Below are 57,524 nucleotides of genomic sequence, written 5' to 3'. Positions count from 1 at the left end.
ACCCGAGATCACGCTCGTCTTCAAGGCCGTCGTCGTCATCGCCGTGTGCCTCCTCCAGGCGCCCAAGGTGCGGGCCGCCCTGGGCCGCCGCACCCGGCGCCGCTCCGCCCAGCCGGCGCCCGACGCCGAACCCGGGGCCGAACGGAGCGAGCAGACCCCGACCGGACCCATCGTCGAGAAGGTGACCCAGCCATGACGACCTCAGCAACGCCCGTCAAGGACAACGCCTCGCCGAGGGCGCTTCTGGGCGGCCGGTCGATCCCCGGCCGGGTCGTCCCCGTGATCGTCACGTTCGTGCTCTTCGTGCTCCTCTTCGGCGTCGGCGCCGCACGCTACGACGGGTTCACGTCCGGTCAGGTCCTGGCCAACCTGTTCATCGACAACGCCTTCCTCATCGTCCTCGCGGTCGGCATGACGTTCGTCATCGTCACGGGCGGGATCGACCTCTCGGTCGGCGCGGTGGTCGCGCTGTCGACGATGGTGGCCGCGGCCGGCCTGCGGGCCGGGCTTCCACTGCCGCTCGTGGTGCTGCTGGTGCTGGCCATGGGGTCGACGCTCGGCCTGCTCATGGGCCTGGTCATCCACCACTTCGAGATCCAGCCGTTCATCGTCACGCTCGCCGGCATGTTCCTCGCCCGGGGGCTGTGCTTCGTCGTCGGCGTCGAGTCCATCTCCATCAAGGACGACGTCTTCCGCAGCGTCGCCACCTCCCCGATCCTGCTGCCGGGTGGCGTGTCGATCACCTGGAGCGTCCTGATCGCGCTCGTCATCGTCGCGGTGGCCGCCTGGGTCCTGCACCGCACGCGGTTCGGCCGGACGGCGTACGCCATCGGCGGCAGCGAGGGCTCCGCCACGCTCATGGGCCTGCCCGTCGCCAGGGTCAAGGTCGGCGTCTACGTCATCAGCGGCCTCTGCTCCGCCATCGCCGGACTGCTCTTCGGCCTCTACATGCTCTCCGGCTACGGCCTGCACGCCGTCGGCATGGAACTGGACGCCATCGCCTCGGTCGTCATCGGCGGCACGCTGCTCTCCGGCGGCGTCGGCTACGTCCTCGGCTCGCTGCTCGGCGTCCTGGTCCTGGGGGTCATCCAGACCCTGATCTCGTTCCAGGGCACGCTGAGTTCATGGTGGACGAAAATCGCGATCGGAACCCTGCTGCTCCTCTTCGTCGTGATGCAGCGGGCCTTCATGCGGAGGCAGCCGTGACGGAGGCTGCCAAGGCCCCGGTGATGACCGACGTCGCCCGCCTCGCGGGCGTGTCGCACCAGACGGTGTCACGGGTCATCAACGGGTCGCCCAGCATCAAGCCGGAGACCCGCGAACGCGTGCTCCAGGCCATCGAGCGCCTCGGGTACCGTCCCAACACCGCCGCCCGTGCGCTGGTGCGCGGCCGCTCGGGGATGATCGGCATCATCGGCACCGCCACGACGCTGTTCGGTCCGGCGAGCATCCACCGGACCGTGGAGGACGCGGCCCGCGCCGCCGGGTATTTCGCCACCTCCGTGAACCTGCCGGGGGTGACGCGGCGGGCCCTCGACGACGCCACCGACCACCTCATGCGGGTCGGCGTGGAGGGCATCATCATGATCGCCGGCCACGACGAGGCGCTGGAGGTGGTGCGCAGGCAGCGCTCCGGCGTCCCCTTCGTGGTCGTGGAGGGGGACCTGTCCAAGGCGTCCTTCACCGTCGGCGTGGACCAGGTGCTCGGCGCGCGGATGGCGACCGAGCACCTCCTGGAGCTCGGGCACCACGAGATCGTGCACGTGCGGGGCCCGCTCAACTGGGCGGAGGCGCGCGCCCGTGTCGAGGGCTGGCGTCTGGCGATGAGTGCGGCGAGGCTGCGTCCGGCCGAGCCGGTGCACGGCGACTGGAGCTCCGAGAGCGGGTACGTCGCAGGGCTGCGGATCGGCGAGATGCCCGAGACCACGGCGGTGTTCGCGGCGAACGACCAGATGGCGATCGGCGTGCTCCGTGCGCTGCACGAGTGCGGCCGGCGGGTACCGGAGGACATCTCCGTCGTCGGGTTCGACGACGTCCCCGAGGCGGCCTACCTCATCCCGCCGCTGACGACGATCCAGCAGGACTTCAAGGCCGTCGGTCGCCGGGCGATCGAGGTCATCAAGCAGGCGATCAAGGGCGAGGACCTCCAGCCGTCGCCGTTGATCATCCCCAAGCTCGTGGTGCGCAAGAGCACCGCGCCGCCGACAAGGACCAGCACATGAGTGACGAGAAGTACGTGGTGGGTGTCGACTACGGCACGCTCTCGGGACGGGCCCTGGTGGTCCGGGTCTCCGACGGTGCCGAGATGGGGTCGGCCGTGCACGAGTACCCGCACGCCGTGGTGACCGACGCCCTGCCCTCCGGCCAGGCTCTGCCGCCGGAGTGGGCGCTACAGGTACCGCAGGACTACCGCGAGGTGCTGCAGGTGGCGGTGCCGCAGGCCGTGCGGGAGGCGGGGATCGACCCGGCCGACGTCATCGGCATCGGCACCGACTTCACCGCGTGCACGATGGTCCCGACGCTGGCCGATGGCACACCGCTGTGCGAGCTGGACCGGTTCGCCGACCGGCCGCACGCCTACGTCAAGCTGTGGCGCCACCACGCCGCCCAGCCGCACGCCGACCGGATCAGCCAGCTCGCCGCCAAGCGGAACGAACCCTGGCTGGCCCGCTACGGCGGCGTGATCTCCTCGGAGTGGGAGTTCGCCAAGGCGCTGCAGATGCTGGAGGAGGACCCGGAGGTCTACGCGGCCACGCAGCGGTGGGTGGAGGCAGCGGACTGGATCGTCTGGCAGCTCACCGGCCGCTACGTCCGCAACGCCTGCACCGCCGGCTACAAGGGCATTTACCAGGACGGCCGGTACCCCGGCCGGGACTTCCTCGCCGAGCTCAACCCCGGATTCGCCGACTTCGTCGAGACCAAGCTCGACCAGCCCATCGGCCAGCTGGGCGACGCCGCCGGCACGCTGACCGACCGGGCGGCGGCGTGGACGGGCCTGCCCCCCGGCATCCCGGTCGCGGTCGGCAACGTGGACGCGCACGTCACGGCAGCCGCGGCCAACGCTCTCGACCCTGGGCAGATGGTCGCCATCATGGGCACCTCCACCTGTCACATCATGAACGGCAGCGAACTACGCGTGGTGCCCGGCATGTGCGGCGTGGTGGCCAACGGCATCGTCGCCGGGCTCTGGGGCTACGAGGCCGGGCAGAGCGGCGTCGGCGACATCTTCGCGCACTTCGTGCGCACGCACGTGCCGGCCAGCTACACGTCCCAAGCCCAGGCCGAAGGAATGAGCGTCCACGAGTACCTCACGAGGCTGGCGTCGGGCCAGCGGGTGGGGGAGCACGGACTGCTCGCCCTGGACTGGCACAGCGGCAACCGCTCGGTACTCGTCGACCACGAGCTGTCCGGCCTGCTCGTGGGGGAGACGCTGGCCACCCGGCCGGAGGACATCTACCGGGCGCTCATCGAGGCCACCGCCTTCGGGACCCGAACAATCATCGAAACCTTCCGCGCCGCCGAGGTGCCGGTCACGGAACTGGTCGTCGCGGGCGGACTCGTCAGGAACCGGATGCTCATGCAGATCTACAGCGATGTGACCCGACTACCGCTGTCGGTGATCCCCTCGGAGCAGGGACCCGCGTTGGGTTCGGCGATCCACGCCGCCGTCGCCGCCGGCGCCTACCCGGACACGCGTGCGGCAGCCGCCCGCATGGGCCGCGTGGAACGGGCGGCGTACCACCCGAACGAGGCGGACGCGGCGGTGTACGACGAGCTCTTCGCCGAGTACACCCGGCTGCACGACTACTTCGGCCGCGGCGGCAACAAGATCATGCGGAAGCTGCGGGCCATCCAGCGGACGGCGGTGGCCCGATGAGCGTCCTCCAGTCCGTCGGCGCCACCATCAAGCAGCTGCGCGCCCAGGTCGCCGCGTTGCACGCCGAGCTGCCCCGCAACGCGCTCGTGGTGTGGACGGCCGGCAACGTCTCCGCCCGCGTACCCGGCGCGGACCTGCTGGTCATCAAACCGTCGGGCGTCAGCTACGACGACATCCGACCGGAGAACATGGTCGTCACCGACCTCGACGCCAACCTGGTCGACGGAGACCTGTCGCCCTCGTCGGACACCAGCGCCCACGCGTATGTCTACAAGCACCTGCCGCAGGTGGGCGGCGTGGTACACACCCACTCCACGTACGCGACCGCCTGGGCCGCCCGGGGCGAGCCGATCCCGTGCGTGCTGACCATGATCGCCGACGAGTTCGGCGGCGAGATCCCGGTCGGGCCGTTCGCGCTGATCGGCGACGACTCGATCGGCCGGGGCATCGTGGCCACGCTCCGCGCCCACCGCTCGCCGGCGGTCCTCATGCGCAACCACGGTGTCTTCACCATCGGGCCCAACGCCCGTGCCGCCGTGAAGGCCGCCGTGATGTGCGAGGACGTCGCCCGCACCGTCCACATCGCCCGCCAGCTCGGCGCGCCGCTACCGATCCGGCAGAGCGACGTCGACGCCCTCTACGACCGCTACCAAAACGCATACGGGCAGGCGTAGGCCGTCCCCGACAGGAGAACGCACCATGGCATCGGCCACGAAACCCCAGGTCTGGTTCCTCACCGGCAGCCAGCACCTGTACGGTCCCGACACCCTCAACCAGGTCGCCGACCAGTCCCAGCAGATCCAGAAGATTCTGGTGTCCTCCGGTCAACTCGGCGCGGAGATCGTCTGGAAGCCGGTGCTGACCGACTCGACCGCGATCCGCCAGGTGATGCTCGAGGCCAACGCGGACCCGGACTGCGTCGGCGTCATCGCCTGGATGCACACCTTCTCCCCGGCCAAGATGTGGATCAGTGGGCTGGACGTGCTGCGCAAGCCGCTGCTGCACCTGCACACCCAGATCAACGCGGCGCTGCCATGGGCGTCCATCGACATGGACTTCATGAATCTCAACCAGGCCGCGCACGGCGACCGGGAGTTCGGCTACATCCAGACGCGGCTGGGCGTCACCCGCAAGACCGTCGTCGGCCACGCCTCCGACCCCCAGGTGATCACCCGGCTTGCCGGCTGGATCCGTGCCGCCCTCGGCCTGGACCACCTGCGGGGGCTCCGGCTGGCACGCTTCGGCGACAACATGCGTGACGTCGCGGTGACCGAGGGGGACAAGGTCGAGGCCGAGCTCCGGTTCGGCGTCTCGGTCAACACCTACGGCGTCAATGACCTGGTCGCCGCGGTCCACGACGCGTCCGACGACGAGGTCGAGGCGCTCGTCGCCGAGTACGCGGACGCGTACCGCCTCGCGACGGAACTGGCCCGGGGTGGCGAGCGCCACGAAGCCCTGCGGTACGCCGCGCGCATCGAGGTCGGCCTGCGCCACTTCCTCACCGCGGGCGGCTTCGGCGCGTTTACCACGAACTTCCAGGACCTCGGCGGCCTGCGGCAGCTGCCCGGTCTGGCGGTGCAGCGGCTGATGGCCGACGGCTACGGGTTCGGCGGCGAGGGGGACTGGAAGACCTCCGCTCTGCTCGCCGCGGTCAAGGCCATGGGCGCCGGCAGCGGGCGGGGCACCTCCTTCATGGAGGACTACACCTACCACTTCGGCCCCGGCGAGCCGAAGATCCTCGGGGCGCACATGCTGGAGGTCTGCCCGAGCATCGCCGCCGACCAGCCGTCCTGCGAGATCCACCCGCTGAGCATCGGCGACCGGGAGGACCCGGTACGACTGGTGTTCGACGCCGCACCAGGCGCCGGCGTGGTGATCGGCATGACCGACCTCGGCGACCGGTTCCGGCTGGTCGCCAACACCGTCGAGGTGACACCGCCGGACGAGCCGCTGCCCAAGTTGCCGGTCGCCCGCGCGGTGTGGAAGCCCGCCCCGTCGCTGTCCACGTCCGCCGAGGCATGGCTCATGGTCGGTGGACCGCACCACACCGTGCTGACCCAGGCGGTCGGCGCGGAGACGTTGCGGGACTTCGCCGACATGCTGAACACCGAGTTCCTGCTCATCGACGATCGAACCACCCCGTCCGACCTGGGCGACCGGCTGCGCTGGAACCAGGCCTACCACCGGCTGATGAACAGCCGGTAGACCCCGGACCGGCGTACCCCATCCCATCCCGTAGGAGACATCATGACCATGACCCGGCTCGCGTCGGCGGCGGCAGCCATCGTGCTCGCCGCGGCCCTGACAGCCTGCGGCTCCAGCACCAAGACCGTCGACCAGCAGGCGCAGTCCGGCGACAACGCCGGCGCGCTGGTCGGCGTCACCATGCCGACCAAGTCGTCGGAGCGGTGGATCAGCGACGGCGAGAACGTCAAGAAGCAGCTGGAGGCGCTCGGCTACAAGGTCGACCTGCAGTACGCCGAGAACGACATCCCGACCCAGGTCAACCAGCTGGAGAACCAGATCACCAAGGGCGCGAAGCTGCTCATCGTCGCGTCGATCGACGGCACCGCGCTGACCACGCAGCTGCAGCAGGCGAAGGACAACAACATCTCGGTCATCGCGTACGACCGGCTCATCCGCAACAGCCCGAACGTCGACTACTACGCGACGTTCGACAACTTCAAGGTCGGTGTGCAGCAGGCGACGTCGCTGCTGGTGGGTCTCAAGGTACTCAACCCGGACGGCTCGCCGGGTGCGGCGAAGGGGCCCCTCAACATCGAGCTGTTCGCCGGCTCGCCGGACGACAACAACGCCACGTTCTTCTTCAACGGCGCGATGAGCGTTCTGCAGCCGCACATCGACAAGGGCACGCTCGTGGTGAAGAGCGGTCAGCAGGAGTTCAAGACCGTGGCCATCCTGCGGTGGGACCCGGCCACCGCGCAGAAGCGTATGGAGGACCTGCTGACGTCGACGTACACGGGCGGCGCCACGGTGGACGGGGTGTTGTCGCCGTACGACGGCCTGTCGATCGGCATCCTGTCGGCCCTCAAGAGCAACGGCTACGGCACCGCCGGCCAGCCGTACCCGATCGTGACCGGCCAGGACGCCGAGCTGGCGTCGGTGAAGTCCATCATCGCGGGTGAGCAGTACTCGACGATCTACAAGGACACCCGCGAGCTGGCCAAGGTCACGGTGCAGATGGCCGATGCCGTGCTCAAGGGCGACAAGCCGCAGGTGAACAACGACAAGGACTACGACAACGGGGTCAAGGTCGTGCCGTCGTACCTGCTGCAGCCGGTCATCGTGGACAAGAGCAACTACCGGAAGACTCTCCTCGACACCGGCTATTACACCGACGCGCAGCTGGGCTGATCCGCGCTGACTCCCGCCGCGCCCGATGGCGGCGCGGCGGGAGCCTTGAGCCTTGTAGGACACGTGCCGGCGGAGGGAGCGCGGCGATGACGGACCACATCCTGCGGATGCAGGGCATCACCAAGACCTTTCCCGGGGTGACGGCGCTTCAGGACGTCAACCTGTCCGTGCGCCGGGGGGAGATCCACGCGATCTGCGGGGAGAACGGCGCGGGTAAGTCGACGCTGATGAAGGTGCTGTCCGGGGTGTACCCCCACGGTACGTACCGGGGCGACATCTACTTCGACGACGAACCGTGCCGGTTGTCGGGCATCCGCGACAGCGAGCACCGGGGCATCGTCATCATCCACCAGGAACTCGCGCTGTGCCCCCAGTTGTCGATCGCGGAGAACATCTTCCTCGGCAACGAGCAGGCGCACCGGGGCCTGATCGACTGGAACAAGACCCACCACGAGGCGGCGCAGCTGCTGGCGCGGGTGGGTTTGGCGGAGAGCCCGGTGACCCCGGTGATGGACCTCGGCGTGGGTAAGCAGCAGCTGGTGGAGATCGCCAAGGCGCTCTCCAAAGAGGTGAAGCTGCTGATCCTCGACGAGCCGACCGCGGCGTTGAACGACGAGGACTCGGCACACCTGCTGGATCTGCTGCGCGGCCTGCGGGACGCCGGGATCACCTGCGTGATCATCTCGCACAAACTCAACGAGGTCCTCGCGATCGCGGACGCCATCACGATCTTGCGGGACGGGCGCACCATCGAGACCCTCGACGTGGCCACCGACCAGGTGACCGAGGATCGGATCATCTCCGGGATGGTGGGCCGGGACCTGGACCACCGCTTCCCGCCGCACACCCCCAAGATCGGCGAGGAGTTGCTGCGCATCGAGGACTGGACCGTGCACAGTCCGACCCAGCACGGCCGGGTCGTGGTGTCCGGTGCCAACCTGGTGCTGCGTCGCGGGGAGATCGTCGGACTGGCCGGGCTGATGGGCGCGGGGCGGACGGAGCTGGCGATGAGCGTGTTCGGCCGCTCGTATGGCACGAACATCACCGGGCGCATCGTCAAGGACGGCAGGGAGATCCACCTGAAGTCCGTGCGCGACGCCATCCGGCACGGCATCGCGTACGTCACCGAGGACCGGAAGCGGTACGGCCTCAACCTCATCGAGGACATCAAGCGCAACGTCTCCGCCGCCGCGCTCGGCAAACTGGCGAAGCGCGGATGGGTCAACGACAACGAGGAGTACCGGGTCGCCGACGAGTATCGGGCCGGTATGAACATCAAGGCCCCCAGCGTGCTCAGTGTCACCGGCAAACTCAGTGGCGGAAACCAGCAGAAGGTCGTCCTGTCGAAGTGGATTTTCACCGACGCGGACCTGTTGATCCTGGACGAGCCGACCCGGGGCATCGACGTCGGCGCCAAGTACGAGATCTACACGATCATCAATCGACTCGCCGACGAGGGCAGGGCGATCCTGGTGATCTCCTCCGAGCTGCCGGAGCTGCTGGGCCTGTGCGACCGCATCTACACGCTGTCGGCCGGCCGGATCAGCGGCGAGCTGCCCCGCGAGCAGGCCACGCAGGAGCGGCTCATGCAGTACATGACCAAGGGACAGTAAACAGGAGACCAGCATGACCAGCGTCGCACCCACCAACGCCGACCTCGCGGTGGCCGGCACCACACCGGCCCAGCCGGGGCAACCGGCCGGGCGCCCGCCACGCCGCTTCAGCGTCAACCTACGTCAGTCCGGTATCTACGTCGCGTTCGCGCTGATCGTGGTGCTGTTCAGCGTGCTGACCGACGGCGCCATGCTGCAGCCCCAGAACATCAGCAACATCATCGTCCAGAACTCGTACATCCTGATCCTCGCCATCGGCATGATCCTGATCATCATTGCCGGACACATCGACCTGTCGGTCGGTTCCGTGGTCGCGGTCACCGGCGCGATCACCGGGGTGCTCACCGTCAACATGGGCATGCCGTGGCCGCTTGCCCTGGTCATCACCCTCGTCGCCGGCGGGCTCATCGGCGCCTGGCAGGGCTACTGGATCGCCTACTTCGGGATTCCCGCGTTCATCGTCACCCTCGCCGGCATGCTGCTGTTCCGCGCCCTCACCCTGACCGTGCTCGGCAACCAGGGCATCGGCCCCTTCCCCGAGCCGATCCGTACCCTGGCCAACGGATTCACCAACGGCTACCTCGGCAACATCGGCCTCGGACCGCTCGGCGGTGCCGACCTGTTCAGCCTGCTCGCCGGCGTCGCCGCCGTGGCCGGGATCGCCATCACCCAGTGGCGCGCCCGCGCCGCCCGGCTCCGGTACCGCCAGACCGTCGATCCGCTGCCGATCTTCCTCGCCAAGAACGCGGTCGCTGCGATCCTCGTCCTCGGGATCGTCGTGCAGCTCGCGCGGTTCCGTAACCTGCCCTGGGTCCTCGTGCTGCTCGCCGCCCTGGTGCTCGGCTACAGCCTGCTGACGAACCGGGCCGTGTTCGGCCGGCAGATCTACGCCGTCGGCGGAAACATGCAAGCCGCCGTCCTGTCCGGCGTCAAGGTCAAGTCCATCGTCTTCTGGATCTTTGTGAACATGGGGGTGCTGTCCGCCCTCGCCGGCATCATCTTCGCCGGCCGTCTCAACCAGGCCGGCCCGACCGCCGGCACCCAGTTCGAGCTCGATGCCATCGCGGCGGCCTTCATCGGCGGCGCTGCCGTCCAGGGTGGTGTCGGCAAGGTCATCGGCGCGATCACCGGTGGTCTCATCATGGGCGTCATCAACAACGGCATGTCGCTGATCGGCGCACCGAGCGAGCGGGTGATGCTGGTCAAGGGTCTGGTGCTCCTCGCCGCCGTGGCCTTCGACGTGTGGACCAAGCGGCGAGCCGGCGCCGCACGGTGACGGTCAGCGGCCGCCAGGCAGTGCCGCTCCGCCCACCGGCGGGTGGCTTCTTGGCGTCGGCGTGGGCAGCACACCTACACTTCGGCCCGAGGACGGACACCTGGGGACGCATGAGCGCCAATGGCGAGCTGACGGACGGTCAGCGTAGCTACCTGCGGGGGCTGCCGCTGTACCCCTGGGCGATGTGGAGCCGGCGCGGGTTCGTGGGCGTGATCGCGTTCATGTTCACGGTGGCGGTCACCGGGCAGGGAGGGGAGCCGGTGCTGCCGGCGTTCCTGCTGCTGTTGCCGCTCGCTGTGCTCGACTCCGTCGCGACCTTGCTCCTGCTCAACCAGATGAGGCAGGTCCTGGGGGTTCGGGGTCTGGTGGAGCGGGCACACCTGAGCGGCGCGGTCAACGCGGTCATTTTCCGTGACGCGCTGCTGGGTACCCGTACCGTGAACTGATCACCTCGAGCGCCGCCGGACTGGGGGCGCCCTCGCTGCTGACGCCGGGCGATGCCGTCGTCGTGACCCGGCATGCGCCCGACGTCGAGCAGGGGTGACGCCTTCTCCGGTACCGGACGCCACCGGCACTCGGCATAGTCAGCCGGCCGCCTGGGTAGAAGGACGTCACTGCACCGGAGCGGGCCGGGGCGGGTAGTGGCCGGCGTGGCCGCGGCCGGCTCCACGGGCCCACCAGCCTGACCGGCTGGCGGTGCGACATGCCAGATGTGTGCGAACGGAGGAGGGTGGCCCGTCATGCTGTTGTTCCAGGGTGGATTCTTTCGTCGATTGATGGCCCCGTTGGCCTACGTGGCCGGTCCGACCGCCGATGTCACCGGCCGCCAGCAGGACAACGCCCCGCTGTGCCCGTCCGCCGCCGCCCAGCGCTGGAGGCCGTTCGTGGTGACCAGTTCCCGCATGCGGCACGGCCCCGCCGTCGGTCCGGCCAGGTGATCGCCATGTCCGCTGCGCCCGCGCCCCGGTCGGCGTTCGCCGTCCCGTCGGTTCCCCGGAAGTACGTGCTGTACCTGCGTGCCAGACTGCTGGAGGCCGAGGCCAGCCTGGCCGCGATGACCGTGAAGTACGAGCGGACCAAGGCCCGGTTCGACCGCTGCTACGCGCGTCGGGGCATCACGCCGGAGGAGGACATCGTCAACTACATCAACGCCAAGGCGATGAATCCCGAGCTCAAGTTCTGGTACTCCAAGGTGGAGCATTTTCAGCGCGAGGTCAGCGCCTACGGAGCGGCGCTGACCGGGCTCGACGCCGCGCGCCGGTTGCTCGGCTCGGACGGCTCTCGCCTACCTGTGGAGAGCGGCCGTGCGGGCAACGGCAGGCGTGGCCTGAATCGCGCCAGCTGACGGCCGGCGGCCGGCACACACTGCGCGCCGGCCGCCGCGCTGCGAAGTCCCGGGTTGCGCGTCAGCCCTTCCGCCATTTCTGGTTCGCGGTGCCGGCGCAGTCCCAGAGTTGGAGCTTGGCGCCGTCGCCGCCGTTCCAGTCCCTGATGTCGACGCACTTGTCGGCCCGCAGGTTGACCAGGTCTCCTGCGGAGGTGAGCGTGAACTGTTGGGCTCCGGTGCCGTTGCAGCTGTAGAGCTGGATGACGGTGCCGTTGGCGGTGGCTCCGCCGTCGACGTCCATGCATTTGTTGTTCTGGCTCTGCACCGCGGTGCCGGTGAACGTCCACTTCTGTGCGTTGGTGCCGTTGCAGGCCCACATCTGCAACGGCACCCGGTCGGCGAAGTTCGCGCTGGGCACGTCCACGCACCTGTTGTTCCAGTTGCTCACCACCGGCACGCCGCCGCCCGGGGCCCCTGGACCGCCGCCGGTGCCGAACGGGCTGAGGATCAGGCCGGCCGAGCGGGGGTCGCCGTCGTGGACCAGCGACTCGAACGCGCCGACGTCGTCGAAGGCGAAGGCGTACGCCTTGCCGTCGGTCATGTTGGCGTGGATGACGCGGGCGTAGTGGTTGGTCGGGTTGTTGCGGTAGAACTCGGCAGGGTTGGTGCTGGGCTGCGTGTCGACCGTCCCGAGGGTGCCCCGGTTCAGCGCCGCGCAAAGCGTCCGGGAGATCGGACCGACGATCTGGTCGTTCGGCGCGGGCAGGTCGCCGTCGCAGCCCCACACGCTGGCCGATGACGGCCGGCTGAAGGAGGCGACCACCTGGCCGGCGCTGTTGGTGAAGGTCATGACGTTGCCGGAGGTCCGCCCGAAGTACCGGGTGTTCGGCTGGTGGGCGAACGGCACGACGGTCAGGGTCTTGGTGGTGTACGCGTTCCACGCCGAGGCGATGTACGAGTCCAGGTAGGTCGCGCTGAGCAGACCGGCACCGGCGGCCTTGCCCGGTGCCAGCACGCGCAGCACGGTCCCGTCGGCCCGGGTGTGGACCGTGTTCGCCCAGCCGGCCTGCGAGCGAATGCCGTCGATGATGGCGTTGCGGCCGTTGCTGACCACGTCGCCGGTGCGCTTGGTGACGCCGTTGGCGCCGGTAACGGTGACCGCGTGCGGCACCGCGAACATGTCGACCTGTGAGCTGTTGAGCCACAGGCCGGCGTCGTTGTAGGTGAACTCGCTCCAGTCGAACAGGATGTTCCGGTTGGCGTCGCCGGATGCCCACGGTGCGGGCTGCACCAGGCCGTCGGGGGTCAGGAAGAACGTGAGCTTCTGGCCGAAGGAGAAGTAGACGCGGCCGGAGAAGCCGCGCGGGAACCGGATGGTCGTGCTACCGCCGCTGCCCGGACCGGGGATCGACGCGTCGGGTGCGGGCGACGGCGGGATCTGCCCGCCGGACCAGGGGATGAACGCGCCGGCCTGGTTGACGTAACCGAGGCGGCCGGTGGAGAGCTGGGTGCCGATCACATACAGATGGACCGCCTCGCCGCGGCCGGTGCTGTTGGTGACCGTGACGGGCAGCAGCGCGGGGCCGATCGCCCGGGCGGGGGAAGCGGTGACGGTCACCGGGACGGCGGCGACCAGAGCGGAGACGGCAGCCAGAAGTGTTCTTCGGATACCCACAGCAACTCCTCGGGGTGGGCGGACGGGTGAGAGAGCGCTCTCCCAGCGTCCCGACTGTTAACAACATGTGTCAATAGACGAACAGTGATGTATTGCCCTGCCCGTTCCGCCTCGGTTGTGGCCGGCGCGCGCCCCCAGGCGGGAGGACGCGCTGGGGACAAATCGGTGGTTGACGGACGGCGGTGAGGTGTCATGACTACCGTATGGGCGGAGTGGGCAAGCGGAGAGATGCCCCAGCCTGGGGCCGGACGCCCGGTAGGTGGCGGGCTGGTGGGAGAGCCGATCGCTGGAGGCGATGGCGATGACGATGGAAGCAGCGCGCACCCTGCGCGACGAGGAGATCCACCAGCTGGGTGAGCTTGCCGCCCAGCTGCGGGTGGATGCCATCCGGTGCAGCACCAGGGCCGGATCCGGGCACCCGACCTCGAGCCTGTCGGCCGCCGACCTGCTCGCCGTGCTGATCTCCCGGCACTTGCGCTACGACTGGGCCGACCCGGACAGTCCCGCGAACGACCACCTGATCTTCTCCAAGGGCCACGCCTCGCCGCTGCTCTACGCGGTCTTCAAGGCGGTCGGTGCGATCACCGACCAGGAGTTGGTCGACACCTACCGCGCCTTCGGCTCGCGCCTGCAGGGCCACCCCACCCCGGCCCTGCCCTGGGTCGACGTCGCCACCGGCTCGCTCGGCCAGGGGTTGCCGGTCGGCGTCGGCATCGCGCTGGCCGGCCAGTACCTCGATCATCTGCCGTTTCACGTCTGGGTGCTGTGCGGCGACAGCGAGACCGCGGAGGGCTCGATCTGGGAGGCACTGGACAAGGCCGGGCACTACGGGTTGCGCAACCTGACCGCGGTCGTCGACGTGAACCGGTTCGGGCAGCGCGGGACGACCGAGTTGGAATGGGACCTGGACACCTACCGGCGGCGGATGGAGGCGTTCGGCTGCCAGGCGATCGTCATCGACGGGCATGACCTGGTCGCCGTCGACGACGCGCTGCGTCGTGCCCGGCAGGCGACCGGTCCCACCGTGCTGCTCGCCCGGACGCTAAAGGGCAAGGGCGTGCCGGAGATCGAGAACAAGCCGGACTGGCACGGTAAGCCGCTGAAGGCAGACCTCGCCGAGCGAGCGGTCAGTGCGCTCGGCGGGACACGCCAGATCCGCGTCACGGGCCCCCGGCCCGAACCCGCCCCACCCGCCACCGCCCCGGCCGCCGAGCCTCCCGACCTCCCGCGCTACGACCGGGGGGCGAAGGTCCCCACCCGGAACGCGTACGGAGACGCGCTGCGGGCGGTGGGCCGCCGGCCGGACGTGGTCGTCCTGGACGGCGAGGTCAGCGATTCCACCCGCGCGGACAGGTTCGCCGGTGCCTACCCTGACCGGTTCTTCGAGATGTTCATCTCCGAACAGCAACTCGTCGCCGCGGCGGTCGGACTCCAGGTGCGCGGGTACCGGCCCTTCGCCTCGACCTTCGCGGCGTTCCTCTCCCGCGCGTACGACTTCATCCGCATGGCAGGCATCTCGCAGGCCGATATCGCCCTCTCCGGCTCGCACGCCGGCGTGGAGATCGGAGCGGACGGTCCCTCGCAGATGGGCCTGGAAGACCTGGCGGCCATGCGCGCCGTGCACGGGTCCACCGTTCTCTACCCCAGCGACGCGGTGTCCTGCGCCGCTCTCGTCGCCCAGATGGTCGACCGCAAGGGCATCAACTACCTGCGCACCACCCGGGGCGGCTATCCCGTGCTCTACGACAACGACGACGCCTTCCCGGTAGGCGGGAGCAAGCTGCTCCGCGGCGGCGACGACGACCGCGTCGCGCTCATCGGTGCCGGGGTGACCGTCCACAACAGCCTCGCCGCTGCCGACGAGTTGGCGCGCGAGGGAATCGGCGCCCGGGTCATCGACCTCTACTCCGTCAAACCGCTGGACCGGGACCGGCTGGTCGACGCTGTCCGGGACACCGGCGGCCGGCTGGTGGTGGTCGAGGACCACTATCCCGAAGGGGGCCTCGGCTCCGCCGTGCTCGAGGCGCTGGCCGATCTGCCCGAACCGGTGCGGGTGGCACACCTTGCGGTAGGCGGGCTGCCCACCTCGGGGACACCCACCGAGCTGATGGACCAGGCGGGGATCGGGACGGGCGCCATCGTCGCGGCGGCGCGCGCCCTGCTGGGCAAGACCGGCTGAGGCGGGCGGGGTCGCACGCTGGGCGGCGTCAGGGCCTCGCGCAGTCATCGGCTCGGCGGAGCCGGAACGGACTGACTGGAGGGCCGACGCGGACCGGACGCCTCGCCCAACGCATCGCCGACCTGCCCGACGCCATCGAGATCGTCGCCTACTGCCGCGTCGCCGACTGCGCCCTCGCCCACGACGCGGTCCGCCTGCTCCGGGCCCACGGCCGCCCCGCCGGCCGGCTGGTCGACGGCACGCTCGAATGGCGTCTCGCCGGCCTACCCGTCGCGGCGGGACACCCGTCGTCCTCGACGACGCCACCGCCGCGTCTTGCCGCCGTCCACCTGCTGCCCGCGATCCGCGCCGGCGCGTGCTCACCTGCCGAGCGGGACCCGGGCTGCACCTGATCGCCACCGGCCCCGCCGCACCACCGCACGGGCAGCCGGGTGCAGATCACACGCTGTCCGTAGCGCAGCAGGAGCACCCCGGCTGGCAGCCGCAGCCGTCGGCGGCGTGAGCCGGGGAGGCCGGCGCGGTCAGGGGCGCCGTGCAGCAGACGTCGCCGCGCCACGCCTCGCGGCCCTCCTTGACGGCGACCGCGGCGATGACCAGGGCGGCGACCGGATCGGCCCAGGACCATCCGAACAGGCTGTTGAGGCCGAGGCCCACGAGCAGCACCGCGGACAGGTACGTGCACAGCAGGGTCTGCTTGGAGTCGGCCACCGCCGAGCGGGAGTCAAGTTCCCGGCCGGCCCGACGCTGGGCGTACGACAGCACGGGCATGACCGCGAGGGACACCGCGGCCAGGGCGAGACCGATCGAGGAGTGGCCCGCCCCGGCACCGCCGACCAGGGCGCGAACCGACTCGACGGTGACGTAGGTGGCGAGGGCGAAGAACGACACCGCGATGATCCGCAGCGCGACCTTCTCCCGCGCCTGCGGATCGCGGCCGGCGAACTGCCACGCCACCGCCGCCGCGGAAGCGACCTCGATGACGGAGTCGAGCCCGAAGCCGATCAGGGCGGTCGACGAGGCGAGAGTGCCCGCCGTGATCGCCACGACCGCCTCGACCACGTTGTAGGCGATGGTCGCCGCGACGAGCAGCCGCACCCGACGGGTCAGGACCGCCCGGCGCGCGGGGGAGAGCCCGGTGCTGACCGGGACCAGCGGCAGGGCCATCAGCAGCAGTACTCCGCGTCGGCATCCGGGCAGGCGGCCGGGTCGACAGCCAGCACGAGGCCGAGCAGATCGCCCAGGGCGTGCGCCAGCCGCGCGTCGGCCAGCTCGTAGCGGGTCCGCCGCCCCTCTGGAACGGCCACGACCAAGCCGCAGCCGCGCAGGCAGGCCAGGTGGTTCGACACGTTCTGCCGGGTCGTGCCGAGCGACAGCGCCAGCTCCGCCGGGTAACCCGGGCCGTCGCGCAGCGCCAGGAGCAGCCGCGTTCGGGTCGGATCCGACAGTGCGTGACCGAAGCGGGCGAGGACCTTCCCGTGGGTCAACGTCTCCATGCCGGAATAGTACATCGGTCTCTGTATCGATTGCCCCGACCCGGCCACCGCCATCGCCGAACCCAGGATGTCGCCGCACCCGCCGCGCGCCAGCCGCAGCTGCCCCCCCACGGTCCCGCCGTTGTCGCCGCCTAGCGGCGGCACAACCGGGACTTCGGGGTGAGCGGTGGTTGTCGCCCCGCTCTCGCCGGGCAGCGCACGATCACCTCGTCGTGCCGGAAGCGGGAGGCTCGACGTCGGTGCCGCCCTACCCTGGTGGGGGAGCCGGCAGAGCGTGGAGGCAGCGGGTGGGGCGTCTTGTCAGCGTCTGACGGGCGATCCCCGCCTGCCGGGGACGGGTCCGACGTCAGCCTCGGGCGGCACTGGTGGTCGGGCCTGCGCATCCTCCGGCTGTGCTCGGTGTTCGAACCGCCGGCCGGCGTGCTCGGCCCGCGGGCGGCTTCCTTCGACGCAGTCGGCGGGATGCAGACGCACACCGGCGAGTTGACCCGGGCGTTGGACGGCCTGGGGGTAGCCCAGACCGTCGTGACCACGCGAAGCACGAACGGCACGACGGCACCGTCGCCGCCTGCGCCCTCGGGGTGGCGGCCGGGGCGAGAGTCGTCCGGGTGCACGACGCCCGCGGCGCCCGTGACGCCGTCGACCTGGCGGCCGCCGTCGCGGCGGCAGCCGCCGGACCGGTGCCGGCACCTCCCCTCCCGATTGGCGGTGCCCATCGCCCTCGGGCGAGGGGTGCCCGATGAGGTCGGGCTTGGCGCGGAGCCGGAGTCGGCCGCCGGTTTGACCAGCCAGCGAAGGACGTGGAATGGGCGGTGGGAACGGGCCGACTACGCGCCTGATATGGACGGTTTCTCGACGTGACGGGTTCGTCCTGGTCTACGCTCGAATTCGCCATTGAGAGCCGTCCGAGGGAGCCACATGTCCACCGATGCCATCGATTTGCTCATCGAGGATCACCGCAAGATACGCGGGCTGTTCAAGGAATTCCAGGACGCGGGTGCGGACGCGAACCGGAAGGGTCAAATCGTCGACCAGATCCTCGAAGCACTGACCGTGCACACGTACGTCGAGAACGAGTGCATGTACCCGGAGACCCGCAGGCTGTGCCCGGACCTCAACGAAGCGGTACTGGAATCCTACGAGGAGCACCACGTCGCCGACGTGTTGGGCTTTGAACTCGCCATGATGAGCCCTGATGACGAGCATTTCGAGGCCAAGACGATGGTCCTTATCGAAGCTGTCAACCACCATATCCAGGAAGAGGAAAATGAGTGGTTCCCGAAGGTTCGCGCGGGTCTTTCCCGTGACCAGTTGCAGGGGCTCGGCGCCAAGCTGGCGGAATTGATGAAGAAGGCGCCCCGGAAGCCGACCGCACCTCGCGCCCTGAAGAAGGCCATGGACGCCGTGCGGGCCTGATCCACGACATGCGTGGCTTCGCCCGGCGGGAAGCGCTGGACGGGCGCGCACCCACGCCAGGGCGGGGTGGGCGCGCACCAACGCCAGGGCGGGGTGCTGGACGTTGCAGTCCCGCAGCCAGGGCAGGCCGATGCTGGTCCGCCGGCGGTGGCCAGCCGGGTCAGGGGCCTGCCGGCAGCGGCTGGAGGACGTGCACGTCCGGGTGCGTCACGGGCGGCGCCGGCCATGGTCGCGACTGGCATCGCGGCATCACGTTCCCGGCTCGACGCCGGGCGCCCCGGATCCGCTGTCGACGCGGCCGCGCTCTTCTGCCGTCGGCGGGTTGACGTCCGTGCCGCCCTCGGCGTCCGCGTCGATGTCGTCGGGGTTGCGGTCCGCCAGGTCCGGCCCGCTTGTGGCAGGGTTCGTCGGCGGCTCGCGGTCCTGGTCGTGGCCGTACGCGGTCGTGTCGTCCAACTCGCTCATCACTGGCTCCCGTCCGCACAGGGCAGGCCGACCCGTCGCCGGCCGGAGCCTGGCAGAGGCGCCCTTCCCCCCGACGCTCGTTCCAAACCCGCCCGGTCTGCCGCGCGTCACAGCCCGTCGGCGGCTCCGGCAGCCGGCGGATGCCGGCTTGGAGACCCTCCGCGGTCTCCGAGCGCGGGCGTGCCGCTCAGCGGGCGCCGACGATGCGGAGCGCCATCTCGGCGTACTGGGCGGCGATGTACTCGGGGCTCCAGTCGCCGTCGTCGCGGTACCACCGGCCGAGGTCGACGCCGAGGGACAGCAGGGCGGCGCTCGCCATTCGCGGGTCCGGGGTGTCGAAGACCCCGGCGGCGACGCCTGCTTCGACGAGCTGGCGGAGCGCCTGCTCGATGCGGTGGCGCAGGTCGCGGATCTCGGCGAGATGCTCAGGGCTGAGTGCGGCCAGCTCGTAGTTCACGACCCGCGTGCTGGTGTGGTCGCGGGCGTGGAAGACAACGAAGTCGTGGACCACCCGCCGTAGCGCCGTGGCCGGGTCGTCGGACGACGCCATCGCGTCCCGCACCAGCCGCAGCGCCTGGTCGTGCCCTGATCGCGAGATCAGGTAGAGGAGTTCCTCCTTGGATCTGTGGTGCACGTAGAGCGCGGCCGGGCTGAGCCCGGCCGCCGCGGCGATGTCGCGTGTTGTCGTGCCGTGGAAGCCGCGCTCGGCGAACGCGCTGACGGCCGCCTCGAGCAGCCGGGCGCGGGTCGCGTCGGCGCGGGAGTGCTCGGCGGTGTCGGTCAACGGCGTCCATCCTTCCTTCCTGAGCCTCGCCGGGCATTGATACCACAGCGCCGGGTGGGCGAGGCGGACATCAGCCATCGGGGTCAGACCTGTTGACGGCGCCGGCGACGGTGCCGCACACTTCATCGAATGTAGCCTAAGCAAGCGCTTAGTAACCCGAAGGGAAGGCTGTGCCCGAAGCCGTGTTCACCACCCGTCTGACATGACCGGCACCCGGATCACCCGCACCGCGCGGCGGTGGCCGTCCGCCCGGCGAACCTCGGGGACCTCGGTGCTGGTGCGTCACCTGGCGTCGTCGTCACCGGCGCCGGCCACGGCACCGGCCGAGCCCTGGCCACCCGACTCGCCGCGGCCGGGCTGCTCACGATGATCGGGAGTGCCACGTACTCGGTCAGCAAGCACGCCTGCGTCGCCTTCGCCGAGTGGCTGTCGGTACCTACCGGCACCGCGGAGTCGTGGCGCAGGCGATCTGCCCGCAGGGCGTGCGCATCCGGATGCTCGACAACGCCCGGCCGCTGCAGGAGGTGCCCAGCCGCGACGCGGCGCTCACCCCCGAGGACGTCGCCGAGGCGACGTGGCAGGCCCTCCACGACGACCGGTTCCTGGTCCTGCCGCATCCCGAGGTGGCCGACTACTACGCACACCGCGCCGTCGACACCCACCGCTGGCTGACCGGCATGAACAAGCTCCAGCGACGACTCGAGGACCAGGGGGCACTCCGATGAAGGCCTGGCGGGTCACCCAACTCGGTGAGCCCCGCGACGTGCTGCGGCTCGTCGACGTGACCGACCCGCAGCCGGGTCCCGGGCAGCTCGTGGTGAGGGTGCTGGCGTGCCCGGCCAACTTCCCCGACGTCCTGATGTGCCGAGGCGAGTACCAGGTCAAGCCAGAGCTGCCGTTCACCCCCGGTGTCGAGCTGTGTGGCGAGGTCGTCGCGCTCGGCGAGAGCGTCGACGCGTTCGCCGTCGGCGACCGCGTGCTCGGCGGCGCGGTGCTGCCGTTCGGCGGGTTCGGTGAGCTTGCGCTGCTGGATGTGGCGACCACGTTTGCCGCGCCCGCGGAACTCGACGACGCCGAGGCGGCCTCGCTCTACATCGGGTACCAGACCGGCTGGTTCGGCCTGCACCGCCGGGCGGGGCTCTGCGCGGGCGAGACGCTGCTGGTGCACGCCGCCGCCGGCGGGGTCGGCAGCGCCGCCGTCCAGCTGGGCAAGGCGGCCGGCGCCCGGGTGATCGGCGTCGTGGGTGGTCCGGAGAAGGCGGCTGTGGCCCGCGCGTTGGGCGCCGACGTGGTCGTGGACCGCCGCGAGAAGGACTTCGTCGAGGTGGTCAAGGCCGAGACCGGTGGCCGGGGCGCCGACGTCGTGTACGACCCGGTCGGCGGCGAGACCTACCAGCGTTCGACCAGGTGCATCGCCTTCGAGGGGCGGATCCTCGTGGTCGGCTTCGCCGGCGGCCGGATCCAGTCCGCCGCGCTCAACCACGCCTTGGTAAAGAACTACTCAATCGTCGGCCTGCACTGGGGCCTGTACCACCGCTACGACCCCGCAGCCGTCGCCGAATGCCACCGTGCCCTCACCGGGTTGGCCGCCCAGGGCGCCGTGCGTCCCCTGGTCAGCGGTCGCCTCGCGCTCGGCGAGGTGGCCGGCGGGATGCAGCGGCTTGCCGACGGCGTCACCGTCGGCCGGGTGGTGTACGTCTCGTGACCCGGCGGCCGTCGGGCTGGCCGACTTCGGCCGGCCCGAGGGCTTCCTGGCCCGGCAGGTGAGCCGCTGGAAGAAACGGCTCGACGCGTCGTACTGCCGGGGACCTGCCGGCCGCCCACGAGCTGCACGCCCGCCTGGCGTCCGGCGTGCCAGCCGGGCGGGCCTGACCTACCTGAAGGAGCACTGATGGACTTCACCGTGGACCCGAGGACCGAGGGGTTGCGCGACAACCTCCTGGACTTCATGGACAGCCACGTCCACCCGGCCGAGCACGTCTTCCACGAGCAGCTCGGACAGCTTGACAACCGCTGGGCCTGGGACTCCGTGCCCGTGCTCGCGGAGCTGCGCGCCGCGGCGAGGAAGCGAGGGCTGTGGAACCTCTTCCTGCCGGGTGAGCGGGGGGCCGGTCTGACCAACCTGCAGTACGCCCCGCTCGCGGAGATCACCGGACGGAGCCACCTGGCGCCCGCCGCCCTGAACTGTGCCGCCCCGGACACCGGCAACATGGAGGTGCTGGCGATGTTCGGCACCGAGCAGCAGCGGAAGCAGTGGCTGGAGCCGCTGCTGAGCGGTGAGATCCGGTCGTCGTTCGCCATGACCGAACCGGACGTGGCGTCCTCGGATGCCACGAACATCTCCACCCGAATCGAGCGGGACGGCGACCAGTACGTGATCAACGGCCGTAAGTGGTGGATCACCGGCGCGATGAACCCGAACGCCCGGATCTTCGTCGTCATGGGCAAGACCGACCCGGACGCCGAGCGGCACCGCCAGCAGTCCATGGTGCTGGTCCCGCGGGACACCCCGGGACTGGAGATCCAGCGGGGCATGGAGGTGTTCGGATACGACGACCACGACCACGGCGGGCACGCCGAGTTGGCGTTTCACGACGTACGCGTGCCGGCGGCGAATCTGATCGGCGGCGAAGGCGACGGCTTCGCCATCGCGCAGGCCCGTCTCGGTCCCGGCCGCATCCACCACTGCATGCGCTCCATCGGTATCGCCGAGCAGGCCGTCGAGCTGATGTGCGCCCGCGCCGAGCAGCGGACCGCGTTCGGCAGACCGCTGGCCGAGCAGGGGGTGATCCGGGACTGGATCGCCGAGTCCCGGGTGCGGATCGAGCAGCTGCGCCTGCTGGTGCTCAAGACGGCCTGGTTGATGGACACCGTCGGCAACAAGGGTGCGCACACCGAGATCCAGGCGATCAAGATCGCCACCCCCGCGACCGTCCAGTGGATTCTGGACAAGGCGATCCAGGTGCACGGCGCCGCGGGGCTCTCTCAGGACTTCCCGCTGGCGGGCGCCTACGCCCGCATCCGCACCCTGCGCTTCGCCGATGGACCCGACGAGGTGCACAAGAACGCCCTCGCGCGCCACGAACTGCGCTGCCAGGCCGTCGCCAGGCAGAAGCACCGTTAGCCTCCGGGCCCGCCCCGGGTTCAGGCGGTCACCGAGCGGCGATCGGTGGTCGCCGCGGGGCGGCGTGCCCGGAGCAGCGTGTCGACGGCCCAGGCGCCGGGGCCGAGCACCGCGATCAGGAGGAACGACCAGCAGAACAGGACGGCGAGTTCGCCGCCGTTGCGCAGCGGCAGCAGGGCGTCAGGCTGGTGCACCACGAAGTACGCGTAGGCCATCGAGCCGGACGCCAGGATCGCGGCCGGCCGGGTGAGGAGGCCGAGGAGCACCAGGCCGCCGCAGACCGCCTGGATCAGCGCGGCCCACCAGCCCGGCCACTGGCCCAGCGGAAGGGTCTCCCCGGTGCCCCGGTTGCCGCCGAAGACGCCGAACACCGAGGCCAGGCCGTGGCAGAGGAACAGTAGTCCGATGACCGCGCGGAAGAGGGACAGAGCCGGTCCGACGATCTGGTCAGCACGCATTCCGGTATCTCCATTCTAGACGGGACCAGGCCCCAGGATGCCGGGGTAAATCCGTCTGTGTCGATACTTTCCCATTCTTGGGAACGCTCCCACACTCCTCGGCGACGGCCGGCCGGGTGGCACCGGAGCGCCCACCCCGCTACGCCGTCCAGCGGCCGGGCACCCCCGGCAACCCGGAGCAGATCTTTCACCTTCACCCTGGGCCCTGATCGCCGCACCGTCACCGGCAGGTGGGCGTTCCGGTCAGGCGACCCACCGGTAGCGGCGTTCCGGTCGGCCGGCGGCACCGTAGCGCAGCGTCACCTCGGCGCGGCCCTTGGCCGCGAAGTGTTCGAGGTAGCGACGGGCGCTGACCCGGGAGATTCCCACCCGGTTGGCGCATTCGGCGGCGGAGAGCGTCGCGGTGTGTTCCCGCAGGGCATGCTCCACCAGGTCCGCGGTCTCCGGGCTGAGACCGCGGGGCAGGGCGGAGGTGGCGAGGTGCGAGGCGGTTCGGGACAGCACCCGGTCGACGTCTGCCTGGTCGCTGACCATCGCGGTCTGTAGCGAGTTGCGCCGGGCCGCGTACTGTTCGAGCCGGGTCCGCAACTCGTCGAAGGTGAACGGCTTGAGCAGGTAGTTGACCGCGCCGTAGCGGACAGCGCTGCGGACCGCCTCGGCCTCCCGGGCGGCGCTGATGACCAGGATGTCGCAGTCGTGCCGGGCCGCGCGCAGCCGGGTCACCACGTCCAGGCCGAACATGTCCGGCAGGTAGAGGTCGAGCAGCACCAGGTCGGGCCGGAACTCGTCGACCCCGGCGATGGCCTCCTCGCCGGTGCTCGCCGTGCCGACCACCCGGAACCCCTCGACCCGCTCGACGAACCCCCGGTGGATCCGGGTCACCATGAAGTCGTCGTCGACGACCAGCACGTCGATCATCGAGCTTCCTCCAGCACGGCGGCCACCGACATCCGGGCGGTGAACATCGCGCCCTCCTCGGTGTTCGTCACCGCGATCTCGCCGCCGCGGCGGGTGCAGACCAGCCTGGTGAGGGCCAGCCCGATGCCCCGTTCGCCGCCCTGCGCCGCCTTCGTCGTGAAGCCGTGGGTGAAGACCTCCTGGGCCAGCTCCGGGGCGACCCCCGGCCCCGAGTCACGGACGATGATCTCGACGGACGACGCGTCCCGCCGCAGCTCGACCTCCACCCACGCCGGTCGGTCGGCCGGGCCGGTGCCGTCGTCCGGCGGGCCGGCGTCCCGGCCGCCGGCGACGGCCTCGACGGCGTTGTCGACCAGGTTGCCCACCACCGTGGCGACGTCCGCGGCGATCTCCGGCTCCAGCCGGTCCAGGCCGGTCCGCTCGGAGACCCGCAACTCCACCCGGCGCTCGGCGGCCACCGCCGACTTCGCCATCAGCAGCGCGGCGACCGCGGTGTCGTGGATCCGGCTGGTCACGGTCAGGTCGAGCGACGCGCGGTGCCGGCTCAGCGCGTCCACGTACCGGACCACCTCGTCGTGCTCGCCGATCTGGATAAGACCGGAGATGGTGTGCAACTGGTTGGCGAACTCGTGGGTCTGCGCGCGGAGCAGCTCGGTGGTGCTCCGGAACGACCCGATCTCCCGCTCCAGCCGGGCCAGCTCGGTACGGTCCCGCAAGGTGGTCACCGAACCGAGCCGGCGGCCGTCCTTGCTGACCGTCATCCGGTTCATCACCAGCACCCGGCCGCCTCGGACGACGACCTCGTCGCGGGCCTCCGGTCCGCTGCCGGCGCCGGCCAGCACGTCCCGCAGCCGGCCCGAGATGCCCAGGTCGGCGAGGCTTCGGCCGAGGCAGTGCTCGGGTAGGTCGAGTAGCCGGCGGCCGACCGCGTTGACCAGCGTGACGCGCAGGTGCGGATCCAGCGCGATCACCCCCTCGGCGATGCCGTGCAGCAGCGCCTCCCGGTGCTCCGCCAGTCCGACGATCTCCCGTGGCTCCAGGCCCAGGGTCTGCCGCTTGATCCGGCGGGCCAGCAGCCACGACCCGACGACGCCGAGCGCGCTGGCGATGCCGAGGTAGGTGAAGAGGTAGGATGAGGCGCCCACCAGCCGCTGCGACCAGGTCGGCGAGGCCTCGCCGATCACCACGGCACCGAGGTAGTGGCCGAGGTTCTCCTTCCGGGCCCCGAGCACCGGCACCTGGGCGACCAGCTCCCGCGACCCGTCGACCTCCAGCTCACCGAACCAGCTGCGGCCCTGCGCCACCCGGGGGTCGCCGAGCAGCACCGGGGTGCCCACGAGGGTGGGGTTGGTGGAGCTGACCACCCGGCCGCGGGCGTCGGCGACGCTGACCGTGGTCACCCGGGCCTGGGTCAGCACGTTCTGCACCAGCGGGGCGATCGTCTCCGCGGGGGCCGGCTGGGTGAGCCGGTCGCGTAACAGCGGACTACCGGCGAGCTGCTCGCCGAGGGCGGCGACCCGACGCCCCTCCACCCGGTTGAAGGTCGCCGCCGACTGGGCCAGCGACACGGCGGCCACGGCCAGCAGCACCACGACGATGATCGCGAGCTGGAGCACCAGCAACTGCCCGGCGAGGGTGGGGCGGCGGGACGTGATCGCGACCACAAAGACCTCAACTTCCGCTGATGACACAACGCAGACGTGGATGGCGCTCGGAGGCATCATCTTGCCGCCGGACTCATTCGAAACGGAAGAGAAACCTGATGGCAACTCGGAGAAACCTGCTGGTCATGAGCGTCGCCACCGCCACGGCGCTGGCGCTGGCCGCCTGCGGCGCCACCGCCGAAAACGACGAGGGCGGCGCCGGCGACGGCAAGCCGGTCGCCGGCCTGCGGATCATGGTGCCGAACACCCCGGGCGGCGGGTACGACACCACCGCCCGCACCGCCGCGAAGGTGATGGAGGACGCCAAGCTCGCCACCGGAGTGCAGGTCTTCAACCTGCCCGGTGCCGGCGGCACGGTCGGCCTTCAGCGGATGGTGAACGAGAAGGGCAACGGCAAGCTCGCCATGCAGATGGGGCTCGGCGTGGTCGGCGCCTCGTACACGTCCAAGTCCTCCGCCACGCTCACCCAGACCACCCCCCTCGCCAAGATGATCGAGGAAGCCGGCGCCATCGTGGTGCCGAAGGACTCGCCGTACCGGACGATCGACGACCTGATCGCGGCGTGGAAGAAGGACCCGAGGGGGATCGCCGTGGGCGGCGGGTCGTCACCCGGCGGCCCCGACCACCTGCTGCCGATGCAGCTGGCGAAGACCGTGGGCATCGACCCCCGCCAGGTCAACTTCGTCTCGTACGACGGCGGCGGCGAGTTGCTGCCGGCGGTGCTCGGCGGCAAGGTCGCCTTCGGCGCCAGCGGCTTCGGAGAGTTTCTCGATCAGGTCGAGGCCGGTCAGATCCGGGTGCTCGCGGTGACCAGCGAGCAGCCGATCGAGGCGCTGAAGGAGGTGCCGACGCTCAAGGCGTCCGGGATCGACCTGGTCTTCACCAACTGGCGGGGGATCGTCGCGCCGCCGGGCATCAGCGACGCCGACAAGAAGGTCTGGCTCGACGTCCTGACCGGGATGCACGAGTCCGCGGAGTGGAAGGCGGAGCTCGCCAGGCGCGGCTGGACCGACGCCTTCATCACCGGGGACGCCTTCGGGACCTTCCTCACCGAGCAGGACAGGTCGGTGGCCGAACTGCTCAGGCAGCTCGGCCTGGCATGACCGGCATGAGGACCCGACCGGATCCCGGCGGGGACCGACCGTCCCCGCCGGTCCCCGCCACCGAACCGGCGATCCCGGACCAGCTGGCGCCGCCGGTCCCGCAGACGGTCGCCCGGGCAGGGGCACCGGCCAGCCCCGCCGGGGACACAGGCTCGGTGGCGCCGCCCGCGCGGGCCGGGGACCGTGCACAGTACGGGGTCTGCGTGTTCCTCGCCGTACTCGGCGCCCTGGTCATCGTCGACGCGACCGGGATCGGGCGCGGGATCAGCATCGCCGACCCGATCGGCCCGAAGCCGGTGCCGATCCTGCTCGGCGTGCTGCTGCTGATCGTCGCCGCGGTCTACGCCGTCGACGTGGCGCGCGGCGGCACCGGTGAACCCGAGGCGGGCGAGGACGTCGACCTGAGCAGCCCGATCGACTGGCGGACCGTCCTGCTGTTGATCGGCGCCTTCCTGGCCAACGCGGTGCTGATCGACCGGCTCGGCTGGGTGATCAGCGGAACGCTGCTCTTCTGGGGATCGGCGTTCGCGCTGGGCAACCGGCACTACGTCCGCAGCCTGCTGATCGCCGTCGCCCTGTCGCTGACCACCTTCTACACCTTCGCCATCGGGCTCGGCGTCAACCTGCCCGCCGGCGTCCTGCAAGGAATCCTGTGATGGACAATTTCGTCCCTCTGCTCGACGGGTTCGCCAACGTGCTGACCCCGATGAACCTGTTGATCGCGCTGCTCGGCGTGACCATCGGCACCGCGGTCGGTGTGCTGCCCGGCATCGGTCCGGCGATGACGGTGGCCCTGCTGCTGCCGGTCACCTACGGGATGGAGCCGACCCAGGCGTTCATCATGTTCGCCGGCATCTTCTACGGCGGCATGTACGGGGGCTCGACCACGTCGATCCTGCTGAACACCCCGGGCGAGTCGTCCTCGGTGGTGACCGCGATCGAGGGCAACAAGATGGCGAAGGGCGGCCGGGCCGCCCAGGCGCTGGCCACCGCCGCGATCGGCTCGTTCGTGGCGGGCACCATCGCCACCCTGCTGCTGGTGGTGGTCACCCCGCCGGTGGTGGCGTTCGCGATCAGTCTCGGTGCACCGGACTACCTCGCGTTGATGCTGCTGTCCTTCGTGGCGGTGACGGCGGTGCTCGGCGCCTCCCGGGTGCGTGGCTTCGCCTCGCTGCTGATCGGGCTGGTCATCGGCCTGGTCGGCATCGACACCGTCAGTGGCCAGCAGCGGCTGACCTTCGGCATCCCGCAACTCGCCGACGGCATCGACGTGGTCGTGGTGGCGGTCGGCATCTTCGCCGTCGGTGAGGCGCTCTGGATCGCGGCACACCTGCGTCGTCGGGCGGCCGAGGTGATACCGGTGGGGCGGCCGTGGATGGGGCGGCAGGACTGGCGGCGGTCCTGGAGACCGTGGCTGCGAGGCACGGCGTACGGGTTCCCGTTCGGGGCGCTGCCGGCGGGCGGGGCCGAGATCCCGACGTTCCTGTCGTACGCCACCGAGAAGAAGCTGTCGAAGCATCCGGAGGAGTTCGGTCGCGGCGCGATCGAGGGAGTTGCCGGGCCGGAGGCCGCCAACAACGCCTCCGCCGCCGGCACGCTGGTGCCGATGCTGGCCATCGGCCTGCCGACCAACGCCACCGCCGCCGTGATGCTGGCCGCCTTCCAGCAGTACGGCATCCAGCCCGGTCCGCTGCTGTTCGAGCGGGAGTCCGGCCTGGTCTGGACGCTGATCGCCAGCCTCTTCGTGGGCAACCTGCTGCTGCTGGTGCTCAACCTGCCGCTCGCGCCCGCCTGGGCCCGGCTGTTGCGGATCCCGCGGCCGTACCTCTACGCCGGGATCCTCTTCTTCGCCTCGATGGGCGCGTACGCGGTCAACGCCCAGCCGCTCGACCTCTTCCTGCTCTTGACGCTGGGCCTGATCGGGTTCGGCATGCGGCGCTTCGGGCTACCGATCCTGCCGCTGATCGTCGGGCTGATCCTCGGCCCCCGAGCGGAGCTCCAGGGCCGCCGGGCGCTGCAACTGTCCGGCGGGGAATTCTCCGGTCTGCTCGGCGGGTGGTTGTCGTACCTGATCTACGCCGTGGTCCTGGTGGTCCTGCTCTGGCCACTGCTCGGCCGGTTCATCGTGCGACCCGTGCGAGGGCGACTGGCGACCGGGTGAGCGCGCCGGGCAGGTCGTCGCGGCGGCGCGATGCGCCTGGTCCGGGGTGCCCGGTATCGGTCTGCGGCGAGAAGGGGCTTGCGGAACCGTCGGGCGTCGAGGAACGGTCTGGACCGGGCGGGACCTGGGGGTCGGGGGTCCCGCCCGGTCGGGGAGGCCGCGCACCCGACCGTCCTTCCCATTCTGCGTCAGACGTCGGAACGCTGTTACACCGACGAGCATCGCTGGGCGGCGGCAGGTGTTCTCCACCTCGTCGTGCCGCCGGGTGTGGCGGTTCGCCTGCCGTCATCACGTGCCGTCGCGCTGGCCTTGACCAGTGGGGCGAGCCGGTCGACGGGGTCGGCGGTATCGCGCGGCGTCACCGGAGCAACTCTCCGTGAGCCCGGGCGCACGCCCTGCCCACGTCGGTCGAGCCCTGCCGACCGCCGACGGACCGGGTACGTTGCTGTTCATGCCCGAGCGGCAACCTGACGGGGGCGTCCGTCGCCGAGCGCCCGGCCGGCTGCCGGCATCGGACCGGGCGGTGGGGACGGGAGGGGTGCCATGAGCCACAGCTATGACGAGCAGCTCGACCGGCTCACAGGCGTCCTGGCGGCGATGAGCCGGGAGGCGGCCGGCGCCATCCGAGGTGCCAGCGCCGCCCTGCTGAACGGCGACCGGGCCGCGGCGGAGACGGTGGTGCGGGGCGACGCCGTGCTCAACGGGATGCGCGACGATGTGCACGCCGCGATCCCGCAGCTGCTGGTCCGCCTCCAGCCGGTAGCCGGTGACCTGCGCCTGGTGCTGTGCGCCATGCGGATCGCCGGAGACCTGGAACGCATGGGGGACCTGGCCGTGCACATCGCCGAGGTCGCCCTGATGCGGCACCCGGTGACCGTCGTGCCCGAGCCGGCCGTGGACGTGATGACCGCGATGGCGGACGCCGCCGCGCGCATCGCCGACAAGACCTCCGTGGTGCTGTCGACCCGGGACCAGCTCGACGCGATGCAGCTGGGGCTCGACGACGACGAGGTCGACGCGGCGCAGGCACGGCTCCTGGCGATGCTCGTCTCGGCCTGGCCCTACGGCGTCGAGTCGGCCATCGACCTGGCCCTCGTGGGCCGCTACTACGAGCGTTACGCCGACCACGCCGTCAACGTGGCCCGCCAGGTCGTCTACCTGGTGACGGGGACCATCCGGCTCTAGGCCGTGCTTCATGAGCGCCGTTGGTGGCAGCGAACCTGGACGAGTCGGGTGAAGCGGCCGGTGAGCATTCCGGGTCATCTCTCGCGAGTGATGGCTCTTCCGCCGCGCCACTCGGTGGCATACGGCAGCACGAACAAAGACAGACCAGTGAACAGGAGCAAGGTGAGCGGGAGCAGCGGCACGTAGGACACCCAGACGGCAGGCTCCTCTTGTGCCAAGGCGACGAAAGTGACGATGACAGTCACCGTGAAGGCAATGGCCAGCCAGCGGTGGATCTGCCGAACCACTTGTTCACGTTCAATGGGATCTCCTTCAAGACGAGCAACCAAGACCCCCGCGACCCGCCGGGGGATGTCCTGGCGGCCACGCTAGCTGCGGCTCGGTGGTTGAAGATTCTCGATTCCTGATCGGTCTGGGCGCCGATGTCGGCCGGCCGCGAAGCACACCTCAGTGACGCCGATGTCGTCACGACCCGGCGCCCGCGAGACCGACTCGTGATCTCCTCGCCGACTGAGGAAGAGCGGCCCCAGCGGGGAGCCACGCTTCGGACATCACGTCCGTCGGCGGCCCGAACGTCACATTCCGGCGGCGCCGGGCCATGATCCGCGCCGCGGAGTTCACTTTTCGTTCACTTGCGCCCGGCCGGCCGGCTACCTGGCCCTCCTACCTTGACTCGCGTACGGCCCGGACGGGCTGATGCACCCCGATAGAGAGGCTTACCTGGTGAACCGCAACGTGCTTTCGCGGCGCGTCCTCGCCGGCGTCGCGCTCGCCGCGCTCGCGCTTGCCGGCTGCAGCAATAACGCCGAGAACGACGCCGCAGGCGGCGGGAAGCTCTCCGGCGAGGTGAAGGTTGACGGGTCGAGCACCGTCGCCCCGCTCAGCGAGGCCGCCGCGACCTTCTATGGCGAGAGCCAGAGCGGCGTGAACGTCTCGGTCGGCACCTCCGGCACCGGCGGCGGGTTCGAGAAGTTCTGCAAGGGTGAGACCGACATCTCTGACGCCTCCCGTCCGATCAAGGACGGGGAGAAGAAGGCGTGCGAGGCGGCCGGCATCAAGTACAAGGAGCTGATCGTCGCCAACGACGCGCTCACGGTGGTGGTCAGCAAGGAGAACAGCTGGGCCGACTGCCTGACCGTCGACCAGCTGAAGAAGATCTGGGAGCCGAGCTCCAAGGTCAGCAACTGGAACCAGGTGGACCCGAAGTTCCCGAACGAGCCGCTGAAGCTCTTCGGCCCGGGCACCGACTCCGGCACCTTCGACTACTTCACCGACGAGATCAACGGTGAGGAGGGCGCCAGCCGCACCGACTACACCGCGTCGGAGAACGACAACGTGGTCGTGCAGGGCGTGTCCGGCACCAAGGGCGGTCTCGGCTACTTCGGCTTCACCTACTTCGAGGAGAACGCCGACAAGCTCAAGGCCCTCAAGATCGATGGCGGCGCGGGCTGCGTCGAGCCGAGCCTGAAGACCGCGCAGGAGAACACCTACAAGCCGCTGTCCCGGCCGCTGTTCATCTACGTCAGCGACGCCGCCGTCAAGAAGCCGCAGGTCTCCGACTTCGTCACCTTCTACATCGAGCGGATCGACGACATCGTCAAGGAGGCGAAGTACGTCCCGCTGACCGAGCCGCAGAAGGGCACCCTGAAGTCCGAGTTCGACGCCCTGAAGGCCGCGGTCTGACCGTGACCACCAGCACCCCGAGCGCCGGTTCCGCCGCAGGCAACGCCCTGCGGCGGGGCCGGCGTCGCCCCGTTGACAGCACCGTCAAGGTGCTGCTCGTCGCCGCCGCCCTGGTGTCGATCGCCACCACGGTCGGCATCGTCATCGCACTGGTCCAGCCGGCCATCGGGTTCTTCCAGCAGGTCAGCATCGTCGAGTTCCTCACCGGCACCAGCTGGACGCCCACCTTCGCGCAGAAGGCGTACGGCGTGCTCCCGCTGGTCGCCGCCACCGTGGTGGTGACCGTCATCGCGCTGCTCATCGCGGTCCCGATCGGGCTGGGCTCGGCGATCTACCTGTCGGAGTACGCGAACCGGCGCACCCGTAAGGTGCTCAAGCCGATCATCGAGCTGCTGGCTGGCGTGCCGACCGTCGTCTACGGCTTCGTCGCCCTGTTCGCGCTCAACCCGCTGCTGCAGGACATCTGGCCGGGCGGCCGGAAGCCGGCCTTCCAGAACCTGCTCATCGCGGGTATCGCCATGGGCATCATGATCGTGCCGACGATCGCCAGCATCTCCGAGGATTCGATGTCCTCGGTGCCGCGCAGCCTGCGCGAGGGCGCCTACGCGCTGGCGTCGACGAAGATGCAGGTGTCGACCCGGGTGGTGGTGCCCGCCGCCATCTCCGGCATCGTCGCCGCGGTCGTGCTGGGCATCTCCCGCGCGGTCGGCGAGACGATGATCGTCACGATCGCGGGTGGCCTGGTCTCGGACAAGGTCACGTTCGACCCGCTCGAGGGCGCGGCCACCATGACCGCCTTCATCGCCAACGTCTCCTCCGGTGACATCCCGGTCGGCTCCCTCGACTACGACTCCGTCTTCGCCGTGGGCGCGCTGCTGTTCCTCATCACCTTCGCGCTCAACGCGGTGTCGATCCGGATGGTCCGTCGCTTCAGAGAGGTCTACGAGTGAGCGCACCCACCATCACCACCACCCGGCCGGAGCACTCCGCGCCGGGTAGTGCGTTGACCCAGCGCCGCAGCCGGCCGGGGGAACTCGCCTTCCGCCTGGCCATGCAGGCGTGTCTGCTCATCGCGTTCGGGGTGTTGACCGCCCTGCTGGCCTGGGTGCTGGTCAAGGGTTGGAACCGGTTGGACTCCCGGCTGTGGACCGAGATGCCCACCGGTCTGGTCAGCCGCCTGGACACCGCGGGCGTGCAGTCCGCTCTGGTCGGCACGCTGTGGATCATTTCGCTGGTGGCCGTCATCTGCCTGCCGATCGGCATCTTCAGCGCGATCTACCTCGAGGAGTACGCCGACTCGAACCGCTGGTACAACCGGCTGCTGGAGCTGAACATCCAGAACCTCGCCGGGGTGCCGTCGATCATCTTCGGCATTCTCGGCCTGGGCATCATCGCCCGTACGCTCGGCCTGGGCTTCACGGTCATCACGGCCGCGATCGTGCTGTCCCTGCTGGTCCTGCCGGTGGTCATCATCGCCACCCGGGAGGCCATCCGCGCGGTGCCGCAGTCGATCCGCCAGGCGTCCTACGCCCTCGGCGCCACCAAGTGGCAGACCGTCTCCCGGCAGGTGCTGCCCTCCGCGGTTCCGGGCATCGCGACCGGGTCGATCCTGGCGTTGTCCCGGGCGATCGGTGAGGCCGCACCGCTGATCGTCCTCGGCGCGGTCACCTTCATCACCTTCAACCCCGACGGCCTGGACAGCCGCTACACCGCGCTGCCGATCCAGATCTACACGTTCATCACGCGATCCCAGGCCGAGTACGCCGAACTCGCGGCGGGCGCGATCGTCCTGCTGCTCGCCATCGTGCTCGCCATGAACTCCATCGCGATCTTCGTGCGGAACCGGTTCGAGAAGCGCTGGTGAGCACTGTGACCTACGAGCCGCTCCACCGCCGTCCCCAGCACCAGTCAGAGGTGACCACTGTGAACCACTCCAGCACGACCAGCCGCCCGGCGGTCAGCATCTCCGCCATCGCGGACACCCAGACCGCGGGGCACCAGGCCACATCGACCGTTCCGGTCATGGAGCTGTCCGGTGTCAGCGTCTACTACGGCGCGTACGAGGCCGTGCGCGACACCTCGATGCCGATCCAGCGCAAGCAGATCACCGCCATGATCGGCCCGTCCGGCTGCGGCAAGTCGACCATCCTGCGGTCGCTGAACCGGATGAACGACCTCATCCCCGGCGCGCGGGTGACCGGCTCGGTCACGTACCACGGGCAGGACCTGTACGCCAAGGACGTCGACCCGATCGAGGTGCGGCGGCGGATCGGCATGGTCTTCCAGAAGCCGAACCCGTTCCCGAAGTCCATCTATGACAACGTCGCCTACGGCCCCCGGGTGACCGGCATGAAGGTCGACAACATGGACGACCTGGTCGAGAAGGCGCTGCGGGACGCGGCACTGTGGGACGAGGTCAAGGACAAGCTGAAGACCAGCGGCCTGGCGCTGTCCGGCGGGCAGCAGCAGCGGTTGTGCATCGCCCGGACGATCGCGGTCAAGCCGGAGATCATCCTCATGGACGAGCCGTGCTCGGCGCTGGACCCGATCGCCACCGCCAAGATCGAAGACCTGATGTTCGAGTTGGCGAACGACTACACGATCGTGATCGTCACGCACAACATGCAGCAGGCGGCCCGGGTCAGCCACTACACCGCGTTCTTCACCGCGGAGGTCGACCAGGAGCAGGAGCGCCACGGCCGCCTCGTGGAGTTCAGCCAGACGGGCAAGCTGTTCACCAATCCCGCCGACAAGCGCACCGAGGACTACATCACCGGTCGCTTCGGCTGACCCGCTCCGATCCGTTGTCGCAGGATCCGGTCGTCACCCGCGGAGGTGGACCCACGAGATCCCACCGTCGTCCGTCAGTGGGGCTTCGCAGCGTTCCGGCGAAGCCCCACTACTGAGATCCGTGACCTCCAGGACGGGAGGCGACGGAAGCGTGCCCCCCGCCGTGCCTGCCGCGCAGCGCGGTGGATCGTCCTCAGCAGCCGTAACCCAGTGTTGAGGGCCCTGACCTGAACCGGAGCCGGTGCCGTGAACAACCTCGTCGAGTCCACCAAGGGTGACCATCGATCCGACGGGCGTTTCGTGTTGCTCGTGGTGGACGATGACGACGCCGTTGGCGGCGAGCTGGTCGAGCGGCTGACCGACCACCGGATACGCGGACACCACTTTCCCCACGCCGCGGAAGCGCTGCTCGGCGCGGGCGCCCTGCAGCCGGACGCGGCCCTGGTCGCCGCCGGGCTCGGCACCATGAGCAGCATCGAGCTGGTGCGGCTGCTCGCCGACCGGGCGGGCATTCCGACGGTCGTCGGCATCGGCGACGATGACGGGCCGCTGGCCGCCGCCGTGCTCAGGGCAGGCGCCACGGCCTGTGTCCGCCGGCCCTACCGCGCGGAGGAGATCATCCCCATCCTCAGGGGCATCCGCCCGGGGACCGCCGGCACTCTCGACCCGCCGATCGAGCTGGGCGGCCTGAAGGTCAACCCGGCGACCCTGGAGGTGCACCTGCACGGCACACCCGTGGCGCTACCGATGAAGGAGTTCCGCCTGCTGTACTTCTTCATGACTCACGCCGACCGGACGGTCACCCGTGAGCAGCTTCTCTCCGCGGTCTGGCACGGACCCTCCAGGGAGAGCTCCAACACCCTCACCGTGCACATCAAGCGACTGCGCAAGCGCCTCAACCACCACCCCGACCAGCCGCCGATCATCGTCACCGTCCGCGGCCTGGGATACCGGTTCGTCCCTCCCGCCGCCGCGGTGCCCGCCCACTCGACCACCTCCTGAACTCCCGGGCCGGGTACCACTCGCGCGACGGGGGCGAAAGACGACAACAACGCCCTGAATGGCGCGCCGCGGAATGTGAGGTCGATATCCACGTCGCACACCGGAATGCGTCGCTGGCGGCCCCCGGATCCCACACCGGTCGGTTGTGCGGAACCCGAACTGTTGTTTCGGCTTGCGGGCTAGATTTGCCACGTGGACGTCCGAGAAAGCGCGATCGAGGCGCTCAAGGCGGATCCGGCCGCCCATTCTCTTCGTCGCTCCCTGGAGACGTACTACGGTGACCGGGAACGTGCGGCGGCGATGGACAACCTCTACGCGCCCTTCGTCCGGCCGGGAGATCTCGTCTTCGATGTCGGCGCCCATGTGGGCGACCACACCGGCAGCTTCCGGCGGCTCGGGGCCCGCGTCGTGGCGGTGGAGCCGCAACCGGTGTGCACCTGGGCCATCCGTGCCATCTACGCCACCGACCGCGAGGTCACGCTGGTCCAAGCGGCGTGCGGCGCGCACCGGGGGACGATCCGGTTCAACGTCAACTCCGCGAACCCCACGGTGTCCACCGCCTCCGCTCATTTCCCACAGGCGGCCGACGGCGCAGCGGGCTGGGAAGACGAAATATGGGACACGCGCATCGAGGTACGCTCGGTAACGCTCGACGCGCTCATTCAGGAATACGGCGTGCCGGCCTTCGTGAAAATCGACGTCGAGGGATTCGAGGATGCGGTGCTGGCCGGCTTGAATCGACCGCTGAGGGCGCTCTCCTTCGAATTCACCACGATCGAGCGCCCGGTGGCGCAACGCTGCCTCGATCGTCTCACGGCCCTCGGCTTCCACCGTTTCAACCTGGCCCTGGGGGACACCATGTCGCTGGCTTTTCCGCAGTGGGTGTCCGCCCGCGACATGGCGGCGCACCTGCTGTCCCTGCCGCACCACGCCAACTCGGGTGACGTGTACTGCCTGTCGCCCACGGCCGGGCAGGCGCCCCGCGCGCCGGTCACTCGTTGGCGGCCCGGGCCTCGGGCTTGATCCAGCCGAACGTGCGCTCCACCGCCCGCTGCCAGTTTTCCCGTTCCTCGGCGCGGACGGCGTCGTCCATCTCCGGCACCCAGCGGGCGGCCAGGTGCCAGTTGCTGCGCAGCCCTTCCAGGTCTGGCCAGTAGCCGACCGCCAGCCCGGCGGCGTAGGCGGCGCCGAGGGAGACGGTCTCGGCGACCATCGGGCGCACCACCGGCACCGCGAGCACGTCGGCGACGAACTGCATCAGCAGGTTGTTGGCGGTCATCCCGCCGTCCACCCGCAGCGCCGTCAGATCCAGGCCGGAGTCGGCGTTCATCGCGTCGACCACCTCGCGGGTCTGCCAGCCGGTGGCCTCCAGCACCGCGCGGGCCAGATGCCCCTTGGTGATGTACGAGGTGAGCCCGACGATGACCCCGCGCGCCTCGCTGCGCCAATGCGGCGCGAAGAGCCCGGAGAAGGCCGGCACGATGTAGCAGCCGCCGTTGTCCTCGACCGTGCGGGCGAGGGTCTCGATCTCCGGGGCGGTGCTGATCAGGTCCAGCCGGTCGCGGAACCACTGCACCAGCGACCCGGTGATCGCGATGGACCCTTCGAGGGCGTAGACCGCCGGCTCGCCGCCGATCTGGTAGCCGACGGTGGTGAGCAGCCCGTGACGGGAGTGCACCGGCTCCGCGCCGGTGTTGAGCAGCAGGAAGCTGCCCGTGCCGTAGGTGCATTTGGCGTCGCCGGGGGCGAAGCAGGTCTGGCCGAACAGGGCGGCCTGCTGGTCGCCGAGCGCCGCGGCGATCCGCACGCCGGGCAGGACGGCCGTCGCGGTGCCGTACACCTCCGACGAGGAGCGGATCTCCGGCAGCATGGCGGCCGGGATGCCGAAGAAGGCCAGCGAGTCCGGGTGCCAGCCGAGGGTGCGCAGGTCCATCAGCATGGTGCGGCTGGCGTTGGTCACGTCGGTCAGGTGCAGGCCGCCGTCCGGACCGCCGGTGAGGTTCCAGATCAGCCAGCTCTCCATGGTCCCGAAGAGCACCTCGCCGCGTTCGGCGCGCTCGTAGAGCCCGGGGGAGTGGTCGAGCAGCCAGCGCAGCTTCGGGCCGGAGAAGTACGTGGCCAGCGGCAGTCCGCAGCGCTGCCGGACGTCCTCGGCGCCGGGCGCCCGGGCCAGCGTCTCCACCAGCGCGTCGGTGCGGGTGTCCTGCCAGATGATCGCCGGCGCGACCGGGACGCCGGTGCGCCGGTCCCACACCACCGTGCTCTCCCGCTGGTTGGCGATGCCGATCGCGGCGATCTGGTCGGCGGTGACGCCGGCCTGGGCGAGGGCGCGGGGCACCACCTTGCCGACGTTGCGCCAGATCTCCAGCGCGTCGTGCTCCACCCAGCCGGGCCGGGGGAAGTGCTGCTGGTGCTCCCGCTGCGCCACCGAGACCAGGTTGCCCCGGCGGTCGAACACGATGCAGCGGGTCGAGGTGGTGCCCTGGTCGATGGAGACGACGTAGCTGTCAGTCATGTCCTCGTCCTCTCTGGCGCGGTCGGGCGGGGCAGGGTGGACGGATCACCAGCGCGCCGCGCCGAGGTCCCGGGACACCGCGCGGGCGGCGTCCCGGACGTACGCGACGAGCGTCGGTCGGGGGTGGCCGTGCCCGTCGCAGACGCGGTCGACCGGGCCGGAGAGCCCGATCGCGCCCACGACGAGGCCGCCGTAGCCGCGGATCGGTGCGGCGATGCCGGCCTCGCCGAGGGTCATCTCCTCGATCTCGGCGCCCCAGCCGTTGTCCCGGATCTCGGTCAGCGCGCGGGTGAGGGTTCGGGCGGTGACCAGGGTACGCCGGGTGTACGGCTCGGGTTCGCCCTGCATGACCGAGTTGGCGGCGCCGACGTCGTAGGCGAGCAGGACCTTGCCGAGAGCGGTGGCGTGCGGGGGCAGCAGGGACCCGACGTCGAGGGTCTGCAGGGTGTCGTCGGGCCGGAAGACGTGGTGGACCACCAGCACCTTGCCGTCCAACAGGGTGCCGATGCGGACGGCCTCGCCGCTGCGTGCGGCCAGCGGGTCGGCCCAGTTGATGGAGCGTGAACGCAGTTCGTTGACGTCGAGGTAGCTGGTGCCCAGATGCAGCAGGGCCGCCCCGAGCTGGTACTTGCCGGAGGTCTTGTCCTGCTCCACGAAGCCGACGTCCTGCAGAGTGCGGACGATGCCATGCGCGGTGCCTTTGGGCAGGTCGAGGGAGCGGGCGATCTCCCCGATGCCGAGCCGGCCGGAGCTGCTGGCGAGCAGGCGGAGGATCGCCGCGGCCCGCGCGATGGACTGCACCTGACCCGGCATGGGCCGGATGCTAGCCACAATCCAACTCCCGCGACAGTGTTCGACATTGTCGACCGGGGTTCGTTGACCTGGCCCCGGGTGTTTCCTACGGTTCACCGCACGATGACGCCTGACACCGCAGCGTCACCGACCGGCCCTCCGCCTCTCCCCCCGGGGGAGGGTCGCCACCCCCACCGTTTCTGGAGGAAACATGGCACAACGGTTGAAAATGCCAGGGCTCATCGGCGAGTTGGCCGCCGAGTTCGCCGGCACCGCGATCCTCATCCTGTTCGGCGTGGGCGTGGTCGCCCAGGTGGCCGCGGCGGGAACCGGCGAGTTCGACAGCATCGCCTGGGCGTGGGGTCTGGGCGTCACCCTCGGCGTGTACGTGGCGGGCCGGATCAGCGGCGCCCACCTCAACCCCGCGGTCACCGTCGCCCTGGCGGTCTTCAAGGGCTTCTCCTGGCGCAAGGTGGCGCCGTACGCGCTGGCCCAGACCGCCGGCGCGTTCGTCGCGGCCCTGATCATCCGCTGGAACTACAGCGAGGCGCTGGCCCGGTTCGACCCCGGCTTCACCAGCAAGAGCCAGGGCGTCTTCTCCACCCTGCCGGGCGCCGGTGTGACCGAGTGGGGCGCGCTGCGCGATCAGATCATCGGCACCGCCATTTTGCTGTTCCTCGTCCTGGCGGTCACCGACGCCCGCAACTCGCTGCCCGGCGGCAACCTCGCCCCGCTGATCGTCGGCCTGATCGTGGTGGCGATCGGGATGGCCTTCGCCGCCAACGCCGGTTACGCGATCAACCCCGCCCGCGACTTCGGCCCCCGCCTCGCCTCCTTCCTGACCGGGTACGAAACGGCCTTCCAGGACACCAGCGGCTATCCGTACTTCTGGGTGCCGATCGTCGGGCCGCTCGTCGGCGGCGTCATCGGCGCCGGCCTCTACGAGCTCTTCATCGGCCGCTTCCTGCCCACCGACGACGAGCCGGAGCCCGGCGCGCTGGCCACTGAGAAGGTCCCGGCCGAGGGCGAACTCGCCCGCGTCTGACATCCGCCGATCCACATCCCCACGACGACCACGAGAAGGAGACACCTCGCATGGCTGACTTCGTCGGCGCGGTAGACCAGGGCACCACCAGCACCCGCTTCATGATTTTCGACCACGGCGGCAACGAGGTCGGCCGCCACCAGCTCGAACACCAGCAGATCCTGCCGCGGGCCGGATGGGTGGAGCACAACCCGCTGGAGATCTGGGAGCGGACCCAGACGGTCATCCAGACCGCGATGAACGCCCAGGGCCTGGCCGCCTCCGACCTGGCCGCGCTCGGCATCACCAACCAGCGCGAGACCACCGTGGTGTGGAACCGCCGGACCGGCCGGCCCTACTACAACGCCATCGTCTGGCAGGACACCCGCACCGACCGCATCGCCTCCGCGCTGGAACGCGACGGCAGGGGCGACGTGATCCGGCGCAAGGCCGGCCTGCCGCCCGCGACCTACTTCTCCGGCGGGAAGATCCAGTGGATCCTGGAGAACGTCGACGGCGTCCGGGAGGCGGCCGAGCGCGGTGAGGCCGTCTTCGGCAACACCGACACCTGGCTGCTGTGGAACCTCACCGGCGGCACCGAGGGTGGGGTCCACGTCACCGACCCCACCAACGCCAGCCGCACCATGCTGATGAACCTGGAGACGCTGGACTGGGACGACGAGCTGCTGTCGTTCTTCGGCATCCCCCGCGCGATGCTGCCGCAAATCCGGCCGTCGTCCGACCCGCGCTCGTACGGCAGCACCGCGCCGCACGGCCCGTTCACCGGGCCGGTCCCGCTCACCGGCGACCTGGGTGACCAGCAGGCCGCCACGGTCGGCCAGGTCTGCTTCGCCCCCGGCGAGGCGAAGAACACCTACGGCACCGGCAACTTCATGCTCCTCAACACCGGCACCGAGATCGTGCGGTCGAAGGCCGGGCTGCTCACCACGGTGTGCTACCAGTTCGGCGACGACGCGCCGGTGTACGCGCTGGAGGGCTCGATCGCGGTCACCGGCTCCGCCGTGCAGTGGCTGCGCGACCAGCTCAAGATCATCAGTAGTGCCGCGCAGAGCGAGATCCTGGCCCGCCAGGTGGAGGACAACGGCGGGGTGTACTTCGTGCCCGCGTTCTCCGGCCTGTTCGCCCCGTACTGGCGCTCCGACGCCCGCGGCGCGATCGTCGGCCTCTCCCGGTTCAACACCGACGCCCACATCGCCCGGGCCACCCTGGAGTCCATCTGCTATCAGAGCCGGGACGTGGCCGAGGCCATGGAGCAGGACTCCGGGGTGCACCTGGAGTGCCTCAAGGTCGACGGCGGCGTCACCGTCAACGACCTGTGCATGCAGATGCAGGCCGACATCCTCGGCGTGCCGGTGAGCCGGCCGGTGGTCGCCGAGACCACCGCGCTCGGCGCGGCGTACGCGGCCGGTCTCGCGGTCGGGTTCTGGAAGAACACCGACGAGCTGCGCGAGAACTGGAACGAGAGCCGGCGCTGGCAGCCGCAATGGGCGGCGGAGCAGCGCGAGAACGGCTACGCCCGGTGGAAGAAGGCGGTCCAGCGCACCCTCGACTGGGTCGACGTCGACTGACGGCCGCCCCACCCCTCACGGATCCGGGCGGCCGGCACCCTCGCCGGCCGCCCCCACCCTGCTCAGGAGAGAGAAGACAGATGCACTCCGCGACACTGTCACCGGCCGCCCGCGAGCGGTCCCTGGCCGCCCTCGGCAGCGGCCAGGAACTGGACGTCCTGGTGATCGGCGGCGGCGTCACCGGCGCCGGCTGCGCGCTCGACGCCGTCACCCGGGGCCTGTCGGTCGGGCTCGTCGAGGCCCGCGACTGGGCCAGCGGCACGTCGAGCCGGTCCAGCAAACTCATCCACGGCGGCCTGCGCTATCTGGAGATGCTCGACTTCGGGCTGGTCCGCGAGGCGCTGCGCGAGCGGGGCCTGCTCCTGCAGCGGCTCGCCCCGCACCTGGTCCGCCCGGTGCCGTTCCTCTACCCGCTGCGCCACCGCGGCTGGGAACGGCTCTACGCCGGCGCCGGCGTGCTGCTCTACGACACGATGAGCCTCTCCGGCAACCACGCGCGCGGCGTACCGGCCCACCGGCACCTGAGCCGGCGCGGGGCGCTGCGTGCCTGTCCGTCGCTGCGGCCGGAGGCACTGGTCGGCGCCCTGCAGTACTACGACGCCCAGGTCGACGACGCCCGGCTGGTCACCTTCCTCGTCCGCACCGCCGCCGCGCACGGGGCGCATCCGCTGTCGCGGGCCCGCGTCGTGGGCTTCCTCCGCGACGGCGCCCGGGTCACCGGCGCGCGGGTGCACGACCTGGAGACCGACCGGGTGTTCGAGGTACGCGCGCGGCAGGTCATCAACGCCACCGGGGTGTGGACCGACGACACCCAGGCCCTCGTCGGCGAGCGGGGCCAGGTGCAGGTGCGCGCCTCCAAGGGCATCCACCTGGTGGTGCCGCGCGACCGGATCCGGTCCACCACCGGCCTGATCCTGCGGACCGAGTCCAGCGTGCTGTTCGTGATCCCGTGGGGCCGGCACTGGCTGATCGGCACCACCGACACCGACTGGGACCTGGACAAGGCGCACCCGGCGGCGACCAGCCGGGACATCGACTACCTGCTGGAGCGGGTCAACTCGGTGCTGGCCACCCCGCTGGCCAGAGACGACGTGGAGGGGGTGTACGCCGGCCTGCGCCCGCTGCTGTCCGGGGAGTCCGACGCAACCGCCAAGTTGTCGCGGGAGCACACCGTGATCAGCCCGGCGCCCGGGCTGGTGATGGTGGCCGGCGGCAAGTACACCACGTACCGGGTGATGGCTCGGGACGCCGTCGACGAGGCGGTACGCGGTCTCGGCTTCGCGGTGCCCGCCTCCTGCACCGACCGGGTGCCGCTGCTCGGCGCCGAGGGCTACGTGGCCCGGTGGAACCAGCGCCGCCGCCTGGCGCAGCAGTTCGGCCTGCACACCGAGCGCGTGGAGCACCTGCTGCGGCGCTACGGGGCCGCCGTCGACGAGGTGCTGGAGTTGCTGCGGGAGGATCCCACGCTCGGCGAGCCGCTCGACGGCGCGGCGGACTACCTGCGGGTGGAGGTCGTCTACGCGGCGTCCGCCGAGGGTGCGCTGCACCTGGAGGACGTACTGACCCGGCGTACCCACATCTCGATCGAGAGTTTCGACCGGGGCCTGACGGCCGCCCGGCCGGCGGCGGCCCTGATGGCCCCGGTGCTGGGCTGGGACGACGAGCGGGTCGACCGGGAGGTGGCGCACTACGTGGCCCGGGTCGAGGCCGAGCGGGCCGCGCACGCGCAGCCCGACGACGCGGCGGCCGACGCCGTACGCCTCGGTGCGCCCGACGTGGTGCCGGCGGTGGCCGTGGCGGCCTGACCCGCCTCCGGCGGTGTGCCCGGCACACCGCCGGAGCCGCTCGGCGGGGGCTGACAACCGCCCGGCGGCGTGCCACCATACCGACCAGTCGGTATCTCGCCGGAAGGGGCCTGCGATGCCATCCACGACCGCGACGCGCACGGCATACCGCACCTGCCCGCTGTGCGAGGCCACCTGCGGCCTGGCCCTGACCGTCACCGACGGCCGGGTCACGCACGCCCGCGGCGACGGCGAGCACGTCTTCAGCCACGGCTTCGTCTGCCCGAAGGGGGCGGCGTTCCCGCAGCTCCTCGCCGACCCGGACCGGCTGCGCCGGCCACTGCGGCGGGTCCGCGGCACGCTGCGCGAGGTCGGCTGGGACGAGGCGTTCGCCGCCGTCGAGGCCGGGCTGACCGCCGCCCGGGCCGGCGGCCGCGACGCCGTCGCCGTCTACCTCGGCAACCCCAACGTGCACACCATGGCCGGCGGGCTGCACGTGGGCCCGCTCGTGCGGGCGCTGGGCACCCGCAACGTCTTCTCCGCCAGCACCGTCGACCAGATGCCCAAGCACGTCTCCTCGGGCTACCTGTACGGCGACCCGAACGCCATCCCGGTGCCCGACCTCGACCGCACCGACCTGCTCGTGCTGCTCGGCGCGAACCCCTTCGAGTCCAACGGCAGCCTCTGCACCGCGCCCGACTTCCCTGGCCGGCTGCGGGCGCTGCGGGCGCGCGGCGGGCGGTTCCTGGTCGTCGACCCCCGGCGCACCCGCACGGCCGCCGCTGCCGACGAGCACCTGCCCATCCGGCCCGGGACCGACGCGCTGCTGCTCTTCGCCGTGGTGCACACCCTCTTCGACGAGGGCCTCGTCCGGCTCGGCCGGCTGGCGGAACACGTCACCGGCGTCGACGGCGTCCGGGACCTGGCCGCGGCGTTCGCCCCCGAGCGGGTCGCCGACCGGTGCGCGGTGCCCGCGCCGCGCATCCGCCAACTCGCCCGCGAGCTGGCGGCCGCCCCGACCGCCGCGGTCTACGGGCGCATCGGCACCTGCACGGTCGCGTTCGGCACGCTGACCAGTTGGCTGGTCGACGTGGTGAACGTGTTGACCGGCAACCTCGACCGGCCGGGCGGGGCGATGTTCCCCCTCGCCGCCCACCAGCGCCCGCGCGCCGCCGGCCCCGGCAAGGGATTCCGTACCGGGCGCTGGGCCAGCCGGATGCGGGGCCTGCCGGAGGTCAAGGGCGAGCTGCCGGTCGCCACGCTGGCCGACGAGATCTCCACGCCGGGGGAGGGCCAGGTGCGGGCGTTGGTCACCATCGCCGGCAACCCGGTGCTGTCCACCGCGAACAGCCAGCGGCTGGACCGCGCGCTCGCCTCGCTCGACTTCATGGTCAGCGTCGACCCGTACCTGAACGAGACCACCCGGCACGCCGACGTGGTGCTGCCCCCGCCGGACCCCGCCCGCGCCGGGCACTACGACTTCGCGTTCCTCACGCTGGCCGTACGCAACGTGGCGAGCTACTCGCCGCCCACGCTGCCACTGGATCCCGACGGCCTCGACGAGTGCGACATTTTGGCCCGGCTCACGCTGATCGCCGCCGGGCAGGGCGCCGGCGCCGACCCGGCGGCGCTGCACGAGCAGTTGCTCGGCCAACTGCTCGCCGAGGCGGCCGACGGGCTGGGCCGACCGGTGGCCGAGCTACGGGCCCTGGTCGCCGGGGACCGGCCGGCGGAGCGACTGCTCGACGCGCGGCTGCGGCTCGGCGCGTACGGCGACCTGTTCGGACAGCGACCGGACGGGCTGTCCCTGCCCCGGCTGCTCGACCGCCCGCACGGCATCGACCTGGGGCCGCTGCGACCGAGGCTGCCGGCGGTGCTGCGCACGCCGAGCGGGACGGTCGAGCTGTGCCCGCCGCCCATCGCGGCCGACGTGGCCCGGCTTCGCGCGGCCCGGGACGCGCCGCCGGAGGGCTTCGTCCTCGTCGGCCGGCGGCACCTGCGGTCGAACAACAGCTGGATGCACAACGTGCCGGCGCTGGTGAAGGGCCGCGACCGCTGCACCCTGCAGGTGCACCCGGAGGACGCGGTGAAACTCGGGCTGGTTGCCGGGGCCGCCGCGCGCGTCTCCTCCCGGGTCGGGTCGGTCGTCGTCGCCGTGGAGCCGACCGCCGAGACCATGCCGGGTGTGGTCAGCCTGCCGCACGGCTGGGGCCACGACGTGCCGGGCACCCGCCAGTCGGTGGCGCGCGCGCACGCCGGCGTCAACAGCAACGTGCTCACCGACGAGACGGCCGTCGACCCGCTGTCGGGCAACGTCGTGCTCAACGGCATCCCGGTGCGCGTCGAGCCGGCCTGATCCCCGTCAGCTGCGTACGCTGGCGCACCGGGCCGGCGGGCGGCCCGGAAGGGAAGGGCACCGGTGGGTCGTCGGACGCTTGACGGCGAGGCGCTGCCGCAGCGGTTGCTCGCGGTCGCCACCAGGCTGTTCGCGGAGAAGGGCTTCGAGAAGACCTCGGTCCAGGAGATCGTCGAGGCGGCCGGGGTCACCAAGGGCGCGATGTACCACTACTTCGCCGCCAAGGACGACCTGCTCCAGGAGATCTACCAGCGGCTGCTGCGCATGCAGCGCGACCGGCTGGAGTCGATCATGGCCGAGGCGCAGCCGGTGACGTGGCGGCTGCACACGGCCGCCGCCGACGTGGTGGTCACCGCGATCGCCAACCTCGACGACGCGACGATCTTCCTGCGGTCGATGCACCTGCTCTCGGCGGACCGCCAGCGCGCGGTGCGGGCGGCCCGCCGCGCGTACCACGAACGCTTCCGCTCGTTGGTGGAGGAGGGGCAGCGCGCCGGGACGTTCCGCGCCGACGTACCGGCCGACCTGGCCGTCGACTACTTCTTCGGCGCGGTGCACCACCTGGGCGCGTGGTTCCGCAGCGACGGCCGGCTCACCGCGGAGCAGGTCGGCGTCCACTTCGCCGACCTGCTGCTGGCCTCGCTGTGCCCGAAGCCCGCCGACTGACCGGGCCGTCCAGCCTCCCGGTGTCGCCGCTACGCGCCGAGGACGTCCGGGCGGCTGGACACCAGGCCGTGGCCGTCCCGCAGCGGCGGATCGGCGTGGCGCTCCTGCTTCATCCGGTAGAGACGCTGGTCGGCCGAATGCATCAGCGTCTCGAGCGTGTCGCCGTCGTGCGGCGCGGTGGCCCAGCCGATGCTCACGCCGGTCTGCTCCCGCACCGCCGCGTCGATGCGGGTCGCCACCGCCCGCGCGGTGGCCTGGTCGGCGTCAACCAGGACGATGACGAACTCGTCGCCGCCGATCCGGGCGATGGCGTCCTCGGCGCGCAGCACGTCCCGCGCCGCCGCCACCGTGCGTTGCAGCAGCGCGTCACCGGCGGCGTGACCGAGGCGGTCGTTGACGAGTTTGAAGTCGTCGAGATCCAGGCAGAGCAGGGACAGCCCGGGACGCCGGCAGCCCCGGAACAGCGGTCCGGCGAAATCCGCCAGGCCGCGCCGGTTCAGGGCGCCGGTCAGCGGATCCAGTGCCGCGAGGGAACGGAGTTGGGAACGCTGCCGCGCCACGACCCGCGCCTGCGTCGCACACACCGAGATCAACACCAGCATGCCGGCGACGTGGATGAAGACCTGACCGGGCCGGGCCGGCTGCCCGACCGCGGCGACGGCGAGGTACGTCCCGACGGTGAGCGCCTCGAGCCCGATCAGCAGCCGCAGGCGCGGCGTGTAGGTGGCGACGAACACCGAGGTGGTCACGAACCCCAGGGTGGTCGGTGAGGCGGCGCCGCCGTCCCAGTACGCGCCGAGCGCCACCATGACGAGTGTGACCAGCAGGATCGTGAACGAGACGCGGTATCCGGTCGCCTTCGTGGTGACCCTCTTCGCTGCCCAGAGGCCCACCGCGCCGGACGCCATCCCACAGCTGAACGCCGCGAGCATGAGGGCCCGGTTCGGCTCGCGGAACGTCATGAGGCAGTAGCCGACGGCGACGCCGTGCGAGACGACGTGCAACACCGCGCTGAGCGCCATCCTCCGTCGGCGCTCGTTCATCCCATGGTCCACCGCACCCACGGCCCCCTGACGACGACTCCGGGCGACGGAGAGGCGTTGTCGGTCGGCGCGGCCACGCCGGTGCTCACGGCCGCTCTGACCAGGCATCTTCGCACGTCGACATTCAATGTTGTGGGTCAGGTCACAGTCAATAGTCGCCGGATCACAACCGTCCAACCAGGACCAGATCAAACTCATGGTGCCGGGTGCGATCGCGGAACGTAGTGGGACGGCGCGCCGACGCGACGACTGGACCCGGTGGCCCACCCACCGCTCGTCGACCATCAGCAGCAGGGACGAGCCGGCTCACCGGAACCGCCGACCGGCGAGCGCCCGCCCAACCGCCGGTTGCCGGCCGGGGATCGACCCGGCCGGCAACCGGTTGCGGCTACTTCGTGGTGATCCGTGCCGAGTCCCGTGCCGTTTCGATCCCCTGCTCGACCAGGCGGACCAGGATCATCTTCGGGCCGGGGCGGTAGGCGCCGGTGTCGACGCTGAAGGTCCACTCCGTCAGGCCCGTGGCAGCCCGCCACGCGGCGGGATCGGCCGGGCTGTTGGCGTCCACCACCTGCCACTGCACGATCGCGTCCGGTGCCACCGTGAAGGCGCTCGCCGTCACCGCCGACGTGGTGTTGTCCATGCGGGCCCGGGCGTAGACGGTGTGCTCACCGACCGGCACCGTGCCGATCGGCACCGACCAGGTCCCGGTCGCCAAGTTGAGCTTCGCCTCCACCGGATCGCCGAACGACGCGTCGTCGATCGACACCTCGACGCGGCGCCCGCTCGGGTGGTCACCCGCCCCGGTGGGGTCCTCGCCCAGGTCCGGGAAGGCGTACCGGCCTCCGGCGAGGACGGTGTCGCCCTCGGACACCGTCGTGCCGTCGGCCGGCGAGTCGACCGTCACGCCGAAGTCCAGCCCGGTGGGGGGCAGGGGTGCGGGCGTGATCCGTACCCGGGAGGCGTGCTCGCCCTCGAATCCGAACGCCCAGGACCGCGCGCCGAGCAACTGCACCTGGAACGTGAGCTGCTCGCCGGTGAACGCGGGACGCGCGGTGCGGAACGAGAAGGCGTACCGGGTCCAGCAGCTCTCGCCCAGCGTGGCGCACGCGGCGCCCCCCGGCCCGCTGGCCAGCACCGGCTGGGCCAGCCCCTCGCCCTTGCCGATCTCGCGGTCGGTGGCCACCAGCACGCCGACCGGCCGGATGACGGTGGGCGTCTCGCCGGCGAGGTACAGCTCCACGTTGACCGTCGACTCGGCGGCTAGCGGCGCGTCGAGGGTGTCCGTGCTGGCGAAGATGCCCACCGGCCGGTACGCCGCGACCACCGAGGTGACCCGGGACTCGAAGCAGGGTTCCAGGTCTCCGGTGCTGTTGGTGCGGTCCAGGTACTGCTCGTTGTGGCTGGCGGCGCAGCCGGTGGCGCCGGGGGTCGACGCCAAGCGGCGGTGCAGCCAGTACGACAGGGTGTTGTCCCCGAGCGGCTGGAGCGTGGATTGCGCCGCGGGCGCCGCCGCCGCCGCCACCTTCTGCAGGACGGCCAGGGCGCCGGCGGACGTGGCCACGTCGGCGAGGGCCAGGTCGAGCCCGCTGGCGAGCGCCGCGGAGTCGCCCGTGCCGTCGCCGTCCCGGTCGAAGCCACCCCACAACGTGTCCCGCACCGCTCGGTCGTACGCGAAGAACTGGTCTTCGAACGGCCGCTCCGGCAGCTGCGCCTCGCCGAGCAGGACGGCGACCGCCCGCTGGGCGGCCGCCGGGGTGGCCGCTCCGTAGCCTTCGAAGAGGACGTTCGGCTCGCCGGTGTACGGCGCGGTCAACGGGTACGCGTACGGCAGCCCGGTGTTGCCCTGGCCCAGCGGCAGGGCGCTCTTGAGCACCGCCTGCCGCAGCTCGTCGCGGGTCAGCCTGCCGTCGGTCAGATAAACGCTCTCCGCGCGCGGTACGCCCACCGCCACCGCCTGCCCGGGGCGCTGCCCCGCGGCGCCGTCGCCGACGGCCGCGCGCACCTCGCTGAGCACGGTGCCGAAAACGCCCGCGGTGTACGGCGTCGCGGCGGAGGTGCCGCCGAAGGCGCACTGGCCCACGGTGCCGGTCCGGCAGGCCGAGGGCAGGTTGCCATCGCCCCAGGACGACAGGTGGACCGGAATGCCGTCACCGACGATCGCTCGCTGGTTGTCGCGTCGGATCGCGCCGACGGTGATGTTCCAGTCCGGCCCGGTCTGGTCGGAGTGCCAGGTGCTCACCGGAACGTCGAACGCGTTGCCGACCCCGTTGCCGGCGGCGAACAGGGTGGTCTGACCGCGTTCGGCCGCCCGCTTGGTGACCTCCTGGCCGTTGGAGACGGGACCGACGGGCGCGCCGCCGACGTAGCCGAACGAGTTGCTGGAGATGTCGACCCAGGGCAGCTGGGCCACGACGGACTCGTCCAGCGCCTCGACGACGACCAGCAGGCAGGTCGGGCAGTATCCGTAGCGGTTGCCGGCGGACACCGAGGCTGAACCCGAGCCGTGCCCGTTGTCGTCCAGGATCGGATGCGGGTCGTCGGAGGAGGTGACGCCGGTGGAACCGCCGGCGTCCACCGCGCCGATGATCTTCGTTCCGGGGACCCAGTACATCCTGCCTGCCTGGATCGTGGTGTTCCCCGACCAGACCTTGCCGTCCTCCGGCGGGAAGTAGCCCCGGCCGAGCGTGATGTTCAGCGGCTTGGCGTCCTTGGGATAGCCGGGGATGTACTCGCTGGGATGCCGGGTGAAGTCCCGGGTCAGCGCGAGGACGTCCGGGTCCGGGTAGGTCCGCGCGGAGAACTCGAGGTGATAGGGGTTGATCCCGGTGTCGGCGATGCCGATCACCGTCAACGGGGTGGTCTTCGTGGCGATCACCGCCGCGTCTGCCACCAGGACGCTGGTGGTTTCCCGCCGCTCCAGCCCCGCCGCGTCCGTGGCCTTCAGCGTCACCAGGTGCCGCCCCTCGGGCAGGTGCGCGGTCACCGAGGCGCCGGCGGTCTCGAAGACGCCGTCGCCGTCGAGGTCCCACCCGGCGGTGACCGGTTCGGTACCGCCGCGGACGGTGCCGCGCAGCGCCTGCTCGGCGCCGGTCGCGAACGCGTACGGCCCGCCGGAGACCACCTCCGGCCGCGGATCGGGGTCGCCCGTCTCGCCCGTCACCACCACCCGTACTTCCTCTGGTGGCACGGTGGCGAACTTGACCGCGACGGCACGCCAGTCACCGGCCGCGGGCGAGGCCACCACGGCCTGCTCGGGCCGGCCCGCTGACGCACCGGACGACGCCACCCGGGCGCCGGTCGGGTCGTGCACCTCCAGGTCGTAGTCGTTGAGGGCGTTGCTGAAGGAGAGGTCGACGGTGATCCGCCTGGTGCCGGCGGGCACCGTGAAGCCGAACTCCAGCCGCTCCCCGGTCGCCACGGTCCCCGGGGTGAGGTCGCTCTCGGTCCGGTCGAGCAGGGTGCGCTTGCTGGCCTGGTAGACGGCGACGCGTACGACGTCCGATGCGGATTTCCCGGCGGCGTCCCGCACGGTCAGGGTCACCGGGTAGCTGCCCGCGGCCAGCCCAGTGGTGTCCAGTTCCGTGCTGGAGGCGTCGGGTCCGATGAGTTTGCCGTTCGGGCTGGACCAGGAGAACTGGTAGGGAGCGGTGCCACCGTACGCCGACCCGAGCAGGACGGCCCGCTCGCCGGCGGCGACGAATTCGCTGTCGCCGGCGTCGGCGACCAGCGGTGCCGGTGCTGGCGCGGGGGCCGTGGCGGAGAGGTCGGCCGTGCCGGCGACCGGAACCGTACCCGACAACGGAGCCGTTACTTTGCCGTTCTTCACGGGCTTGCCATCGACCGTGGCGATTCTGATTGCCGCCGAGGTTGCCGCACCGGCGGTGCCCGGTGGGATGGCGAGGAGCAAGGCGAGTGTCGCGACGGTGGTCGCGACGAGGGCGCCTCGTGTCGTGGTGGACACGGGGGGTTCCCCTTTCTGTTGTTGGAGATCGGCGCGAGCCTGTCTTACGCGTGTATCGCCTGGATCAGCGACACGTTTCAGGCGCTGTCGGCCGCCGACGCTGTTCTGCCCGCCGACGCGGCGGGCGCCACACCGGCGCTGAGGCTTCCCCAGCACCGGTCTACCGAGGTCCCCGGCCAGCCGGGTCGGTGATCCCGCCGGGTACGGTCACCTCAGCTCCGCTCGAACCGCAGTGAGGTATCGACGGGGAGGGTGAGTCGGGCGTCGGCCATGTCCAGCACGATCGTCGACCCGTCGGCTACCGGTTGCAGGCTCGGCTGCTCGCCCACCGTGTTACCGGCCGCGACCAGCACGATCCGGCTGCCGGCTCGGATGACCGTGTCCTGCGGAAAGAAGTCGACGCGCACCTGCTGCGGCAGGCCCGCGACGCTCAGCCGTCCGGCTGCCGGATCCGTGACGTGGTTGAGGCTCTGCGCCGCCCAGTTGAGCGGGCGTTCGGTCCCGTCGGCACGCCGTTCCACCAGGGACAGCACGAGGCTGGCCCGGTTGCCGGTGGCGGTGACCGTGCCCTGATACCTGGGCATGCCGGACAGCACGACGTCGCGGTCCAGCGGTGCCGAGGCGAAGAGCACCGTGCCCCTGCCGTGACCGGTGCTCGTTTCCTCGGCCTCCGTGACGAGCCGGCCCTGGTAGTCGTAGTAGTGCACAGAGCCGGTGCCGGGTTCGGTGCGGAGGCTGCCGTCGACGCGTGGGTACAGATCCATCACGTTCTTGACGCCCAGAAGCCAGTTCTTCTCGTGCCGCCAGCGTCCGGCATCGTCCTGGATCTGGACGGCCGGCGCGGCGAGGACGCCCGTGTCGCGTTCCTTCAGGAACTGGTCGAACCAGGCGACCATCACCTGCTCCCACCAGTCCGCACGCGACGGCCAGGCGTGCGCCCACTGGCCCAGCCACGCCTTGAACGGCACCCCGGTTTGTTGCACATCGGCCAGCCAATCGGCCATGTTGTGCGGCTTCACGTTCCAGTCCTGCAGGCCATGGATGTAGAAGACACTGGCCCGCTGCCGGTTCGGCGTGGCGCGCAACTCGGCGCCGAAGTCACGCAGTTGCCAGTACCCGTCCTTGTTCCCGTCGACGGTGGCGGAGACGCCGCCCTCCTGAACCCACACCTGCTCGGAGCAGACCTCGCCGACGACAGCGCCCGGTACGTTCACCGGATCGCGCAGTTGGGTGCTGCCGGCGTACAGGCCGACCGGGCTCAGCCCGACCAGGGTCCAGTAGTAGGTGTTGAATCCGAAACCCTGGATGTTGATCGGCACGCCGTTGACGAAGTTGTACTTGTACAGGTCAGAGATTCCGCTGATCGGCACGATCGTCTTCAGCGACGGTGGCGCCTCCACCCACACGTCCTGTGGTGCGGTGCCGTCGTAGCTGACGCCCATCAGCCCGACCCGCCCGTTCGACCATGGCTGGTGGCCGTAGTGTTCGATGGCCGCCGCGGTGTCCCTGGCCTCGGTCGGGCCACCGATGGTGAAGCAGCCCTCGGAGTTGCCGGTGCCGCGTAGCGACACGATGCCGTAGGCATAGCCGCGGGGGACCAGGACGTCCGCGGCCCGGCCGAGGAGATGGCGCCCGCCGCCCTCCAACACCGGCGAGCCGCCACCGTAGTAGGGCGTCACGTCAAGCACTACCGGGACCGGTTCGGTGACCGGCGGGCGAACGATCCAGCTGTCCAACGTCACGCCATCGGGTGCGACGATCCGGTGGTGCTCGACAATCGAGCCGGTCACCGTCGCCCCGGGGATCGGTTGTGACACGTCGTGCAGGAATGCGGCGGTCGCTGGGCTGTCCGACACGGCCGGTGCCGGTGCGACCAGCGGGGTTTCGCCGGCTGCTGGCGCCGGGGCCGCCGGGACCAGCAGGGCCGCGGCCACCCCGGCCGGCAGCCACCAGCGACGCGTCCGCCCGCGACCAGTCGACGTCATCACCGCGCCTGCCAACCACGAGCGGCGGCGACGGCCGCCGGGGGTGCCGCACCGAGCGTTGCCGCGACCACGGTGGGTGGCCTCGGCACAGAAAGCAACTGAACGACTGACACATGCCCCTCCGGGGGTGAGAAGGATGGCTGCTTGGATATCGCCGCAGCTCACCAAATCGCAACAGGGTTCGATCAACGTTCTGGTCGGCGTCACCGGCCGACGAGGACGCGCGGGAGAGGTGGACGTGACCCCTCGCCGCGATCCGGTCGCGTCATGCCTGCCCGGCGGGGTTTGTCGAGGTTCAGGTGGGGTACGGCCGGGCCATGTCAGCCGTGCCCGTGGCGCACCGCACCGTCGACGTCGACGGCATCCGCGCGTTCTACCGGGAGGCCGGGCCGGCGGACGCCCCGGTGGTGCTGCTGCCGCACGGCTACCCGTCGTCGTCGTTCCAGTTCCGCAACCTCATGCCGGCGCTCGGCGACCGCTGGCGGCTGATCGCCCCCGACCTGCCCGGCTTCGGCTACACCCGGGCCGACGCCGAGCGGTTCGCCTACACCTTCGACGCGTACGCCGGCTTCCTGCGGCGGTTCACCGACGTGCTCGGGTTGCACCGCTACGTCATCTACCTGCAGGACTACGGCTCTCAGTTCGGGTTGCGGCTGGCGATGGGCGCGCCGGAGCGGGTGGCGGCGCTGGTCATCCAGAACGGCGACATCTACCCCGACCAGCACGGGCCGAAGTACGCGCCGCTGAAGGAGATGTGGGCCGACCCCAGCCCGGAGGCGCTCGCCGGCGTGGCGGAACACGTCTCCGAGCGGGGATTCCGGGACGAGTTCATCGGCGAGGTGCCCGCCGAGATCGCCGAACGGATCAGCCCCGACCTGTGGACGCTCTCCTGGGCGCAGGTCGGCCGGCCGCCCGGCCCCGACAACCTGGTGCGCCTGCTCGCCGACCAGCGCACCACCGTCGACTGGTTCCCGCGCCAGCAGGCGTACCTGCGCGAGCACCGGCCACCCACGCTCATCGTCTGGGGGCCGTACGACGGCTACATGCCCGAGGGCGCCGCCCGGGCATACCTGCGCGACCTGCCGGACGCCGAGCTGCACCTGCTCGACGGCGGTCACTGGCTGCTGGAGACCCACCTCGACGAGGTGGTGGCCCTGATGCGCGAATTCCTCGGCCGCGTGCACAGCTAGGACACGGCACGGCGGCGGCCGCCCGCACGCCACGGTGGCAAGCGGGATCGTCTCGTCGATGACCAGGTCGGCTGAGGGCCGAATCGTAGAAGCCGGGCGGGTACGCGCTTTGGCGCGCGTTACCCGCCCGGGGACTCGGTCAGCGCGGACGGACCCCGACCACGGTGTACGGCGTGGTGGGCGTCGGTGGCGTGGTGAACCGGGCGTTGGGCAGGTAGAGCCGCCCGAGGGCCTTCGCGACCGTGGTCGGCACGTCGAAGTCCGGGTCGGTGATCGTCCCGGTCACGGTGCCGGCGGTGCCGGCGTGGTTCAGCCCGACCACGGCGATCTGGTTGAGCCGGTTCTGCACCACGTAGAGGGTACGGCCGAGCAGCAGCAGCCCGTCGCCGTTGGTGAAGGTGTAGCCGGGCACGTCGACCGTGGTGGTCACGCCGGTCGCCGGGTCCACCCGGAACAGGGTGCCGGTGTTGGACTGCACGACGATCAGCGCTTCGCCGTCGGGCGTGGCCACGATGCCGTTGAGGTTCACCCCGGAGCCGACCTGCTGGTAGGCGCCGGTCAGCGGGATCGCGGTGAAACCGTCGGCCGGCGGCAGCGCACCGCGGCGACCGAGCGGCAGGCGGTAGAGCACCGGCTTGTTGGAGTCGGTGAAGTACGCCGCCTCGGGGGTGAGGACGACGTCGTTGACGAAGGTCGGCGTGCTGGCGAACTGGTAGCGCGCCAGCACCTCACCGGTGCGGCTGTCGATCACGCGGGCGTCGCCGCCCGTGCCGCCCGAGACGAAGAGCCGCCCGCGCCGGTCCACCTTGAGTCCCAGCGACGGGGTGCCGGTGGCTGGGCTGAGTTGCCGGCCCTCGCCGTCGATCAGGTCGATCCGATGGATGGCGCCGGTGGCGCGGGAGCCGAAGTAGGCGTACCGGCCGGCGGTGGCGATGCCCTCCGGCTGGAACCCGTCGGGCAGGGAGATGACGCTGGGTTTGGCGGGCGCGCGGTGCGCTTGGGCGGGCGCCGCGGCGGCGGTGATCAGCAGGGTGGCGGCCAGGGCGACCCCGAGGGCGCTCCTGAGCTGTCGGTTCACTGTGCTCCTTCCGGCCGGCAGGTCGCATCGCCCATGGCGGGACGGGAACCAGCCGAGATCAGTGGGGCCAGGACCTTCCCCACTGTACTGATCCCGGTCGGGATCGTCCGACTCCGCCGGGTCGGCCGGCGTCGCGGTCGGCCCGGGCGCGGGCGCCGAGGGAGTGGGCTGAGCCGCCGGTCAGGGCAGCGGGTGGGAGATGCCGCGGGCGTGGTCGGTGAGGGCCGCGCCGACCACGGTGGCCTCCAGCGGCAGTACCTCCAGGCAGCGGCGTACGGCGGCGGCCATCAGCGCGTTCGGTACCCGCATGGAGAGCGTGCAGTGCGGCACCCACCGCCCCGGCTGGTAGTGCTCGACCAGGGCGATCCCGGCGGCGGCGAGCCGCGCGTGCACCCGCGCCTGGTGGGCCAGCAGCTCGGTGGTGGGCGCCGGGCCGAGCCAGAGCACCCGACCGACGAACTGGCCGGCGTGCTGGAAGGACAACCGCAGCGGCGCGGCCACCACCGTGCCGTGCAGGGCCGCCGCGACCCGCGCCGGGTCGAAGCGCGGCGCGACGGCGAGCGAGACGTGCGGCCGGTGGCGCTGCTCCAGCAGCGAGCGCATGCTCTGCACGCCCTCGGACTCCAGTGCATCCCAGAGCACCCGGATCCGCCGGGTGGCGTCGGTGTCCAGGTACAGCTCTAGCGCGGCGACCATGCGATCACTGTAGGGGTGGGTCTGGCCACCACCCGCCGGCAGTGGCACCGCTCGCTGACGACAGCTTCAACGAGCGGATCACCGTGCTCAACCACAGCGCCGAGCCGGCCGAATTCACCGTACGGATGGACATCGACACAGCTGCGACTGAGCTACGAACGGGGGCGGTTCGGCCGGGACACCGTCGTCTTCAGCACCGTCCCGGCCGACGCAGCGTCGCCGCGCACCTGACCGGCCCCGACCTGTTCTCAGGCTGGGGGGTGCGGACGCTCGCCGCCGGGCAGCACCCGTCCCGGCGCTGCCGGAGGGCTTGGGGCGGCTCGCGCTGCTGGACGTGCCGGGGCGGTGGGGGCACGCCGACGCGTACGGCCGGGACCGGGCCACTCGGGAGCGCGGACCCCGGCGGTAGCGGCACTGAGCGTCGGCGGTCACCGGTGCGCGGCCGGAGCGTCCCGCGCGGCGTCCGCCGGCCCGCGCGGTGGCGGTGGCGTCGGTACGACCGGGGCGCCGCCCCCCGCCAGCGCGGTGCCCCGGGCCAGCACGTGGTCCACCCCGACGAAGAGCAACCCGAGCAGCCAGAACGCGACGGCGAAGCAGACCGCGCTGACGCCCACCCCGTCGTAGCCCAGCTCGCCGACGTCGAGGAACGGGTACGGGTAGCGTTCCACCACCAGCCCGCGAACCAGCGCGAACCCGAGGTAGCCGAGCGGGAACGCCAGCCACCATGCCGCGTACCGTGGGCGCAGCCGGCCGCGCCGGTCGAACAGCGCCCAGTCGGCCACCGCCAGCAGCGGCACCACCGTGTGCAGGAACTGGTTGCCCACCGCCTCGCCGAACGCGCGGTCGGGCTGCGGCATGGCGAACGGGCTGGCCGGGTTGGCCAGCACCAGGTGGTAGACCACGCCGGTGATGGTGATGTAGAGGGTCACCGCGCCCTTCAGCGGTGGCGGCGGGTCCGGGCGCTCCCGCCACGCCCGCCAGGCGGCATGGCCGGCGAGGAGACCGACGGCGACGTTGCTCTGAATGGTGAAGTACGGCAGCAGCCCGGTGACCGTGGCCGGCCCGAGCGCGGTGAGCACGATGCCGGCCAGCACGCTGACCACCGTCGCCAGGCGGAGGACCACCGCCACGCGTCGACTCCGCAGACTCATCGGCGCAAGCTACCAGCCGCCGGACGCCGGTCACCGGCGAAGGTCGCCCGCATCGCCGGGTCGACCCGGGAGCGCGGCCGCGCTGACCGGCGCCCGACGGCGGGCGGGATCAGTCCGGGTTGGTGG

At 71.0% G+C, this 57,524-nt stretch carries 49 protein-coding genes and 2 pseudogenes (1 of these 51 running past the window's edge); 34 read left to right on the top strand and 17 right to left on the bottom strand.

All coding sequences use genetic code 11. From position 1 onward, the window contains the following. The 12 genes from C1I99_RS01905 to C1I99_RS01855 all read left to right on the top strand — a co-directional run. Positions 1-196, top strand: the end of a protein-coding gene (locus C1I99_RS01905) for an ABC transporter permease (protein ID WP_111132408.1). 911 nt of this gene lie to the left of the window's left edge; 196 of the gene's 1,107 nt are visible here — the last part of the coding sequence; its start codon lies beyond the left edge, outside the window; the stop codon is at positions 194-196. Continuing rightward, complete coding sequence (gene yjfF, locus C1I99_RS01900) at positions 193-1,206, top strand: galactofuranose ABC transporter, permease protein YjfF (protein WP_111132407.1); 1,014 nt, start codon at positions 193-195, stop codon at positions 1,204-1,206. Before C1I99_RS01905 ends, yjfF begins: the two co-directional genes overlap by 4 nt. Then, on the top strand, positions 1,203-2,222 hold the full coding sequence (locus C1I99_RS01895; RefSeq protein WP_233512262.1) for a LacI family DNA-binding transcriptional regulator: 1,020 nt from the start codon (positions 1,203-1,205) through the stop codon (positions 2,220-2,222). The genes yjfF and C1I99_RS01895 overlap by 4 nt, the downstream gene beginning before the upstream one ends. Beyond that, the gene (gene araB, locus C1I99_RS01890) at positions 2,219-3,877 is read left to right on the top strand and encodes a ribulokinase (protein WP_111132406.1); all 1,659 of its coding nucleotides are present in this window, start codon (positions 2,219-2,221) and stop codon (positions 3,875-3,877) included. The genes C1I99_RS01895 and araB overlap by 4 nt, the downstream gene beginning before the upstream one ends. Then, positions 3,874-4,551: an L-ribulose-5-phosphate 4-epimerase gene (locus C1I99_RS01885; protein WP_111132405.1), complete on the top strand. Its 678-nt coding sequence runs from the start codon at positions 3,874-3,876 to the stop codon at positions 4,549-4,551. The genes araB and C1I99_RS01885 overlap by 4 nt, the downstream gene beginning before the upstream one ends. A gap of 25 nt (positions 4,552-4,576) precedes the next feature. After that, on the top strand, positions 4,577-6,082 hold the full coding sequence (gene araA / locus C1I99_RS01880; RefSeq protein WP_111132404.1) for an L-arabinose isomerase: 1,506 nt from the start codon (positions 4,577-4,579) through the stop codon (positions 6,080-6,082). Between the two features lie 42 nt (positions 6,083-6,124). After that, positions 6,125-7,252, top strand: coding sequence for a multiple monosaccharide ABC transporter substrate-binding protein (gene chvE / locus C1I99_RS01875; protein WP_111132403.1), 1,128 nt, complete (start codon positions 6,125-6,127; stop codon positions 7,250-7,252). Positions 7,253-7,338: 86 nt separating this feature from the next. Next, on the top strand, positions 7,339-8,865 hold the full coding sequence (gene mmsA / locus C1I99_RS01870; protein WP_111132402.1) for a multiple monosaccharide ABC transporter ATP-binding protein: 1,527 nt from the start codon (positions 7,339-7,341) through the stop codon (positions 8,863-8,865). Between the two features lie 13 nt (positions 8,866-8,878). Continuing rightward, positions 8,879-10,141, top strand: coding sequence for a multiple monosaccharide ABC transporter permease (gene mmsB / locus C1I99_RS01865; protein WP_111132401.1), 1,263 nt, complete (start codon positions 8,879-8,881; stop codon positions 10,139-10,141). A 110-nt stretch (positions 10,142-10,251) separates the two neighbouring features. Next, positions 10,252-10,587: a hypothetical protein gene (locus C1I99_RS01860; protein ID WP_111132400.1), complete on the top strand. Its 336-nt coding sequence runs from the start codon at positions 10,252-10,254 to the stop codon at positions 10,585-10,587. A 294-nt stretch (positions 10,588-10,881) separates the two neighbouring features. Continuing rightward, complete coding sequence (locus C1I99_RS32550) at positions 10,882-11,079, top strand: hypothetical protein (protein ID WP_233512261.1); 198 nt, start codon at positions 10,882-10,884, stop codon at positions 11,077-11,079. A gap of 5 nt (positions 11,080-11,084) precedes the next feature. Then, positions 11,085-11,486, top strand: a complete 402-nt coding sequence (locus tag C1I99_RS01855; RefSeq protein WP_146603864.1) for a hypothetical protein — start codon at positions 11,085-11,087, stop codon at positions 11,484-11,486. 61 nt (positions 11,487-11,547) lie between these two features. Here the strand turns inward: C1I99_RS01855 and C1I99_RS01850 are convergent, their stop codons facing one another. Continuing rightward, positions 11,548-13,143, bottom strand: coding sequence for a glycoside hydrolase family 64 protein (locus C1I99_RS01850; protein ID WP_111132398.1), 1,596 nt, complete (start codon positions 13,141-13,143; stop codon positions 11,548-11,550). Positions 13,144-13,444: 301 nt separating this feature from the next. Here C1I99_RS01850 and C1I99_RS01845 point away from each other — a divergent pair, with 301 nt between their 5' ends. Beyond that, a complete protein-coding gene (locus tag C1I99_RS01845; RefSeq protein ID WP_111132426.1) occupies positions 13,445-15,322 on the top strand; it encodes a transketolase in 1,878 nt (625 codons plus the stop codon). A 438-nt stretch (positions 15,323-15,760) separates the two neighbouring features. Here C1I99_RS01845 and C1I99_RS01835 read toward each other — a convergent pair whose 3' ends face one another. Further along, positions 15,761-16,486 (bottom strand): cation efflux transmembrane domain-containing protein, encoded by a 726-nt coding sequence (locus tag C1I99_RS01835; RefSeq protein ID WP_111132397.1) that lies wholly within the window; start codon positions 16,484-16,486, stop codon positions 15,761-15,763. Beyond that, a complete protein-coding gene (locus C1I99_RS01830) occupies positions 16,486-16,815 on the bottom strand; it encodes an ArsR/SmtB family transcription factor (RefSeq protein WP_111132425.1) in 330 nt (109 codons plus the stop codon). Before C1I99_RS01830 ends, C1I99_RS01835 begins: the two co-directional genes overlap by 1 nt. A gap of 918 nt (positions 16,816-17,733) precedes the next feature. Here C1I99_RS01830 and C1I99_RS01820 point away from each other — a divergent pair. Beyond that, a complete protein-coding gene (locus tag C1I99_RS01820) occupies positions 17,734-18,231 on the top strand; it encodes a hemerythrin domain-containing protein (protein ID WP_111132395.1) in 498 nt (165 codons plus the stop codon). 249 nt (positions 18,232-18,480) lie between these two features. Here C1I99_RS01820 and C1I99_RS01815 read toward each other — a convergent pair whose 3' ends face one another. Both C1I99_RS01815 and C1I99_RS01810 read right to left on the bottom strand, forming a co-directional pair. Further along, a complete protein-coding gene (locus C1I99_RS01815) occupies positions 18,481-18,696 on the bottom strand; it encodes a hypothetical protein (protein ID WP_111132394.1) in 216 nt (71 codons plus the stop codon). A gap of 187 nt (positions 18,697-18,883) precedes the next feature. After that, a complete protein-coding gene (locus tag C1I99_RS01810; protein ID WP_111132393.1) occupies positions 18,884-19,480 on the bottom strand; it encodes a TetR-type transcription factor C-terminal domain-containing protein in 597 nt (198 codons plus the stop codon). 422 nt (positions 19,481-19,902) lie between these two features. Between C1I99_RS01810 and C1I99_RS01805 the strand changes: the two genes are divergently transcribed. The 4 genes and pseudogenes from C1I99_RS01805 to C1I99_RS01790 all read left to right on the top strand — a co-directional run bounded on the left by C1I99_RS01805 (position 19,903) and on the right by C1I99_RS01790 (position 22,604). Further along, positions 19,903-20,205: an SDR family oxidoreductase gene (locus tag C1I99_RS01805; protein WP_199561882.1), complete on the top strand. Its 303-nt coding sequence runs from the start codon at positions 19,903-19,905 to the stop codon at positions 20,203-20,205. Beyond that, positions 20,202-21,185 carry an NADPH:quinone oxidoreductase family protein gene (locus C1I99_RS01800; protein ID WP_111132392.1) on the top strand — a complete coding sequence of 328 codons (984 nt, stop codon included), beginning with the start codon at positions 20,202-20,204 and terminating at the stop codon, positions 21,183-21,185. Before C1I99_RS01805 ends, C1I99_RS01800 begins: the two co-directional genes overlap by 4 nt. Continuing rightward, a pseudogene (locus C1I99_RS33620) lies at positions 21,184-21,337 on the top strand (phosphotransferase family protein); the annotation flags it as partial. The gene C1I99_RS01800 and the pseudogene C1I99_RS33620, both read left to right, overlap by 2 nt. 34 nt (positions 21,338-21,371) lie before the next feature. Continuing rightward, complete coding sequence (locus tag C1I99_RS01790) at positions 21,372-22,604, top strand: acyl-CoA dehydrogenase family protein (protein ID WP_111132391.1); 1,233 nt, start codon at positions 21,372-21,374, stop codon at positions 22,602-22,604. A 20-nt stretch (positions 22,605-22,624) separates the two neighbouring features. Here the strand turns inward: C1I99_RS01790 and C1I99_RS01785 are convergent, their stop codons facing one another. The 3 genes from C1I99_RS01785 to C1I99_RS01775 all read right to left on the bottom strand — a co-directional run bounded on the left by C1I99_RS01785 (position 22,625) and on the right by C1I99_RS01775 (position 25,644). Further along, entirely contained in the window at positions 22,625-23,062 is a 438-nt protein-coding gene (locus tag C1I99_RS01785) for a DoxX family protein (protein ID WP_111132390.1), read from the bottom strand. 243 nt (positions 23,063-23,305) lie between these two features. Continuing rightward, on the bottom strand, positions 23,306-23,980 hold the full coding sequence (locus C1I99_RS01780) for a response regulator (protein WP_111132389.1): 675 nt from the start codon (positions 23,978-23,980) through the stop codon (positions 23,306-23,308). Beyond that, a complete protein-coding gene (locus C1I99_RS01775) occupies positions 23,977-25,644 on the bottom strand; it encodes a sensor histidine kinase (RefSeq protein WP_199561881.1) in 1,668 nt (555 codons plus the stop codon). Before C1I99_RS01775 ends, C1I99_RS01780 begins: the two co-directional genes overlap by 4 nt. Before the next feature lie 98 nt (positions 25,645-25,742). Here C1I99_RS01775 and C1I99_RS01770 point away from each other — a divergent pair, with 98 nt between their 5' ends. The 4 genes from C1I99_RS01770 to phoU all read left to right on the top strand — a co-directional run bounded on the left by C1I99_RS01770 (position 25,743) and on the right by phoU (position 30,093). Beyond that, positions 25,743-26,747 carry a Bug family tripartite tricarboxylate transporter substrate binding protein gene (locus tag C1I99_RS01770; protein ID WP_233512260.1) on the top strand — a complete coding sequence of 335 codons (1,005 nt, stop codon included), beginning with the start codon at positions 25,743-25,745 and terminating at the stop codon, positions 26,745-26,747. Between the two features lie 5 nt (positions 26,748-26,752). Further along, entirely contained in the window at positions 26,753-27,403 is a 651-nt protein-coding gene (locus tag C1I99_RS01765; RefSeq protein ID WP_233512259.1) for a tripartite tricarboxylate transporter TctB family protein, read from the top strand. Continuing rightward, positions 27,403-28,908, top strand: coding sequence for a tripartite tricarboxylate transporter permease (locus C1I99_RS01760; protein WP_111132387.1), 1,506 nt, complete (start codon positions 27,403-27,405; stop codon positions 28,906-28,908). The genes C1I99_RS01765 and C1I99_RS01760 overlap by 1 nt, the downstream gene beginning before the upstream one ends. 543 nt (positions 28,909-29,451) lie before the next feature. Further along, positions 29,452-30,093, top strand: a complete 642-nt coding sequence (gene phoU / locus C1I99_RS01755) for a phosphate signaling complex protein PhoU (protein ID WP_111132386.1) — start codon at positions 29,452-29,454, stop codon at positions 30,091-30,093. Between the two features lie 74 nt (positions 30,094-30,167). Here the strand turns inward: phoU and C1I99_RS01750 are convergent, their stop codons facing one another. Further along, entirely contained in the window at positions 30,168-30,380 is a 213-nt protein-coding gene (locus C1I99_RS01750; protein ID WP_199561880.1) for a hypothetical protein, read from the bottom strand. Between the two features lie 436 nt (positions 30,381-30,816). Here C1I99_RS01750 and C1I99_RS01745 point away from each other — a divergent pair, with 436 nt between their 5' ends. The 6 genes and pseudogenes from C1I99_RS01745 to C1I99_RS01720 all read left to right on the top strand — a co-directional run. After that, positions 30,817-31,776, top strand: a complete 960-nt coding sequence (locus C1I99_RS01745; protein ID WP_111132421.1) for a PstS family phosphate ABC transporter substrate-binding protein — start codon at positions 30,817-30,819, stop codon at positions 31,774-31,776. 2 nt (positions 31,777-31,778) lie between these two features. After that, a complete protein-coding gene (gene pstC, locus C1I99_RS01740) occupies positions 31,779-32,726 on the top strand; it encodes a phosphate ABC transporter permease subunit PstC (protein WP_111132385.1) in 948 nt (315 codons plus the stop codon). Continuing rightward, positions 32,723-33,640: a phosphate ABC transporter permease PstA gene (gene pstA, locus C1I99_RS01735; protein ID WP_111132384.1), complete on the top strand. Its 918-nt coding sequence runs from the start codon at positions 32,723-32,725 to the stop codon at positions 33,638-33,640. Before pstC ends, pstA begins: the two co-directional genes overlap by 4 nt. A gap of 59 nt (positions 33,641-33,699) precedes the next feature. Beyond that, the gene (pstB, locus tag C1I99_RS01730; RefSeq protein ID WP_111132383.1) at positions 33,700-34,566 is read left to right on the top strand and encodes a phosphate ABC transporter ATP-binding protein PstB; all 867 of its coding nucleotides are present in this window, start codon (positions 33,700-33,702) and stop codon (positions 34,564-34,566) included. Between the two features lie 246 nt (positions 34,567-34,812). After that, on the top strand, positions 34,813-35,568 hold the full coding sequence (locus C1I99_RS01725; protein ID WP_111132382.1) for a winged helix-turn-helix transcriptional regulator: 756 nt from the start codon (positions 34,813-34,815) through the stop codon (positions 35,566-35,568). Positions 35,569-35,883: 315 nt separating this feature from the next. After that, positions 35,884-36,591 (top strand): annotated as a pseudogene (locus C1I99_RS01720) (FkbM family methyltransferase); the annotation flags it as partial. Here C1I99_RS01720 and glpK (C1I99_RS01715) read toward each other — a convergent pair. Next, positions 36,560-38,083 (bottom strand): glycerol kinase GlpK, encoded by a 1,524-nt coding sequence (gene glpK / locus C1I99_RS01715; protein WP_111132381.1) that lies wholly within the window; start codon positions 38,081-38,083, stop codon positions 36,560-36,562. The pseudogene C1I99_RS01720 and the gene glpK (C1I99_RS01715) sit on opposite strands and share 32 nt — an antisense overlap. Before the next feature lie 45 nt (positions 38,084-38,128). Then, on the bottom strand, positions 38,129-38,896 hold the full coding sequence (locus C1I99_RS01710; protein ID WP_111132380.1) for an IclR family transcriptional regulator: 768 nt from the start codon (positions 38,894-38,896) through the stop codon (positions 38,129-38,131). Positions 38,897-39,086: 190 nt separating this feature from the next. Here C1I99_RS01710 and C1I99_RS01705 point away from each other — a divergent pair, with 190 nt between their 5' ends. From C1I99_RS01705 to C1I99_RS34470, 5 genes are all read left to right on the top strand, one after another. Beyond that, entirely contained in the window at positions 39,087-39,920 is an 834-nt protein-coding gene (locus C1I99_RS01705) for an MIP/aquaporin family protein (RefSeq protein WP_111132379.1), read from the top strand. Positions 39,921-39,970: 50 nt separating this feature from the next. Further along, positions 39,971-41,488, top strand: coding sequence for a glycerol kinase GlpK (glpK, locus tag C1I99_RS01700; protein ID WP_111132378.1), 1,518 nt, complete (start codon positions 39,971-39,973; stop codon positions 41,486-41,488). Between the two features lie 80 nt (positions 41,489-41,568). Beyond that, positions 41,569-43,293 carry a glycerol-3-phosphate dehydrogenase/oxidase gene (locus C1I99_RS01695; RefSeq protein WP_111132377.1) on the top strand — a complete coding sequence of 575 codons (1,725 nt, stop codon included), beginning with the start codon at positions 41,569-41,571 and terminating at the stop codon, positions 43,291-43,293. A gap of 115 nt (positions 43,294-43,408) precedes the next feature. Then, entirely contained in the window at positions 43,409-45,628 is a 2,220-nt protein-coding gene (locus C1I99_RS01690) for a molybdopterin-dependent oxidoreductase (protein ID WP_111132376.1), read from the top strand. A gap of 63 nt (positions 45,629-45,691) precedes the next feature. Continuing rightward, positions 45,692-46,294 carry a TetR/AcrR family transcriptional regulator gene (locus C1I99_RS34470; protein ID WP_267897459.1) on the top strand — a complete coding sequence of 201 codons (603 nt, stop codon included), beginning with the start codon at positions 45,692-45,694 and terminating at the stop codon, positions 46,292-46,294. Positions 46,295-46,323: 29 nt separating this feature from the next. On the opposite strand, the gene C1I99_RS01680 is transcribed toward C1I99_RS34470, so the two are convergent. The 3 genes from C1I99_RS01680 to C1I99_RS01670 form a co-directional block, all read right to left on the bottom strand. After that, positions 46,324-47,337 carry a GGDEF domain-containing protein gene (locus C1I99_RS01680; RefSeq protein WP_158553919.1) on the bottom strand — a complete coding sequence of 338 codons (1,014 nt, stop codon included), beginning with the start codon at positions 47,335-47,337 and terminating at the stop codon, positions 46,324-46,326. A gap of 388 nt (positions 47,338-47,725) precedes the next feature. Beyond that, positions 47,726-51,136 carry a S8/S53 family peptidase gene (locus C1I99_RS01675; RefSeq protein WP_111132374.1) on the bottom strand — a complete coding sequence of 1,137 codons (3,411 nt, stop codon included), beginning with the start codon at positions 51,134-51,136 and terminating at the stop codon, positions 47,726-47,728. A gap of 374 nt (positions 51,137-51,510) precedes the next feature. Continuing rightward, positions 51,511-53,283, bottom strand: a complete 1,773-nt coding sequence (locus C1I99_RS01670) for a CocE/NonD family hydrolase (RefSeq protein WP_111132373.1) — start codon at positions 53,281-53,283, stop codon at positions 51,511-51,513. Positions 53,284-53,600: 317 nt separating this feature from the next. On the opposite strand from C1I99_RS01670, the gene C1I99_RS01665 reads away from it, so the two are divergent. Then, entirely contained in the window at positions 53,601-54,473 is an 873-nt protein-coding gene (locus tag C1I99_RS01665) for an alpha/beta fold hydrolase (protein ID WP_111132418.1), read from the top strand. A 139-nt stretch (positions 54,474-54,612) separates the two neighbouring features. Here the strand turns inward: C1I99_RS01665 and C1I99_RS01660 are convergent, their stop codons facing one another. The 3 genes from C1I99_RS01660 to C1I99_RS01650 form a co-directional block, all read right to left on the bottom strand. Then, positions 54,613-55,551: an NHL repeat-containing protein gene (locus tag C1I99_RS01660; protein WP_111132372.1), complete on the bottom strand. Its 939-nt coding sequence runs from the start codon at positions 55,549-55,551 to the stop codon at positions 54,613-54,615. A 180-nt stretch (positions 55,552-55,731) separates the two neighbouring features. Then, positions 55,732-56,247, bottom strand: coding sequence for a 2'-5' RNA ligase family protein (locus C1I99_RS01655; protein WP_111132371.1), 516 nt, complete (start codon positions 56,245-56,247; stop codon positions 55,732-55,734). A 428-nt stretch (positions 56,248-56,675) separates the two neighbouring features. After that, complete coding sequence (locus C1I99_RS01650) at positions 56,676-57,398, bottom strand: Pr6Pr family membrane protein (RefSeq protein ID WP_199561879.1); 723 nt, start codon at positions 57,396-57,398, stop codon at positions 56,676-56,678. Between the last annotated feature and the right edge of the window lie 126 nt (positions 57,399-57,524).

It is taken from the genome of Micromonospora deserti (assembly GCF_003236335.1).
Lineage (GTDB): Bacteria > Actinomycetota > Actinomycetes > Mycobacteriales > Micromonosporaceae > Micromonospora > Micromonospora deserti.
The sequence above is the reverse complement of the archived record's forward strand: the minus strand, read 5'-3'. Positions and strand labels throughout refer to the sequence as shown.

What these genes read in the sequence shown, in the direction of transcription:
- yjfF (WP_111132407.1), top strand. Translation starts at nt 193, where the DNA reads ATGACGACCTCAGCAACGCCCGTCAAGGACAACGCCTCGCCGAGGGCG.
- araB (WP_111132406.1), top strand. Translation starts at nt 2,219, where the DNA reads ATGAGTGACGAGAAGTACGTGGTGGGTGTCGACTACGGCACGCTCTCG.
- C1I99_RS01885 (WP_111132405.1), top strand. Translation starts at nt 3,874, where the DNA reads ATGAGCGTCCTCCAGTCCGTCGGCGCCACCATCAAGCAGCTGCGCGCC.
- araA (WP_111132404.1), top strand. Translation starts at nt 4,577, where the DNA reads ATGGCATCGGCCACGAAACCCCAGGTCTGGTTCCTCACCGGCAGCCAG.
- chvE (WP_111132403.1), top strand. Translation starts at nt 6,125, where the DNA reads ATGACCATGACCCGGCTCGCGTCGGCGGCGGCAGCCATCGTGCTCGCC.
- mmsA (WP_111132402.1), top strand. Translation starts at nt 7,339, where the DNA reads ATGACGGACCACATCCTGCGGATGCAGGGCATCACCAAGACCTTTCCC.
- mmsB (WP_111132401.1), top strand. Translation starts at nt 8,879, where the DNA reads ATGACCAGCGTCGCACCCACCAACGCCGACCTCGCGGTGGCCGGCACC.
- C1I99_RS01860 (WP_111132400.1), top strand. Translation starts at nt 10,252, where the DNA reads ATGAGCGCCAATGGCGAGCTGACGGACGGTCAGCGTAGCTACCTGCGG.
- C1I99_RS32550 (WP_233512261.1), top strand. Translation starts at nt 10,882, where the DNA reads ATGCTGTTGTTCCAGGGTGGATTCTTTCGTCGATTGATGGCCCCGTTG.
- C1I99_RS01855 (WP_146603864.1), top strand. Translation starts at nt 11,085, where the DNA reads ATGTCCGCTGCGCCCGCGCCCCGGTCGGCGTTCGCCGTCCCGTCGGTT.
- C1I99_RS01845 (WP_111132426.1), top strand. Translation starts at nt 13,445, where the DNA reads ATGACGATGGAAGCAGCGCGCACCCTGCGCGACGAGGAGATCCACCAG.
- C1I99_RS01835 (WP_111132397.1), bottom strand. Translation starts at nt 16,486, where the DNA reads ATGGCCCTGCCGCTGGTCCCGGTCAGCACCGGGCTCTCCCCCGCGCGC.
- C1I99_RS01830 (WP_111132425.1), bottom strand. Translation starts at nt 16,815, where the DNA reads ATGGAGACGTTGACCCACGGGAAGGTCCTCGCCCGCTTCGGTCACGCA.
- C1I99_RS01820 (WP_111132395.1), top strand. Translation starts at nt 17,734, where the DNA reads ATGTCCACCGATGCCATCGATTTGCTCATCGAGGATCACCGCAAGATA.
- C1I99_RS01815 (WP_111132394.1), bottom strand. Translation starts at nt 18,696, where the DNA reads ATGAGCGAGTTGGACGACACGACCGCGTACGGCCACGACCAGGACCGC.
- C1I99_RS01800 (WP_111132392.1), top strand. Translation starts at nt 20,202, where the DNA reads ATGAAGGCCTGGCGGGTCACCCAACTCGGTGAGCCCCGCGACGTGCTG.
- C1I99_RS01790 (WP_111132391.1), top strand. Translation starts at nt 21,372, where the DNA reads ATGGACTTCACCGTGGACCCGAGGACCGAGGGGTTGCGCGACAACCTC.
- C1I99_RS01785 (WP_111132390.1), bottom strand. Translation starts at nt 23,062, where the DNA reads ATGCGTGCTGACCAGATCGTCGGACCGGCTCTGTCCCTCTTCCGCGCG.
- C1I99_RS01780 (WP_111132389.1), bottom strand. Translation starts at nt 23,980, where the DNA reads ATGATCGACGTGCTGGTCGTCGACGACGACTTCATGGTGACCCGGATC.
- C1I99_RS01770 (WP_233512260.1), top strand. Translation starts at nt 25,743, where the DNA reads ATGGCAACTCGGAGAAACCTGCTGGTCATGAGCGTCGCCACCGCCACG.
- C1I99_RS01765 (WP_233512259.1), top strand. Translation starts at nt 26,753, where the DNA reads ATGAGGACCCGACCGGATCCCGGCGGGGACCGACCGTCCCCGCCGGTC.
- C1I99_RS01760 (WP_111132387.1), top strand. Translation starts at nt 27,403, where the DNA reads ATGGACAATTTCGTCCCTCTGCTCGACGGGTTCGCCAACGTGCTGACC.
- phoU (WP_111132386.1), top strand. Translation starts at nt 29,452, where the DNA reads ATGAGCCACAGCTATGACGAGCAGCTCGACCGGCTCACAGGCGTCCTG.
- glpK (WP_111132381.1), bottom strand. Translation starts at nt 38,083, where the DNA reads ATGACTGACAGCTACGTCGTCTCCATCGACCAGGGCACCACCTCGACC.
- C1I99_RS01710 (WP_111132380.1), bottom strand. Translation starts at nt 38,896, where the DNA reads ATGCCGGGTCAGGTGCAGTCCATCGCGCGGGCCGCGGCGATCCTCCGC.
- C1I99_RS01705 (WP_111132379.1), top strand. Translation starts at nt 39,087, where the DNA reads ATGGCACAACGGTTGAAAATGCCAGGGCTCATCGGCGAGTTGGCCGCC.
- glpK (WP_111132378.1), top strand. Translation starts at nt 39,971, where the DNA reads ATGGCTGACTTCGTCGGCGCGGTAGACCAGGGCACCACCAGCACCCGC.
- C1I99_RS01695 (WP_111132377.1), top strand. Translation starts at nt 41,569, where the DNA reads ATGCACTCCGCGACACTGTCACCGGCCGCCCGCGAGCGGTCCCTGGCC.
- C1I99_RS01690 (WP_111132376.1), top strand. Translation starts at nt 43,409, where the DNA reads ATGCCATCCACGACCGCGACGCGCACGGCATACCGCACCTGCCCGCTG.
- C1I99_RS01680 (WP_158553919.1), bottom strand. Translation starts at nt 47,337, where the DNA reads ATGAACGAGCGCCGACGGAGGATGGCGCTCAGCGCGGTGTTGCACGTC.
- C1I99_RS01670 (WP_111132373.1), bottom strand. Translation starts at nt 53,283, where the DNA reads ATGACGTCGACTGGTCGCGGGCGGACGCGTCGCTGGTGGCTGCCGGCC.
- C1I99_RS01665 (WP_111132418.1), top strand. Translation starts at nt 53,601, where the DNA reads ATGTCAGCCGTGCCCGTGGCGCACCGCACCGTCGACGTCGACGGCATC.
- C1I99_RS01655 (WP_111132371.1), bottom strand. Translation starts at nt 56,247, where the DNA reads ATGGTCGCCGCGCTAGAGCTGTACCTGGACACCGACGCCACCCGGCGG.
- C1I99_RS01650 (WP_199561879.1), bottom strand. Translation starts at nt 57,398, where the DNA reads ATGAGTCTGCGGAGTCGACGCGTGGCGGTGGTCCTCCGCCTGGCGACG.